52 protein-coding genes and 1 pseudogene (2 of these 53 running past the window's edge) are annotated in these 56300 nt (G+C 73.7%); 20 read left to right on the forward strand and 33 right to left on the reverse strand.

What is annotated here, in order from left to right:
- A protein-coding gene (locus O7609_RS07500) for a stage II sporulation protein M (RefSeq protein WP_269743280.1) crosses the window boundary here: on the reverse strand, positions 1–410 show its 5' portion. It extends 598 nt beyond the left edge of the window; only the first 410 of its 1008 coding nucleotides appear in the window; the start codon lies at positions 408–410; its stop codon lies beyond the left edge, outside the window.
- Between the two features lie 108 nt (positions 411–518).
- Between O7609_RS07500 and O7609_RS07505 the strand changes: the two genes are divergently transcribed.
- A complete protein-coding gene (locus O7609_RS07505; RefSeq protein WP_269743281.1) occupies positions 519–1448 on the forward strand; it encodes an RDD family protein in 930 nt (309 codons plus the stop codon).
- A gap of 33 nt (positions 1449–1481) precedes the next feature.
- Here O7609_RS07505 and O7609_RS07510 read toward each other — a convergent pair whose 3' ends face one another.
- From O7609_RS07510 to O7609_RS07545, 8 genes are all read right to left on the reverse strand, one after another.
- On the reverse strand, positions 1482–2132 hold the full coding sequence (locus O7609_RS07510; protein WP_269743282.1) for a hypothetical protein: 651 nt from the start codon (positions 2130–2132) through the stop codon (positions 1482–1484).
- A gap of 110 nt (positions 2133–2242) precedes the next feature.
- Entirely contained in the window at positions 2243–3700 is a 1458-nt protein-coding gene (ahcY, locus tag O7609_RS07515; protein ID WP_269743283.1) for an adenosylhomocysteinase, read from the reverse strand.
- Between the two features lie 314 nt (positions 3701–4014).
- Complete coding sequence (locus O7609_RS07520; RefSeq protein ID WP_269734175.1) at positions 4015–4959, reverse strand: cation diffusion facilitator family transporter; 945 nt, start codon at positions 4957–4959, stop codon at positions 4015–4017.
- A gap of 51 nt (positions 4960–5010) precedes the next feature.
- Positions 5011–6219 (reverse strand): mannose-6-phosphate isomerase, class I, encoded by a 1209-nt coding sequence (manA, locus tag O7609_RS07525; protein ID WP_269743284.1) that lies wholly within the window; start codon positions 6217–6219, stop codon positions 5011–5013.
- A 65-nt stretch (positions 6220–6284) separates the two neighbouring features.
- The gene (locus O7609_RS07530) at positions 6285–7421 is read right to left on the reverse strand and encodes an SIS domain-containing protein (RefSeq protein WP_269743285.1); all 1137 of its coding nucleotides are present in this window, start codon (positions 7419–7421) and stop codon (positions 6285–6287) included.
- Positions 7422–7435: 14 nt separating this feature from the next.
- Positions 7436–7630, reverse strand: a complete 195-nt coding sequence (locus O7609_RS07535) for a Trm112 family protein (RefSeq protein WP_269734178.1) — start codon at positions 7628–7630, stop codon at positions 7436–7438.
- A 115-nt stretch (positions 7631–7745) separates the two neighbouring features.
- Positions 7746–9095, reverse strand: a complete 1350-nt coding sequence (locus tag O7609_RS07540) for a phosphomannomutase/phosphoglucomutase (protein WP_269737060.1) — start codon at positions 9093–9095, stop codon at positions 7746–7748.
- Between the two features lie 144 nt (positions 9096–9239).
- The gene (locus O7609_RS07545; RefSeq protein ID WP_269734179.1) at positions 9240–9668 is read right to left on the reverse strand and encodes a DUF3499 domain-containing protein; all 429 of its coding nucleotides are present in this window, start codon (positions 9666–9668) and stop codon (positions 9240–9242) included.
- Between the two features lie 384 nt (positions 9669–10052).
- Here O7609_RS07545 and O7609_RS07550 point away from each other — a divergent pair, with 384 nt between their 5' ends.
- On the forward strand, positions 10053–10517 hold the full coding sequence (locus O7609_RS07550) for a metallopeptidase family protein (RefSeq protein ID WP_269734180.1): 465 nt from the start codon (positions 10053–10055) through the stop codon (positions 10515–10517).
- Positions 10518–10542: 25 nt separating this feature from the next.
- Here O7609_RS07550 and O7609_RS07555 read toward each other — a convergent pair whose 3' ends face one another.
- The 3 genes from O7609_RS07555 to O7609_RS07565 all read right to left on the reverse strand — a co-directional run bounded on the left by O7609_RS07555 (position 10543) and on the right by O7609_RS07565 (position 16523).
- Complete coding sequence (locus O7609_RS07555) at positions 10543–12129, reverse strand: DUF5719 family protein (protein ID WP_269743286.1); 1587 nt, start codon at positions 12127–12129, stop codon at positions 10543–10545.
- A complete protein-coding gene (locus O7609_RS07560; protein WP_269743287.1) occupies positions 12126–15743 on the reverse strand; it encodes a glycosyltransferase family 2 protein in 3618 nt (1205 codons plus the stop codon). The genes O7609_RS07555 and O7609_RS07560 overlap by 4 nt, the downstream gene beginning before the upstream one ends.
- A gap of 516 nt (positions 15744–16259) precedes the next feature.
- Entirely contained in the window at positions 16260–16523 is a 264-nt protein-coding gene (locus tag O7609_RS07565; protein WP_191211831.1) for a WhiB family transcriptional regulator, read from the reverse strand.
- Positions 16524–17158: 635 nt separating this feature from the next.
- Here O7609_RS07565 and O7609_RS07570 point away from each other — a divergent pair.
- The 3 genes from O7609_RS07570 to O7609_RS07580 all read left to right on the forward strand — a co-directional run bounded on the left by O7609_RS07570 (position 17159) and on the right by O7609_RS07580 (position 20110).
- A complete protein-coding gene (locus tag O7609_RS07570; protein ID WP_269743288.1) occupies positions 17159–17758 on the forward strand; it encodes a cysteine dioxygenase in 600 nt (199 codons plus the stop codon).
- 13 nt (positions 17759–17771) lie between these two features.
- Entirely contained in the window at positions 17772–18728 is a 957-nt protein-coding gene (gene cofD / locus O7609_RS07575; protein ID WP_269734184.1) for a 2-phospho-L-lactate transferase, read from the forward strand.
- 62 nt (positions 18729–18790) lie between these two features.
- Positions 18791–20110, forward strand: a complete 1320-nt coding sequence (locus O7609_RS07580; protein ID WP_443072236.1) for a coenzyme F420-0:L-glutamate ligase — start codon at positions 18791–18793, stop codon at positions 20108–20110.
- Positions 20111–20175: 65 nt separating this feature from the next.
- Here O7609_RS07580 and O7609_RS07585 read toward each other — a convergent pair whose 3' ends face one another.
- From O7609_RS07585 to O7609_RS07595, 3 genes are all read right to left on the reverse strand, one after another.
- Positions 20176–21090, reverse strand: a complete 915-nt coding sequence (locus O7609_RS07585; RefSeq protein ID WP_269734186.1) for a DNA-3-methyladenine glycosylase family protein — start codon at positions 21088–21090, stop codon at positions 20176–20178.
- A 101-nt stretch (positions 21091–21191) separates the two neighbouring features.
- A complete protein-coding gene (locus O7609_RS07590) occupies positions 21192–22277 on the reverse strand; it encodes an NDP-sugar synthase (RefSeq protein WP_269734187.1) in 1086 nt (361 codons plus the stop codon).
- A 330-nt stretch (positions 22278–22607) separates the two neighbouring features.
- Entirely contained in the window at positions 22608–24182 is a 1575-nt protein-coding gene (locus O7609_RS07595; protein WP_269743290.1) for a peptidoglycan recognition protein family protein, read from the reverse strand.
- Positions 24183–24321: 139 nt separating this feature from the next.
- Here O7609_RS07595 and O7609_RS07600 point away from each other — a divergent pair, with 139 nt between their 5' ends.
- The 6 genes from O7609_RS07600 to O7609_RS07625 all read left to right on the forward strand — a co-directional run bounded on the left by O7609_RS07600 (position 24322) and on the right by O7609_RS07625 (position 34284).
- On the forward strand, positions 24322–25074 hold the full coding sequence (locus O7609_RS07600; protein WP_269734189.1) for a TIGR03089 family protein: 753 nt from the start codon (positions 24322–24324) through the stop codon (positions 25072–25074).
- 168 nt (positions 25075–25242) lie between these two features.
- Positions 25243–26550, forward strand: a complete 1308-nt coding sequence (locus O7609_RS07605; RefSeq protein ID WP_269743291.1) for an LCP family protein — start codon at positions 25243–25245, stop codon at positions 26548–26550.
- Positions 26551–26740: 190 nt separating this feature from the next.
- On the forward strand, positions 26741–28528 hold the full coding sequence (locus O7609_RS07610; RefSeq protein ID WP_269734191.1) for an LCP family protein: 1788 nt from the start codon (positions 26741–26743) through the stop codon (positions 28526–28528).
- A 31-nt stretch (positions 28529–28559) separates the two neighbouring features.
- Positions 28560–30281 (forward strand): LCP family protein, encoded by a 1722-nt coding sequence (locus O7609_RS07615; protein WP_269743292.1) that lies wholly within the window; start codon positions 28560–28562, stop codon positions 30279–30281.
- 342 nt (positions 30282–30623) lie between these two features.
- Positions 30624–32411: a glyoxal oxidase gene (locus O7609_RS07620; RefSeq protein WP_269743293.1), complete on the forward strand. Its 1788-nt coding sequence runs from the start codon at positions 30624–30626 to the stop codon at positions 32409–32411.
- A 16-nt stretch (positions 32412–32427) separates the two neighbouring features.
- Positions 32428–34284: a Dyp-type peroxidase gene (locus O7609_RS07625; protein ID WP_269743294.1), complete on the forward strand. Its 1857-nt coding sequence runs from the start codon at positions 32428–32430 to the stop codon at positions 34282–34284.
- 387 nt (positions 34285–34671) lie between these two features.
- On the opposite strand, the gene O7609_RS07630 is transcribed toward O7609_RS07625, so the two are convergent.
- Positions 34672–35256 carry a flavodoxin domain-containing protein gene (locus O7609_RS07630; protein WP_269734195.1) on the reverse strand — a complete coding sequence of 195 codons (585 nt, stop codon included), beginning with the start codon at positions 35254–35256 and terminating at the stop codon, positions 34672–34674.
- A gap of 193 nt (positions 35257–35449) precedes the next feature.
- Entirely contained in the window at positions 35450–36625 is a 1176-nt protein-coding gene (locus tag O7609_RS07635; protein WP_269734196.1) for an acyl-CoA dehydrogenase family protein, read from the reverse strand.
- 175 nt (positions 36626–36800) lie between these two features.
- On the opposite strand from O7609_RS07635, the gene O7609_RS07640 reads away from it, so the two are divergent.
- A complete protein-coding gene (locus O7609_RS07640; protein WP_269734197.1) occupies positions 36801–38141 on the forward strand; it encodes a UDP-glucose dehydrogenase family protein in 1341 nt (446 codons plus the stop codon).
- A gap of 114 nt (positions 38142–38255) precedes the next feature.
- Here the strand turns inward: O7609_RS07640 and O7609_RS07645 are convergent, their stop codons facing one another.
- The 5 genes from O7609_RS07645 to O7609_RS07670 all read right to left on the reverse strand — a co-directional run bounded on the left by O7609_RS07645 (position 38256) and on the right by O7609_RS07670 (position 40421).
- Entirely contained in the window at positions 38256–38723 is a 468-nt protein-coding gene (locus O7609_RS07645) for a hypothetical protein (protein ID WP_269734198.1), read from the reverse strand.
- On the reverse strand, positions 38723–39331 hold the full coding sequence (locus O7609_RS07650; RefSeq protein ID WP_269734199.1) for an ArsR family transcriptional regulator: 609 nt from the start codon (positions 39329–39331) through the stop codon (positions 38723–38725). Before O7609_RS07650 ends, O7609_RS07645 begins: the two co-directional genes overlap by 1 nt.
- A 212-nt stretch (positions 39332–39543) precedes the next feature.
- A complete protein-coding gene (locus tag O7609_RS07660; protein WP_269743295.1) occupies positions 39544–39867 on the reverse strand; it encodes a hypothetical protein in 324 nt (107 codons plus the stop codon).
- Between the two features lie 51 nt (positions 39868–39918).
- Positions 39919–40200 (reverse strand): hypothetical protein, encoded by a 282-nt coding sequence (locus tag O7609_RS07665; protein ID WP_269743296.1) that lies wholly within the window; start codon positions 40198–40200, stop codon positions 39919–39921.
- Positions 40197–40421 carry a hypothetical protein gene (locus O7609_RS07670; RefSeq protein WP_269743297.1) on the reverse strand — a complete coding sequence of 75 codons (225 nt, stop codon included), beginning with the start codon at positions 40419–40421 and terminating at the stop codon, positions 40197–40199. The genes O7609_RS07665 and O7609_RS07670 overlap by 4 nt, the downstream gene beginning before the upstream one ends.
- Positions 40422–40528: 107 nt before the next feature.
- Here O7609_RS07670 and O7609_RS07675 point away from each other — a divergent pair, with 107 nt between their 5' ends.
- The 4 genes from O7609_RS07675 to O7609_RS07690 all read left to right on the forward strand — a co-directional run bounded on the left by O7609_RS07675 (position 40529) and on the right by O7609_RS07690 (position 42298).
- Positions 40529–41356 carry a helix-turn-helix domain-containing protein gene (locus tag O7609_RS07675; protein ID WP_269734202.1) on the forward strand — a complete coding sequence of 276 codons (828 nt, stop codon included), beginning with the start codon at positions 40529–40531 and terminating at the stop codon, positions 41354–41356.
- Positions 41353–41562: a DUF397 domain-containing protein gene (locus tag O7609_RS07680; protein WP_269734203.1), complete on the forward strand. Its 210-nt coding sequence runs from the start codon at positions 41353–41355 to the stop codon at positions 41560–41562. Before O7609_RS07675 ends, O7609_RS07680 begins: the two co-directional genes overlap by 4 nt.
- A gap of 14 nt (positions 41563–41576) precedes the next feature.
- A complete protein-coding gene (locus O7609_RS07685; protein ID WP_269734204.1) occupies positions 41577–41786 on the forward strand; it encodes a DUF397 domain-containing protein in 210 nt (69 codons plus the stop codon).
- Positions 41787–41923: 137 nt separating this feature from the next.
- Positions 41924–42298: a VOC family protein gene (locus tag O7609_RS07690; protein ID WP_269734205.1), complete on the forward strand. Its 375-nt coding sequence runs from the start codon at positions 41924–41926 to the stop codon at positions 42296–42298.
- Positions 42299–42376: 78 nt separating this feature from the next.
- Here the strand turns inward: O7609_RS07690 and O7609_RS07695 are convergent, their stop codons facing one another.
- Entirely contained in the window at positions 42377–43723 is a 1347-nt protein-coding gene (locus O7609_RS07695; protein ID WP_269734206.1) for an LCP family protein, read from the reverse strand.
- A 128-nt stretch (positions 43724–43851) separates the two neighbouring features.
- On the opposite strand from O7609_RS07695, the gene O7609_RS07700 reads away from it, so the two are divergent.
- Complete coding sequence (locus O7609_RS07700) at positions 43852–44406, forward strand: acyl-CoA thioesterase (protein WP_269734207.1); 555 nt, start codon at positions 43852–43854, stop codon at positions 44404–44406.
- A gap of 33 nt (positions 44407–44439) precedes the next feature.
- Here O7609_RS07700 and O7609_RS07705 read toward each other — a convergent pair whose 3' ends face one another.
- Positions 44440–45945 carry an LCP family protein gene (locus O7609_RS07705; RefSeq protein ID WP_269734208.1) on the reverse strand — a complete coding sequence of 502 codons (1506 nt, stop codon included), beginning with the start codon at positions 45943–45945 and terminating at the stop codon, positions 44440–44442.
- Positions 45946–46053: 108 nt separating this feature from the next.
- On the opposite strand from O7609_RS07705, the gene O7609_RS07710 reads away from it, so the two are divergent.
- Positions 46054–47094, forward strand: coding sequence for a glycosyltransferase family 2 protein (locus tag O7609_RS07710; protein WP_269734209.1), 1041 nt, complete (start codon positions 46054–46056; stop codon positions 47092–47094).
- Positions 47095–47158: 64 nt separating this feature from the next.
- Here the strand turns inward: O7609_RS07710 and O7609_RS07715 are convergent, their stop codons facing one another.
- From O7609_RS07715 to O7609_RS07740, 6 genes are all read right to left on the reverse strand, one after another.
- A complete protein-coding gene (locus tag O7609_RS07715; protein ID WP_269743298.1) occupies positions 47159–47635 on the reverse strand; it encodes a DUF234 domain-containing protein in 477 nt (158 codons plus the stop codon).
- 307 nt (positions 47636–47942) lie between these two features.
- Positions 47943–48239 (reverse strand): hypothetical protein, encoded by a 297-nt coding sequence (locus O7609_RS07720; RefSeq protein WP_269743299.1) that lies wholly within the window; start codon positions 48237–48239, stop codon positions 47943–47945.
- Positions 48240–48431: 192 nt separating this feature from the next.
- Positions 48432–49046, reverse strand: a complete 615-nt coding sequence (locus tag O7609_RS07725; RefSeq protein WP_269743300.1) for a hypothetical protein — start codon at positions 49044–49046, stop codon at positions 48432–48434.
- A gap of 45 nt (positions 49047–49091) precedes the next feature.
- Positions 49092–50279, reverse strand: coding sequence for a dipeptidase (locus tag O7609_RS07730; RefSeq protein ID WP_269743301.1), 1188 nt, complete (start codon positions 50277–50279; stop codon positions 49092–49094).
- A gap of 15 nt (positions 50280–50294) precedes the next feature.
- Positions 50295–50831, reverse strand: coding sequence for a 5-(carboxyamino)imidazole ribonucleotide mutase (gene purE / locus O7609_RS07735; protein ID WP_269734214.1), 537 nt, complete (start codon positions 50829–50831; stop codon positions 50295–50297).
- Positions 50828–51967 carry a 5-(carboxyamino)imidazole ribonucleotide synthase gene (locus O7609_RS07740; protein WP_269743302.1) on the reverse strand — a complete coding sequence of 380 codons (1140 nt, stop codon included), beginning with the start codon at positions 51965–51967 and terminating at the stop codon, positions 50828–50830. Before O7609_RS07740 ends, purE begins: the two co-directional genes overlap by 4 nt.
- A 155-nt stretch (positions 51968–52122) precedes the next feature.
- On the opposite strand from O7609_RS07740, the gene O7609_RS07745 reads away from it, so the two are divergent.
- The gene (locus tag O7609_RS07745; RefSeq protein WP_269734216.1) at positions 52123–52629 is read left to right on the forward strand and encodes a GtrA family protein; all 507 of its coding nucleotides are present in this window, start codon (positions 52123–52125) and stop codon (positions 52627–52629) included.
- On the opposite strand, the gene O7609_RS07750 is transcribed toward O7609_RS07745, so the two are convergent.
- Positions 52558–53820, reverse strand: a complete 1263-nt coding sequence (locus O7609_RS07750) for an ATP-binding protein (protein WP_269734217.1) — start codon at positions 53818–53820, stop codon at positions 52558–52560. The two genes, O7609_RS07745 and O7609_RS07750, sit on opposite strands and share 72 nt — an antisense overlap.
- Before the next feature lie 20 nt (positions 53821–53840).
- Entirely contained in the window at positions 53841–54518 is a 678-nt protein-coding gene (locus O7609_RS07755) for a response regulator transcription factor (RefSeq protein WP_269734218.1), read from the reverse strand.
- 405 nt (positions 54519–54923) lie between these two features.
- On the opposite strand from O7609_RS07755, the pseudogene O7609_RS07760 reads away from it, so the two are divergent.
- Positions 54924–55856, forward strand: a pseudogene (locus O7609_RS07760) (peptide MFS transporter); the annotation flags it as partial.
- 281 nt (positions 55857–56137) lie between these two features.
- On the opposite strand, the gene O7609_RS07765 reads toward O7609_RS07760, so the two are convergent.
- Positions 56138–56300, reverse strand: partial view of an ATP-binding protein gene (locus tag O7609_RS07765; RefSeq protein ID WP_269734219.1) — the 3' end only. The gene runs 341 nt beyond the window's last position; 163 of the gene's 504 nt are visible here — the last part of the coding sequence; the start codon falls outside the window, past its right edge; it ends in the stop codon at positions 56138–56140.

Genomic DNA, 56300 nt, shown 5'->3' on the forward strand with positions numbered 1-56300 from the left:
AGCTCCTCCGGGGTGCCGATGGCGGCCTGGACTTCGGGGGTGACGCCGATCCACCAGCCGATCACGGCGGCGAGGCAGAGCGAGAGGACGGCCGTCGGCGCCCACCAGTGCAGCGTGCGGTAGACGGCGGCGGGGAAGCCGGCGGCCAGGAAGTGACCGGCGTCGCGCCAGGACGAGCGGCGCGGGCTGGTCACGGCGCTGCGGGCCCGGGCGACGAGCCCGGTCAGCCTGGCCGTCAGCGCGGGGTCGGGTGCGCTGGACCGGATCTGCGACAGATGCGTGGCGGTGCGCTGGTAGAGGCTGACGAGTTCGTCCACCTCGGCCCCGGAGCGAGGACGGCGGCGGCGCAGCAGCTCCTCCAACCGCTCCCACTCGGGGCGGTGCGCGGAGACGAAGACGTCGAGATCCATGCTGCGAGCTTGGCAGACCGCCGTGGCGGTTCGCAGCGGCCGGTCGGCAGACTGTGCGTAGGCGGAACGCGACCGGGGAAGCCGGCGGCGGAGCGGAGGGGATGTGCCGTGAGCGAGTTGGTGACGGGCGACGCGGTGGTGCTCGGGCTACGGCCCGCGAGGGTGCCGAGCCGGGCGCTGGCCGTCGCCATCGACCTGCTGGCCCTGTGGACCGTCTACCTGCTGCTGTCCGTCTTCCTGACGACGGCGGTGCTCGGCCTGGACGGCGCCGCGGTGGCGGCCGTGTCGGTCGGGCTCGTGATCGTGGTGCTCATGGGTGGCCCGGTGGCCGTGGAGACGCTGTCCCATGGCCGTTCGCTGGGCAAGCTCGTGTGCGGGCTGCGGGTCGTGCGGGTGGACGGCGGCCCCGTACGGTTCCGGCACGCGCTGGTGCGCGGACTGCTGGGCTTCTTCGAGATCCAGCTGACGCTGGGCACGGTGGCCTGTGTCGCCTCCCTGGTCTCGGCCCGGGGGCGTCGGCTGGGGGACGTCTTCGCGGGGACGCTCGTCGTCTCGGAGCGGGTGCCCGCGCCGAGGTCGGCCCCGGTGCCGGCTCCCCCGCCGTGGCTGGCCGGGTACTTCGGCGGGCTGGAGCTCTCCCGCGTGCCGGACTCGCTGTGGCTGGCGGTGCGGCAGTACCTGACGCGGGCGGGGCAGCTCGATCCGCGGGTCGGTGCCTCACTGGCGGAGCGGCTGGCCGGTGATGTGGTGGCCGCGACCGGTACGCCGGCGCCCGAGGGGGTCTCCCCCGTCGGCTACCTCGCGGGCGTGCTGTCCGAGCGGCAGCGGCGGGAAGCCAGGAGGCTCTGGGGAGAGGGGCCCGGGCCCGCCGTGCGGGCGGCCTCCGCGCCGGCGGTGCCGCCCGGGGCCGCGGGAGCGCGGCGGCCGGCGGCCGTGCCCGGGTGGCACGGCTCGGTGCGTCGGGCCCCGGACGGGACGAGCCCGCCCCCCACGGGCCCCGAGCGGCCCGCGGGGGGCGGGTTCGTGCCGCCGGCCTGACGCGCCGGACGTCGCCGCGCGCGGGAGTGGCCGTCAGCCGGAGGGGCCGAAGGGCCCGGAGGAGCCCGGGGTCTCGAAGGTGGAGGGCGGGGACTCGAGATCCTCCAGCTCGATCCCCGGTGCCGAGAGGACGACGTCGCCCGCGATGTGCACGGTGTGCTGCTCGCCCGTCTCCAGGTCGCCGACCCGGTACTCGTCGACGACGAGCGGGGCGCTGTCGGTGGGGTGTGCTTGGCTGCCGACGAGGGTCCAGCTCTGGTCGAGGGTGCGCGGGGCGAGGACGGGAGGGCTGAAGGCGACGAGGCGCACCCGGGTCGCGGGCGCTGCGGTGGCGGGGCGCAGCAGCCGGGACGTGGCGACGAGGAAGGCGGGGGAGGCACCGGTGAAGCCGTGAGCCCGCACGTTGCCCTCCTCCGCGTGCTCGCCCCGGGGGTCGGCGCGGACCCAGGTGACGCCGTCGAGGGCCGCGCCGCGGACGTGCCAGCCGCCGGCGCGGAGTTCCAGCCGGAGGGGGCGGCCGAGCTCGTCCAGGGTGAGGTCGACGGAGCCGGCCTCCGCTCCCGAGGGCGTGGTGGTCCGCGAGACGTAGCGCCAGCCGGAGGGGCCGGTGGCGCACTGGAAGTGTTCCTCGCCGAGGGGGGTGTGGTCGTGCGGGTCGTGCAGGGAGTAGCGGCCGCGGGGCATGGTGGGTCCTCGATACGGCGAGCCCCCGTCGCCCGGCGGGGCGACGGGGGCCGACTTCCGGCGGAGCCGGCCGCCGTGGGTGATCGGTGCCGGTCGGTCGGTGAGTACCGTCAGTAGCGGTAGTGGTCGGGCTTGTACGGGCCCTCGACCTGGACGCCGATGTAGGCGGCCTGCTCCGGACGCAGCTCGGTGAGGCGCGCGCCGAGGGCGTCGAGGTGGAGCCGCGCCACCTTCTCGTCCAGCAGCTTGGGCAGGACGTACACGCCGGTGGGGTACTCCTCGGTCTTGGTGAACAGCTCGATCTGCGCGATCGTCTGGTTGGCGAAGGAGTTGGACATCACGAAGGACGGGTGGCCCGTCGCGTTGCCCAGGTTCAGCAGGCGGCCCTCGGACAGGACGATGATCTTCTTGCCGTCGGCGAAGGTCCAGGTGTGCAGCTGCGGCTTCACCTCGTCGCGTACGACGCCCTCGATCTTGGCGAGGCCGGCCATGTCGATCTCGTTGTCGAAGTGGCCGATGTTGCCGACGATCGCCTGGTGCTTCATCCGCTCCATGTCCGAGGCCAGGATGATGTCCTTGTTCCCCGTGGTGGTGATGAAGATGTCGGCGGTCTCGACGAAGTCCTCGAGGCGGGCGACCTGGTAGCCGTCCATCGCCGCCTGGAGGGCGCAGATCGGGTCGACCTCGGTGACGATGACCCGGGCGCCCTGGCCGCGCAGGGACTCCGCGCAGCCCTTGCCGACGTCACCGTAGCCGCACACGACCGCGACCTTGCCGCCGATCAGCACGTCGGTGGCGCGGTTGATCCCGTCCACGAGCGAGTGGCGGCAGCCGTACTTGTTGTCGAACTTGGACTTCGTCACCGCGTCGTTCACGTTGATCGCGGGGAACAGCAGCAGGCCGTCCTGCTGCATCTCGTACAGGCGGTGGACGCCCGTCGTGGTCTCCTCGGTCACGCCGCGGATCTCGGAGGCGAGGCGGGTCCACTTCTGCGGCGACTCGCCCAGCGTGCGGTGGAGCAGCTCGAGGATCACGCGGTGCTCGTCGCTCTCCGCGGTCTCGACGGCCGGGACCTCACCGGCCTTCTCGTACTCCACGCCCTTGTGGACGAGCAGGGTGGCGTCCCCACCGTCGTCCAGGATCATGTTCGGGCCGCCGGTGTCGGTGCCCGGCCAGGTGAGCGCCTGCTCCGTGCACCACCAGTACTCCTCCAGCGTCTCGCCCTTCCAGGCGAAGACCGGCACGCCCTTCGGGTTCTCGACGGTCCCGTTCGGGCCGACCGCCACGGCGGCCGCCGCGTGGTCCTGGGTGGAGAAGATGTTGCAGGACGCCCAGCGCACCTGCGCGCCCAGCGCCACGAGCGTCTCGATCAGGACCGCCGTCTGCACGGTCATGTGCAGCGAGCCGGTGACCCGCGCGCCGGCCAGCGGCTGCTGCGCGGCGTACTCCTCGCGGATGGCCATCAGACCGGGCATCTCGTGCTCGGCCAGCGAGATCTCCTTGCGGCCGAACTCGGCCAGCGAGAGGTCGGCGACCTTGAAGTCACGCGTGCTGTCGGTCGTCGTCATGGTGTGCTGCTCCTCGGTTGTGGGTCGAGGTACGTGGGCTGGTCTGCGGCAGCGGGCAGGGTACGCGACAGGGTGCGACGCGATACCGGGTGGCGCTGTGCGCCCGCCCCGGTGCACCCTACGGACCCTCTGGTCCCCTGGCCGCAGCGCAGTCCGTCGGAGGCCCTCTCTCCCTCGACCGCCCCGCGGTGCGGGACGCCCGACCGCCATCAGCAGCGACGTCTGTGCGTTGACGAATCTACACGTTCGGCGCGCTCGTCCCAATGGCGCGTGCCGCGAGGAGGGCCTGAGCGACGGGTGTCACACCGTCCCGGTCAGGCTCCGACGGTGGCGTCCGCCTCGGGCGTCGGCGAACGCAGCAGGTCGGGTTCGAGGTAGATCACGCGGGCCGACGGGACGGCGGCGCGCACGCGCTCCTCGGCGGCGTCGATGGCCTCGGCGACCCGCGCGGCGGTGTCGTCGTGCCGGACGGCGATCTTCGCGGCGACGAGGAGTTCCTCGGGACCGAGGTGCTGGGTGCGCATGTGAATGATGGACGTCACGCCCTCGCCGTCCACCAGCGCGGAGCGGATCTTCTTCAGGTCCTCGGGCCCGGCGGCCTCGCCGAGCAGCAGGGACTTGGTCTCGACGGCGAGCACGACGGCGATGACGACCAGCAGCACGCCGATGCACATCGTGCCGACGCCGTCCCACACGCCGTCGCCGGTGAGCAGGGCGAGGCCGACGCCGCCGAGCGCCAGGACGAGCCCGACGAGGGCGCCCAGGTCCTCCAGCAGGATGACGGGCAGCTCCGGCGCCTTGGCGTGCCGGACGAACTCGCTCCAGGAGCGGTCGCCGCGGACGGCGTTCGCCTCCTGGACGGCAGTGCGGAACGAGAAGGTCTCGGCGATGATGCCGAAGACGAGGACGCCGACGGGCCAGTACCAGTGCTCGATCGGGTGCGGGTCGGAGATCTTGTGGTAGCCCTCGTAGAGGGCGAAGACGCCGCCCAGGCTGAACAGCACGATCGCGACGAGGAAGCTGTAGACGTAGCGCTCCCGGCCGTAGCCGAAGGGGTGTTCCTCCGTCGCCGCACGCTTGGCCTTCTTGCCGCCGAGGAGCAGCAGGCCCTGGTTGCTGGAGTCGGCCAGGGAGTGCACGCCCTCGGCCAACATCGAGGACGATCCGCTGAACGCCCAGGCGACGAACTTGGCGGCGGCGATGGCCAGATTGGCGCAGAGGGCGGCCAGGATGGCCTTCGTGCCGCTGTGGGCGCTCATGCGGGACGTCCTTCCGGGGTACGGATGTGTCGCTGCCGGCGGCCGGTTCGCTCAGCGCGGCGTGACGGCCGCCGCAGCGCGGAAGAGCGTACCCTCACCCTCCGCCCGTACCGTTGCGTCCGCCCGGATGTAGGCCGACTGGCCGGAGGCGAGCCGGAGTTCGGCCCCCTCGGCGTCCCGCAGCGTGACCTCGCCCTGCGTGCAGAGCAGGATCTGGGCGACGTGCGCGGGCAGGGTGCGGGGCGCCGCGGCGGCGGGGATGACGTGCCGGGAGAGCTGGAACTCGTCGACGGGCGTCGTGTAGACCTCGGCCTCGTCCTCCCCGGCCTCGGGGCGCAGCACGGCCGGGTCGCCGGGCTCGAAGCGCACGACGCGCAGGAGCTCGGGGACGTCGACGTGCTTGGGCGTGAATCCGCAGCGCAGCACGTTGTCGGAGTTGGCCATGAGCTCGACGCCGAGGCCGCTGAGGTAGACGTGCGGTACGCCCGCTCCGAGGTAGAGGGCCTCACCGGGCTGGAGCACGACGTGGTGGAGCAGCAGGACGGCGAGGAGGCCCGGGTCCCCGGGGTGGTGGTGCGCGGCGCGGGCGGCGGCGGCGTAGGCGGCGGCGTGGGGTCCGTCCCCGGCGCCGAGGCGTTCGGCGGCGACGGCGGCCTCGGAGACGGTCTCGGCGATCTCGTTCCGGTCGGCGGTGAGGACGGCGGTCAGCACCTCGCGCAGGGCGTCGCCCTCGGGGTGGGCGTGCAGGAGGTCCGCGTAGGGCTTGAGGCCGTCGACCTCGAGCCCGGCGAAGATCTCGGCGGCCTCGTCGGCGTGCCGGAAGCCGCAGAATCCCTCGAAGGGGGTGAGGGCGCAGACGAGTTCGGGCTTGTGGTTGTCGTCCTTGTAGTTGCGGTGCGGGGCGCCGAGGGGGATGCCCGCGGCCTCCTCGGCCGCGAACCCGTCGCGCGCCTGCCGCCGGTCGGGGTGCACCTGCACGGAGAGCGGGACGGCGGCGGCGAGGACCTTGAACAGGAACGGCAGCGTGGGCCCGAAGGCCTCGACGCTGTCCGCGCCCAGCTCTCCGGCCGGGTCGGCCGCGATGACGTCGGTGAGGGGCCGCGGGCCGTCCCCGCGGTCGATGCGGGAGGGGGCGCCGGGGTGGGCGCCCATCCACAGTTCCGCCTGGGGGCTGCCGGTGGGTTCCTCGCCGAGGAGCTCGGGGAGGGCCGTGGTGGAGCCCCAGGCGTAGGGGCGCACGGTGTTGACGAGCCGGTCCATCGGGCTTCCTCCACGAGGTGTCGAACGGACTCCCGCCTGGCTGTCGGCTGGAGCGCCTGACAGATCTACGCCTCAGGGGTGAGCGTCAGGTAAACCGTAGCGAAATCCGTTGTGGCGATGAGCTCGGCGGCGCTTTCCAACACGCTGCTGCCGGGGGTGGGTTCCAGTTCGCTGAGTCCGGTGTCGTGGGTGAAGGCCAGCTCGCGGGCCGGCTCGGCGGCGCTCTCCGCGCCGCCCGTCAGGTCGCGCAGCAGGACGACGCGGGCGTGGAGTCTGGTCGGCTCCTCGACGCGGTCCCGGAAGAAGTCGTCCTCGTCGGCGCCGGCTGCGAACACGCCGTTGAGGAGCGCCCGGTGGACGGTGAGGGCCTCCGGCAGCTCGGCGGCCAGGGCCGGGCGGCCGGACAGCGCGGCCAGGGCGGTGGTGAAGTGGCGGGCGGCGGCGCCCGCGACGGGCCCCTCGCTCCACAGCACGGGCAGTGACTCGGCGAGCTCGGCGGCGAGTGTCTTGGCCGGGTTCGCGTAGGTCTCGGCCGCCGGGCCGCAGCGCTCGGCGACGGCGTCGAGCCGGTCGGCCAGGCTCTGCAGGGCGTGCGGCGGGGCGTGGCCGAGGCCGAGCCGGTCGGTGAGGACCAGCAGCGGCGTGAGCAGCGCCCACAGCGAGCCGGGAGCGACGGGCGGCGCCTCGCCCCGCGGCGCGGCGGCGGGCGGGGGCAGGCTGACCGGAACGGCGAGCCCGTGCAGGTCGTGGACGGTCCGCGCGACGGGGGAGCCCTCCCGGGTGACGGCGACGACGGTGCAGCCCCGCCGGTAGGCCTGCTCGGCGAGGGCGCTGAGGCCGGGCTCGCCGCCGTCCGGGGTGACGATGACCAGCAGGTCCAGCGGGCCGGCCCAGCCGGGCAGGGCCCACCGCAGCGCCTCCGGTGCCGCCGCCGCGCCGAAGGGCCGCAGGAGGGACACGGGCAGGACGCCGTGGCTGACGGCGGCGAGCAGGTCCGTGAGGCAGCCCGCCGCGGGGGCCGGGCCCGCGACGAGGAGGCCGCGCGGGCGGCCGTCGGGGCGGAGTTCGGTCAGGCCGGCGTCCGTCGCGTCGCGGACGGCGGTGCGCACCCGCGCCCCGGCCTCGGCGGTGGCGCGGAGGAGGGCGGCCCGGTCGGCGTCGGCGAGGGCTCGCGGGTCGTCCAGAAGCGGCTCGTCCAGCATGGCGTGCCCCCGTCTCAGGCCGGTCGGCGGGCCTCGTCGACCAGGAGCACCGGAATGCCGTCGCGGACGGGGTAGGCGAGCCCGCAGGCGGCGTCGGTGCACACCAGCTCGGCGTCGGCGGGCTCCCCGGTGGGCGCGGGCTCCTCCCGGAGGGGTGCGTGGCACGCCGGGCAGGCGAGGATCTCCAGGAGGCCGGCTTCGAGCGGCATGACGTCCCTCCAGACGTTGGGCAACTGGCCTCAGCCTACCGCCGCTGGTCAGGGGTGCGCCTGCGCGGCGGAGGCTTCGGCTCCGGTCCGGACCGGTCCGGCGGGCTGTTGCGGGTCAGGCCCGGACGATGGCGAGGACCTCGTCGCGGATCGCGGCGCAGGTCGTGGCGGACCGGGCTTCCACGTTGAGCCGGAGGAGCGGCTCGGTGTTGGAGGCGCGCAGGTTGAACCACCAGTCCGGTGCGGTGACGGTGAGCCCGTCCAGGTGGTCGAGGGTCACGTCGTCGCGCTGGGCGTAGGCGGCCTCGACGGCGGCGGCCCGGCCCGGCTGGTCCGCGACGCGGCTGTTGATCTCGCCGGAGGCGGCGTAGCGGTCGTAGGCGGTGAAGAGCCGCGAAAGCGGCCCGTCCTGCTCGCCGAGGGCCGCCAGGACGTGCAGCGCGGCCAGCATGCCGGTGTCGGCGTTCCAGAAGTCGCGGAAGTAGTAGTGCGCGGAGTGCTCGCCGCCGAAGATGGCGCCGGTCTTGGCCATCTCCTCCTTGATGAACGAGTGGCCGACGCGGGTGCGGACGGGCGTGCCCCCGGCCTCCTTGACGACCTCGGGCACCGACCACGACGTGATGCAGTTGTGGATGATCGTGCCGCTCCCGTGCTTGGCCAGCTCCCGGGAGGCCACCAGGGCGGTGACGGCCGACGGGGAGACGGGCTCGCCGCGCTCGTCCACGACGAAGCAGCGGTCGGCGTCGCCGTCGAAGGCGAGTCCCAGGTCGGCGCCGGTCTCCCGGACGCGGCGCTGGAGGTCGACGATGTTGGCCGGGTCCAGCGGGTTGGCCTCGTGGTTGGGGAACGTGCCGTCCAGCTCGAAGTAGAGGCGGTCCAGCTCGACGGGCAGCCCGGCCAGCACGCTCGGGACGGTGTGGCCGCCCATGCCGTTGCCCGCGTCCACGACGACCCTGAGCGGCCGGATGGAGCTCAGGTCGACGAGGGTGCGCAGGTGGGCGGCGTAGTCGGCGAGGACGTCCCGCTCGGTGACGGTCCCGGGTGCGTGGGCCGGCTCGGGCGGCCCGGTGCGCAGCCACTCCTCGACCAGCGCGCGGATCTCCCCGAGCCCGGTGTCCTGGCCGACGGGGGCGGCTCCGGCCCGGCACAGCTTGATGCCGTTGTACTCGGCCGGGTTGTGGCTGGCGGTGAACATGGCGCCGGGGCGGTCGAGGTGCCCGCTGGCGAAGTAGAGCTGGTCGGTCGAGCACAGCCCGACGAGGGTGACGTCGGCTCCACGGGCGGCGGCGCCGCGGGCGAAGCTCGCGGCCAGGCCCGGGGACGAGGGCCGCATGTCGTGGCCGACGACGATGGGGGCGGCGCCCGTGATCTCGGCGAAGGCGGCGCCGAACAGTCCGACGAGCTCCTCGTCGAGCTGGTCGGGAACGACGCCGCGCACGTCGTACGCCTTGATGATCTGCGACATGTCAGGCACAGCCCGCCCCTTCGTCCGTCCATTCAGGCGGGCCAATCTACCGCTCCGCCGGGCGGGGCCCCGTCGGCCGGGGTCGGGTTCCGGCCGGTCGGGCCGGCGGGCGGGCCGCAGTCGGGCCGGCGGGCGGGGCGTCGGTCAGGGGTCGGGCGAGCGCAGGACGCGCAGGTGCCCCCGGCGGGCGACCTCCATCGGGTCGGCCTCCTGGCCGGAGGCGGCGGGGCGCGGCCGCTGCCGTTCGGTGCGCGGGGCGCGGGCCGCCTCACGGACGGCGTCGGCCAGGGCCTCCAGGTCGTCCCCGGAGTGCCGGGCGGGACCGGTGGGGACGGCGAGGCGGACGACCTCCCAGCCGCGCGGTGCGGTGAGCCGGTCCGAGTGGTCGGAGCACAGGTCGTAGCAGTGGGGCTCGGCGTAGGTCGCGAGCGGGCCGAGGACGGCCGTGGAGTCCGCGTAGACGTACGTCAGCGTCGCGACGGCGGGACGACCGCACGCGGTGCGCGAACAGCGACGTACAGGGCTCACGATGTTGGACGGTACCGCACTCCTGAGCGGGCTGCGACGACTCACCCGGGGGTCACCCGGCCGTGTCGTCCCGCTTCGCCGGGAAAGGGCGGCCGGGAGGGACGGGCACTGAACAGGGCAAAGGCCCGGGCTCTCTGAAGAATCGTCACTGCAAGAGGCGCGGGGGCGGTCACCCGCAGCCCGGACGGCGCCACCCGCGAGCGGCAAACGGTCGGCCAACTGTCGGAAAGCCGCCAGGAACCTCGCCCGACCGGTCATCGGCCGACAGCCGGAGGCCCTCGCGCCCCCTCCGGCCACCGTTACCCGGTTGCCCCGCGCCGTTCCGGTCTCCCCGGGGGACCGGCTCGCCGCACCCTCCGTCACACCCCGCCACGGCGCGGCAGCGCGGACCCGGGTGCGGGCGGCTGCCTCCGGATACGCTCAGGGGTGATGAGCAACGCCGTACCGCCGCATCGGCCACCGAACCGGGCGCGCCACCGAGACCGCCACGGCCGGGGGATGCGCGGCCCTCTCGCGCCGCCGCAGGTCCCGCTCGCCGTCAGCCGGGCCGCCTCGTTCGACGATCTCGTGCGCGACTCGGCGGAACGGCTGGAACGCCAGTGGCCCCAGCTCTCCTCGGTGCGCTTCGGGGTGCAGGACGTGCCCGCGCTCGACGACTCCGGGCAGGCGCAGGACGTCTGGGACGGCCTCGGCCACGGCGTGCCGCTCGGCCGGCTGGTCCCGGCGCGCGGCGACCGGCCCGACCAGGTGATCGTCTACCGCCGCCCCGTGGAGCTGCGCAGCCGGACCCGCGAGGAACGGGCGCTCCTCGTGCACGAGGTCGTCGTCGAGCAGGTCGCCGAGCTGCTCGGCCTCGCCCCCGAGTCCGTCGATCCCCGGTACGGCCAGGACTGACCGCCGGCCCGGCCCCGGCCGGGGGCTACCGGTTGAGAACGGCCAGGTCCTGGGCGGCCGGGGGAACGGTCACCGTGCCGCCGTCGTCGGACAGCGCCTGCACCGTGAACATCGGGATGCCGTCCTCCTCGCGCTCCAGCATCCGCGACACGTACACCGGGCCGCCCGAGAGGGGTTCGACGGTGAGCGCGAAACGCCCTTCCCCGTCCTGGGGCGAGAGGTCGTCGACCGCCGTCGTCGAGCCCGGCTTCAGGGTGACCGTGCGCTCGGCGGGCGTGCCGCCCTCGCTCCCCGCCGAGGCCGTGACCTTCACCTTCGCGCCGTCCCGCGGTGCCGTCAGGTAGAGGGTGCTGCCCTTCCGCTCGTTCCCCGCGGCCGTGGCGCGCCACTCGACCGGGCCGGTCGACGGGATGAAGGCGACCTCCCGCTCGCCCCCGGCCCCCTCGCCGTCGCCGCCGTTCCCGCCGCCGTCCTGTTCACCCGAGCCGTCCGCGCCGCCCCGGACGACGCGCGCCGCGGCCACCACCGGGGCCTTGCCGTCCCCCTCCTCCGGGGTGAGCACCAGGGACGCCGGCTCCCCGCGGGTGAGCTCGCGGAGGTCCACGGACGTCGTCATGCCGCTCTTGACGTGCAGGGTCTCCTGGCCCGCCGGGGTGAAGGAGCCGGACGGGCCCGCCAGCCCGACCCGGAACGTCACGTCGGAGTCGCCGGGCGTGAACGCGCTGAGCCGCACCTCCGTGGCGTCCCCGGGAAGGCCCGGGATCACCACCTGGCCGGGGCTCTCGGCGGCCGGGGTGAGCCAGTCGGAACCGAGCTTCTCGTCCACGGCCTGCAGCTGCGCGCCGACCCGGCCCGAGCGGACGGCGACGTGCAGCGTCGCGCTCTCGACCGGTTCCGGGGTGAGCGCCGACAGCAGCACCGGCACGGTCGAGTGGGCGGGGACGTTGATGCCCGAGCCGCTCTCGGACTCGATCGCGCCCTCGGGGCCGTACAGCTTCAGGTCGACGGTGGCCGAGGCCTCGTCGGGATTGGTGAGGTGGATGTAGTCGTGGCGCTCCTCCGCGGTGCTGACCCCGGGGAACCAGAAGCGGGTGTCGGGCACCGAGCACTGCAGGCCGAGCAGGCCGCGGCCGCCGCCTACGGCGACGAGGGTCGTCTGCTGCACGGTCCAGCCCGGGGCGAGCGCGCCCGTCGCGGTGCCGCTGAGCGCGGGGATGTCGATGCTGTCCGCGGTGTGGGTTGCGGGCCGGCCGGGCTGGGTGAGGGCGAGCAGCGGCTTCGCGTCCTCGGACCGCTTCTCGGAACCGCCGTTGTCGAGCGTCGAGACGGCGGGCAGCAACCCGGCGCGGCCCTCGCCGTCCTCCTCGCCGCTCTCCGCCGCACCGCTTCCCGGGACGCCCGGGGAGAAGGCCGTGAAGGTCGTCTCGGCCAGGTCGGACGGCGCGGGCTGCGGGCAGACGAGGGTGGAGCGCTGGACGGGCCGGCGCTCGGCGTCCGCCGGGGAGCCGGCGCCGGGTTCGGCCCCGGACGTCGTCACCGTGGCGACGCCGGTGAGGGCGGCGAGCGCGGCGACGGCCGCGGCGAGGGCGGTGACGGGGCGGTTGAGGCTCACTGCTGGCTCCGGTGGTCGTACGTCGTGCCGTCGTGGTGGCCCCGGCCGTCGTCGCGGGGGGTGTGGGCGCCGTGGGTGCCGTATGCGCTGTACGCGTCGTAGGAGCCGTCGTACCCGGGCTGCGGGCCGGGGACGGAGGGCTGGGCCTGCGCCTCCCGCGCCGGGTCGCCGCCCCACCCGGAGCCCGCGGGCACGCCGGGGGCCGCGGGCGTCTCGGGGGCCGCGGGCGTCTCGGGGGCCGCGGGCGTCTCGGGGGCCGCGGGCACAGCAGCGACGGCCGGGTCGGCGGGCGGGGTGCGCTCCGCGGCGGCGGCGCGCAGCCGGCGGGCCCGGCGGCCCTCCCCGTCGACGGGCTGGGCGGGTACGGCCGCGGCCTCCGCCTCCGGCAGGTCGTCGTCGTTGTGCTGCTTGCGGCCCGGCAGCGCCAGCACCAGGACGACGAGCAGCCCGAACACCTGGGTCCACACCCACACGGTGCGGCTGGTCGGCGTCTCGTACTCGACGGTGACGCGCCCGGCCGACGGGAGCAGCTCGAAGCCCTGGGCCCAGCCGTCCAGCGTGACGGGTTCGAGCTCCTGGCCGTTCTGGGTGGCCCGCCAGCCGTCCGAGGCGGCGTCCGCGAGGCGCAGCACCCGCCCCTCGGGGCCCACCGGGATCTCGGCGGCCACGTCGACCGGCCCGGCGGCCACGGCGACCGGGTCCTCGCCCTCGGCCACGATCGTCACGCGTGCGATGTCCACGCCGGTGCCGTCGTCCACGCGCCACAGGTGGCCGCCGTGCTGGTCGCTGAGGCGCTGGAGTCCGGGCGTGCCGCCCAGGACGCGGACGAGGTCGCGGGAGGCGTCGCCGCGCACGAAGACGTAGCGGACGCCGTATCCGGCCAGCTGGTCCCGCTGGTCGGCTCCGGACCCGGCGACGAGGTTGGCCACGGTGTCCGCGAGGTGTCCGGGCTCCTCGGCGCCCCGGAGGACGTCGCCGTCGCCGAGCCGGGCGCCGGAGCCGCGGACGAGCGTGTAGCGGACCTCCTCGCCGTCGCCGCCCTCGAGGACGAGCGTGCGGGGGCGGTCGGCCGTGGCCGCCTCCTCCGCGACGAAGGCCGGTACCTGCACCGGGCTGCGCCGCTGGAGCGGTCCGTCGGCGCCGTGCACCATCCAGCCGACCGCCGAGACGGCGGGCGCGAGCGCGGCGAGCGCGGCGACCAGCACGGCCACCGGCTGCCGCCAGCCGAAGGACTGGGCGGTGACGCGCGTGCGGGCGCCCTCGGCGCCCAGCAGGGCGGCCGCGACCAGGGCGAGGCCGTAGACGAGCGACGCGGGCCCGGCCCAGCCGGAACCGGCCGAGAGGACGGCGAACAGCAGCCCGGTGAGGGCCACGCCCCACAGCCCGCGGACGGCCTGCTGCCGCTCGGGGCGCAGCAGGGCCGCCAGGCCGGCCAGGAGCAGTCCGACGAGGACCAGCCCGCCGTACGTGCCGGGGCCGCCCGGGTCCAGGGTGAGCAGGCCGAGCGCGGAGGCGGTGCCGCCGTCGTAGGGCAGACCGGCCTCCTCGAGCAGCGTTCCGGGGCTGGTGAGCAGCGTCAGCGACCAGGGGGCGAGCAGCAGGAGCGGGGTGCCCAGGAGCAGCAGCGCCCGGGGCCCGAGCGCACTGGTCCCGGCCCCCTGCCGCAGCCGGACCCCGAGGAGAGCCAGGGTGAGGACGGCGGCCACGGCCCAGACGACGGGCGTGAACGCGGTGACGAGCGTCAGCAGGAGGGCGCAGGCCCACAGGGCACGCCAGGTGGGCCGTCCCGTCCGCCCGATCCCGGCGGCGGCCACGGCCGTGCGGGCGAGCGGTGGCAGCAGCACGGCGAGCACGGCCGTGCCGACCCGGCCCGAGGCCAGCGCGCCGGTGGCGGCGGGCAGGAAGGCGTAGGCGACGGCGCCCCAGGCCCGCAGCAGCCGGGAGTCCACCAGCGGGCGGGAGACGAAGTACGCGGAGAAGCCGGCGAGCGGGACGGAGCACACGAGCAGCAGCGTCATGGCGAGCCCGGTGCTGCCGAAGAGGAGCGCGGCCAGCCCGGCGAGGAGCGCGAGGTAGGGCGGCGCGGACTCGGTGCCGCCGATACCGACGGGCCGCCAGGCGTCGGCGTAGCGCGACCACAGCCCGGAGACGTCTCCGGGGGCGGGCAGCAGCGCGCCCCCGGCGAGGGCGCCGGAGTCCAGCAGCGCCCGGCAGGCGACGAGCGAGACGAGCAGCAGGGCGACGAAGAGCATGGGCCCGGGGCGGCGGGCGATGCGCTTGACCCGGGCGAACTGTTCGACTTCCAGGAAGTCGGCATCCTCGGCGCCGGGGCCCGACTCGACGGCACCGTGCCGGCCACCGCCTCCGGGCGGGGTCTCGGCGCCGGTGCGCCGGGAGACGCTCGACGCGGCCCGCTCCAGGGTGGCCCGCACGGTGGCGCCGGGCGGCGGGAACAGGGGCCGCAGCTCCTTGGGGTCGGGCGGGGACTCTCCCGGCGGCAGGGCCGGGTTCCGCTTCCCGCGCCGCCGCCGGGCCGCGAGGATCAGCCCGGGGCGCAGCAGCGTGCGGGAGAGGCCGGTGATCTCTTCGAGCGCCTGTCCCGGCACCTTGCCGACGACGTAGGCGAGGGTGCGCACGAGCGTGCCGAGGACGAGCCGCAGGAACACCCACGGCAGGGCCCGTCCGGGAGCGTTGACGAGCAGCGTGTAGACGGCGCCCGCCTTGTCCACCCGGTGCGGCCCGGCCACGGTGCGGCCCGCGCAGTCGATGGGACGCCGTTCCCGGGACGCCGCCTCGGCGTGCCGCAGCACGGCCTGCGGGGCGATGAGCACGGAGTGTCCGGCGGCGTTGGCGCGCCAGCACAGGTCGACGTCGTCCCGCATGAGGGGCAGACGCCGGTCGAAGCCGCCGAGCCGCTCGAAGACGTCGCGCCGGATGAGCATGCCCGCGGTGGACACGGCGAGCACCTGGCGCACCTGGTCGTGCTGGCCCTGGTCCTGTTCCCGGCGGTCCAGGCCGGTCCACCGGCGGCCGCTGGAGGCGATCGTGACGCCGGTCTCCAGGAGTTGGCGGCGGTTGTACCAGCTGCGCAGCTTGGGGCCGACGACGGAGGCCGAGGGGCTGGAGTCGGCGACGCGCAGCAGTTCGAGCAGGGCGTCGGGCTCGGGAGCGCAGTCGTCGTGCAGGAGCCACAGCCAGTGCACCGGCTCCCCGTGGGGGAGTTCGGGCATGTCGTAGGCCTCCATGCGCCAGGTGCGGGTGGCCGGGTCCCAGGCGCTGGGGCGCTTGAGGTACGGCAGGTCGTCGGGCGTCAGGACGGGCGCTGTGCGGGCCGCCTCGCCCACGGCGTTGCCGAAGCCGGTGCGACGGGCGAGATGCAGGACGCGGTCGGGCCCGAAGGCGTCCGCGAGAAGCCGGGCGGAGCCGTCGGCGCTGCCGGTGTCGGCCGCGATGACGTCCTGCGGAGGGCGCGTCTGGCCGGTGACTCCGGCCAGGGCGTCGGGTAGCCAGCGCTCACCGTCGTGGGAGACGAGCACGGCGGTGACGACATGCTGGGGGAACTCGGGCGCGGCCTGCTCGTACTGGGCCGCCGACGACTGGCTGTGCACGGACATCGAGCTGTGGGCCCCGGTCGGTGGGTGCGGTCGACGCGGCTGCGTCGTGGACGGTGGCCCACACTAGCGCTGCGCCGCGTCGCGGCACCCCGTGCGGGGCTCCCCGCCCGCGCGGCCGTTCGCCCCGCCGGTCCCCGGGCGGCTCTCCGGTCACCCTGCGGTTCGTTCGCGCCCGGTCGTTCGCCCGGATGCCCGGTCGTTCGCCGGTCGTTTGCCCGGTAGCCCTCCGGTTCGTTCGCCGAGGGGAACGGCCCGGACCCGGCCCGCTCGCGGGTGCCGCACGGCCCCGGGCGCGTGCGGGGCCGGGAGCCGGTCCCGGTTCCCGGGTTCCGGGGCCCCGGGCGCGCGTCTCGCCGGCGGGAGGCGCGGCGCCGCCGGATCGGCGCCCGACGGCCTGCCCTCGGCCGTCGCCCCCGCGACCGCGGTCGGCGGCGGTCGACGGCGGCCCGTCGCGCCGGTCCTCGTCGGCCCGCGGTCAGGTCTCCGGCGCCGGCCGCCTGGCCCCGGCGCCCGTCGTCAGACGGCGGCCTTCTTCAGCCGACGGCGTTCCCGCTCGGAAAGACCGCCCCAGATCCCGAAGCGCTCGTCGTTGGCGAGTGCGTACTCCAGGCATTCGGAACGCACCTCGCAGGCGAGGCAGACTTTCTTGGCCTCGCGCGTGGAGCCGCCTTTCTCCGGGAAGAAGGACTCGGGATCCGTCTGCGCGCACAAAGCGCGCTCCTGCCAGCCGAGCTCCTCGTCTGCCTCCTGCACCAGCAACTGCTGGAACGGCTCGGTCATGTGCGCGCCCCTTGTCGTCTTTACGTCCCCGTGATGCCGTCGTTATCGCCCGCGAACGACACGAGTGAAATTACAAGTGTGCCGATCCGGACCAGTCAAGCCGGGTTCTGCTAGCGGGCCCGTTATTCACTCTGCGGAACCAAGCCTCCGCGGTAAGTGTTGAAATCGCCCCAAACGATGACAACCGAATCCGGTCCCCCCGGTCCGCACCCGCACCCGGAGGAGGCCGTGACGGACCCCGCCCGCAACGCGCGACAACACCCGAAGCGACCAAGATCACAAATCGGTCACGGATCGACAACGCCATCCACGTGCGCGGTTGCTGCGGCATGTATCCCCCAACGAGGCGCACAAACCTTTCCTCACGGCCCCTCACCGGATGGAGTGACAGCGACCACCAATCGGGCGGAGCCGGTTGACAGGGGAACGAACGACACGCTGTTCTTGCTCCCATGGCCGAGCCGACAGCGAGCGCTGCGAACCGCCCGCCCCGCAGCCGCGGGGCCCTTCGCGCTGCCCCGGCTCCCTGCCGCTGTTGTTCCTGTCGCTGTTGTTGAGACGTTCCGCCTCCTCCAGCCCGCCCGTCGCCCGCCGCCCGGGCGGCCTTCGCACCGCACCCACAGGAACCGCACACCGTGAACAGCGACGTCGAGATCGCCGGCGACATCCTCGCCGTACCCCACCTCCTGCCGCCCGCCCCCAAGCATCCCAGCACCGTCGCCGGCCTGGCCGGGCTCGCCGCCCGCTTCGCGGCCGACCGCGAGACCTGGGAACCGCTCGTCCGCTATGACGCCGGCTCCCGCCGGTACCGCCGCCTGCGGAGCGGGCCCAGCCACGAGGTCTGGCTGCTGAGTTGGGTGCCGGGACAGAGCACCACCCCGCACGCGCCCGTGGGCCCGGCCGCGGACGAGCCCACCGGAGCCGCGCCCGGGGCGGCCACCGCCGGAACCGGCACCGAGGACGTGCCCGGGCTCGGCGCCGGCGTCCTGGCCGTGCTCGCCGGCCGGCTGACCGAGCGCGCCGGCCCGTCGACGCGGACGCTGACGCCGGGCACGCGGCGGGTGTTCGCGCCCGGCCCGGCCCGCGAACTGGTCAACGACGCGCTGGAGCCCGCCGTCGCCCTGCTCGTCGTCCCGCTGCCCACGCCGACGGCGGCCCCCCTCCCCGGGCGGGGCGAGGCGTCAACGCACACACCGCAGCGCTCGTCCGCGGCCCGGGACCTCGCCCGCGGCTGACAGACTGGGCCGCATGCGCATTGTGGTTCTGGCCGGAGGCATCGGTGGCGCCCGGTTCCTGCGCGGCCTCAAACAGGCCGCGCCCGACGCGGACGTCACCGTCATCGGCAACACCGGGGACGATATTCACCTGTTCGGCTTGAGGGTCTGCCCGGATCTCGACACCGTCATGTACACCCTCGGCGGCGGCATCCACGAGGAACAGGGCTGGGGCCGGGCCGACGAGACCTTCGCGGTGAAGGAGGAACTGGCCGCCTACGGCGTCGGCCCCGAGTGGTTCGGTCTGGGCGACCGCGACTTCGCCACCCACATCGTGCGCACCCAGATGCTCGGCGCCGGGTACCCCCTCAGCGCCGTCACCGAGGCCCTGTGCGAACGGTGGCAGCCGGGCGTGCGGCTGCTGCCGATGACGGACGACCGGGTGGAGACGCATGTCGTCGTCGACACCGAGGAGGGCCGCAAGGCCGTCCACTTCCAGGAGTACTGGGTCGGGATGCGAGCCGAGCCGAAGGCGCACGCCGTGGTCCCGGTCGGCGCCGAACAGGCCACGCCCGCCCCCGGGGTGGTGGAGGCCGTCGCCGCGGCCGACGTCGTCCTCTTCCCGCCGTCGAACCCCGTCGTGAGCATCGGCACCATCCTGGCCGTGCCCGGGGTGCGCGAGGCCATCGCGGACGCCGACGTCCCGGTCGTCGGGCTCTCCCCGATCATCGGGGGCGCACCGGTGCGCGGCATGGCCGACAAGGTGCTCGCCGCCATCGGGGTCGAGTCCAGCGCCGCCGCCGTGGCCGCGCACTACGGCTCCGGACTGCTGGACGGCTGGCTGGTGGACGAGTCCGACGCGGGAGTCGCGGCGGAGGTCGAGTCGGCGGGGATCCGCTGCCGCGCGGTGCCCCTGCTGATGTCGGACGCCGAGGCCACCGCGGCCATGGCACGGACGGCCCTGGCCCTGGCCGAGGAGGTCCGCGCGTGACGCCCCGGCCGGGCACGCCCGGGGCGGACGTGCCCGCCTACCAGGTGTGGGCCCCGCCCGGGATGCCCGAAGTCCGGCCCGGCGACGACCTGGTGAAGCTCATCGCCGACGCCGCGACCGGGAACGGGCTGCCCGGCCTCGCCGACGGCGACGTCCTCGTCGTCACCTCCAAGATCGTCAGCAAGGCCGAGGGCCGGATGGCCGAGGCCGCGGACCGGGAGGCGGCCATCGACGCCGAGACGGTACGCGTCGTGGCCCGGCGCGGGGCCACCCGCATCGTGCGGAACCGGCTCGGGTTCGTCATGGCCGCCGCCGGGGTCGACGCTTCCAACACCCCCTCCGGCACCGTGCTGTTGCTGCCCGAGGACCCGGACGCCTCCGCGCGCCGCATCCGCCGGGGCCTGCGGGACGTGCTCGGCGTCGAGGTCGGCGTCGTCGTCACCGACACCTTCGGCCGGCCCTGGCGCGAGGGGCAGACGGACGTGGCCGTCGGCGCCTCGGGGGTCCGCGTCCTGGACGACCTGCGCGGCGGGTCCGACTCCCACGGCAATCCGCTGGGGGTGACGGTCACCGCAGTCGCCGACGAACTGGCGGCCGCCGCGGAGCTGGTGAAGGGCAAGGCGGACGGCCGCCCCGTCGCCGTCGTCCGCGGACTGCCCCAGCACGTCCACGGGCTCCTCCCCGCCGAGGCCGCCGGCGAGCCGGCCCCGGACGCGCGCCCCGACCTCGGCGCCGCCGCCCTCGTCAGGGCGCCGGAGAACGACATGTTCCGGCTCGGCACCTCCGAGGCGGTGCGGGAGGCCGTCGCACAGCGGCGCACGGTCCGCGAGTTCGCCGACGGCCCCGTCGACGCCGCCGCCGTGCGCCGTGCCGTGGACCTCGCCGTCACCGCGCCCGCCCCGCACCACACCACGCCCTGGCGGTTCGTGCTGCTGGAGAGCGCGGAGAGCAGGCTGCGGCTGCTGGACGCCATGCGGGACACCTGGATCGCCGACCTGCGCGCCGACGGCCGGGACGAGGCGGCCATCGCGCGCCGCGTCCGCCGGGGGGACGTGCTGCGCCGCGCGCCGTATCTGGTCGTGCCCTGCCTCGTCGCCGACGGCGCCCACCGCTACCCCGACGAGCGGCGTGCGACCGCCGAGCGGGAGATGTTCGTGGTGGCGGCCGGCGCGGGGGTGCAGAACCTCCTCGTCGCGCTGGCCGGTGAGGGCCTCGGCTCGGCCTGGGTGTCCTCCACGATGTTCTGCCGGGACGTCGTCCGCGGCGTACTCGACCTCCCCGCCACGTGGGACCCCATGGGCACCGTGGCCGTCGGCCGCCCCGCGAGCGCCCCGCTCCCCCGCCCGCCCCGCTCCGGTGCGGACTTCACCGTCGTCCGCTGACCGCGCCCGCCCGGCGTGGCGGGCCCCGAGGCCCTGTCCGCCCGCCTGGTGCGCGCGGCGGACCGTCAGAACCGGGCGATGTCGCGGGCGTACATGCGCGGGGCACGACGGGGCATGCGGGGGCCGCCGGCCAGGATGAGCTGTGCCGCGCGGTGCCGCTGCCCCACGTAGGGGGCGAGGAGGGCGAGCATGCCGTCGTCGTCCGTGTCCCTCCGGCCGGTCAGCGCGTAGCCGACCTGCCGGGGCAGGTGCAGATCGCCGACCGTGATGGCGTCCGGCTCACCGTTGGACCGCTGCACCGTCTCGGCCGCCGTCCACGGACCGATCCCGGGGACGAGCCGGAGCCGCGCCAGCGCCTCGGGCAGCGCCATCGCGGCGGCCTCCTCCAGCCGCCCCGCCACCCGCGCCGCGCGGACGACGGTGGCCGCGCGCTTGCCGTCCACCCCGGCCCGGTGCCACTCCCAGGACGGGACGAGGGCCCAGCCGCGCGGATCGGGCATGACGTACAGGCCCTCCGGCCGTCCCTCCGCCGGGCCCGGTGCGGGCTCGCCGAAGCGCCGGAGGAGCCGCCCCCAGGCGCGGTACGCCTCGATCGCCGTCACCTTCTGCTCCAGCACGGCGGGGATCAGCGATTCCAGCACCAGCCCGGTGCGGGCCAGCCGCAGCCCGGGCAGCCGGCGGTGCGCCTCGCGGGTGAGCCGGTGATGGGCGACGAACTCCTCCGGGCGGTCCGCCGCGCCGAGCAGGGTGGGCAGCCGGTCCAGCGCCCACTCGGCGCCCGGCCCCCAGGCCGTGCCCGTCACCCGCGCCCGCCCCTGGACCAGCCGCAGCGTCACCGGGCCCTGCGGCGTGCGACTCGCCCGCCACACCGCGCCCGGGGCCACCTGGCAGGCCGGGTCGTGGGGGCCGCGTTGCAGCACGCCGAGGCTGCGGCGCAGGTCGTACGGGCCGGGCGGAGCCCAGCTTCGGGTGAGGGACACGCGTTCAGGCTAGCCCGGGGCGGTGACAACCCGGGCCGGCGTCGGCGACCGGTGCCGGTCCGGGCCGGTGCCGGGCCGGTGCCGGCACCCCGGGCCCGGGGTCACGAGCAGTCGGCGGAGAAGCGCACGGCGGCGTCGGCTATGCGCGCCCCGCACCACACGCGGATGCCGTCCCGCAGCTCGTTGTCGGCCCCGACGACCGCACCGTCGCCGATGACCGCGCCGTCCAGCACGGTGCGGGCACCCACCCGGGCCCCGGCCCCGATCAGGGAGTCCCGCACGACGGCGCCGGGCTCGATGACGGCGTCTTGCAGCACGGTACTGCCCTCGACCAGGGCGCCCGCGCGGACCGCGGCACCGGAGCCGACCGCCGTGCCCCCGGAGAGCTTGGCGTCCGGGGCGACCTCGGCGCCGTCCAGCACCAGGAACTCCCCGCGCCGCCCGGGCACGGCCGGGGAAGGGGCGCGGCCGAGGACGAGGTCGGCCGAGCCGCGGACGAAGGCCTGCGGGGTGCCGAGGTCCAGCCAGTAGGTCGAGTCGACCATGCCCTGGAGGTGGGCGCCCTCGGCCAGCAGCCCGGGGAACGTCTCGCGCTCCACGGAGACGGGCCGTCCCTCGGGGATCGTGTCCAGCACGGACCGGGTGAAGACGTAGGCCCCCGCGTTGATCTGGTCGGTGACGATCTCCTCGGGGGTCTGCGGCTTCTCCAGGAAGGCGGTGACGCGCCCGGCGTCGTCGGTGGGCACGAGCCCGAACGCCCGGGGGTCCGGGACGCGGGTGAGATGCAGGGAGACGTCCGCCCCGGTGCTGCGGTGGGTGGACACCAGCGCCGCGATGTCGAGGCCGGTGAGGATGTCGCCGTTGAAGACGAGGACGGGCTCGTCGGCGGCGGAGTGCAGCCGCGAGGCGACGTTGCGCAGGGCGCCGCCGGTGCCGAGGGGCTCCCGCTCGGTGACGTACTCCAGGTGCAGGCCCAGCGCCGAGCCGTCCCCGAAGTAGGGCTCGAACACCTCGGCCAGGTAGGAGGTGGCCAGCACGACGTGTTCCACGCCCGCGGCGCGGGCGCGGGCGAGCTGGTGGGTCAGGAACGGCACCCCGGCCGCCGGCACCATCGGCTTCGGCGTGTTGACCGTCAGCGGGCGCAACCGGGTGCCCTTCCCTCCGACGAGGAGGATCGCTTCTGTCACGTTTGTCCTGCTTCCTGCCGAGGTTTTGCCGAAGGTTACTGCCCGGTTAGCTGGTCGGCCAGTGTAGGCGGAGCTAAAAACGCGCCCTTCCACGGACCGGGACGCACGGACCGCCGGAGCACTCCGACAAGGACGAGGCGGAACTCGGTGAGGTTGCGGTGGACGCGTGCGCGCCCCCGCGCCACAGCCCGGGCACTCCGGAGTGGCCGGAGAGACACCGGGCCGGACGCGGGGGCGCGCACGGACAGAGCGGCGCAACGGAGCGGACGACACGGAGGGGGACGATGCAGCCGCGGACACGGACGCGGACGGGCCGGGGACGGGGACGGGCTACCGCCCCTGGAGCCGGGCGGCCAGTGAGCGGATACCGCCGAGCGCGCTGTAGAGGCGGGCGCCGGGGCAGGCGGTGGCGTAGCCGTCCCTGTGGCCGGAGACGGCCTCCATCCGCACCCGGGTACCCCTCGGGTACTTGCCGCCGCCCGACGTCAGGGTGACGCTGCCGGCCGGGTTGATACCGAAGAGGCCGAGCTTCCACGCCGTCAGCTTGGCCACGGCGTCGGTGGCCTGCTTGGTCGGGCTGACGCCGCCGAACGAGCCGAGTACGGCGATCCCCATCGTGTCGTGGTTGAAGCCGTAGGTGTGGGCGCCCATCACCGCACGCCGCACACCGCCGGCCCGGCCCTCGTAGATCTGGCCGCACTTGTCGATGAGGAAGTTGTAGCCGATGTCCCGCCAGCCCAGGCTGATCGTGTGGTAGCGGTAGATGCTGCGGATGACGGACGGCGCCTGGGAGCAGCTGTAGGAGTTGCTGCCGCCCGTGTGGTGGACGAAGGCCGCCTTGACGGTGTTCGTGTAGAGGAACCCGCCGTCGCGCAGGCTCTCGTCGGCTCCCCAGCCGCGCCGGGTGACGATGCCGGGGCGCGGCCCCACGTGGTCATGGGAGACGCCGGCGTGGGCCTCGGCCAGCCCGGCGGCGGTCTGCTTGCGGTTGAGCGCGGGGATGAGCTTGGCACCAAGCTCGGCGATGCGCGCGTTGGCCGCGCTGGCCGCCGAGGCGGCCGGGGAGAGGTCCCGCGCCGTGCCCTCGGGCCCGGCACCTGGCATGGCCCCGGATCCGGCTGACGGCGCTTCGGGTGACGCCGCATCAGGCCCGGCGGCTCCGGCCGAACGCGCCGAGGTCAACGCGCGGGTCGAGGGAAGGTCGGCGCCGGAGCCGGTGTCCGGCCCGGCCGCCGGGTCGGCGGACAGGCGACCGCCGGGGTCCACCATCTCCAGCCGCAGCCCCTCGGGCAGTTCCGCCGCCTCCCGGCCCGCCTCGGGGAGCACCCGGACGGCGAGGCCGTCCGACGTCCCGACCCACAGGGGGGCGGTGCTCCCCCGGACCGGGCCGCCGCGGCCTTCGGCCGAGCCGGGGTCGGGGGCCTCGTCGGTGTGGTGGGCCAGGTCCCGCCACTCGGACCACTCGCCGGTCTGCGCGTCCCTGGTCCGCACCTGGACGCGGCTGTGCAGCTCCTCCCGGGCGTCCGCCCAGGCGACGCCGAGCAGCGAGAAGCTCTCGACCTCACGCGGGGCGATCCCGGCGAGGGCGTCGACCGCCCCGGCGCCGAGCTCGATCGTCACGGGGTCGTTCGGCGTGGCCGGCTCCAGGGGAAGCGACCGGTTTCCGGCCGGGCGGGCGGCACCGGCTTCGGCACCGGCGTCGGCTTCGGCGCCGGACCCGGAGTCGGACCCGGCGCCGGACTCGGGGTGCCCGGAAGCGGTGCCCTCGGCCGGTGGCACCGCGGAGCCGGGGACGGGGACGGGGGCGGAGGGCGCGGCCGGGGTCGCGACGGAGGACGAGGCGAGGGGGACGAGGAGCGCGGCCGAGCAGACCACTCCGATCGAGGACGTCAGAAGTGCACGCATAGTCATGATGGTGTTCATAACCCGTTACGTCTGTCCATCTGGCATTTGCCGGACAAGAGCCCTGAAATACCGTCAACATCCCTCGCTCGGCAGACCCGCTGACGGTGCGCCAGCGGAGCCGGGTCGTACGCTGACGCGCATGAACGCCACCGACCGAACCCCTGCCGACCTGCTGAGATCCGCCCTCGCCGAGGACGCGGCACGCCCGCTGCTGACCTTCTACGACGACGCGACGGGCGAGCGCGTCGAACTCTCCGTGGCGACGTTCGCCAATTGGGTGGCCAAGACCGCCAACCTGGTCCAGGACGAGCTGTCCGCCGAGCCCGGCGACCGGGTGGCGCTGCTGCTGCCCGCGCACTGGCAGACGGCGGTGTGGATGCTGGCCTGTGCCTCGACGGGCGTCGTCGCCGCCCCCCAGGGGGATCCGGCCGCCGCCGACGTCGTCGTCGCCGGACCGGACGCACTGGCCGAGGCGCGGGCGTGCACGGGACCGCGCGTCGCGATGAGCCTGCGCCCCCTGGGCGCCCGGTTCCCGGAGCCGCCGGAGGGCTTCGCGGACTACGCCGTCGAGGTCCCGGGCCAGGGGGACCACTTCACGCCCTACGTTCCGCCCGCGCCGGACGACATCGCCCTGGCGATCTCGGGCGAGGAGCTGACGGGGGCCCAGGTCGTCGAACGCGCCCGTGCCGACGCCGCCGCCCTCGGGCTCACGTCCGGCTCCCGCGTCCTGTCCGGGCTCGGCTACGCGGACTGGGACGGCCTGTCCCGCGGCCTGCTCGCCCCGCTGGCCGCCGGGGGCTCGGTCGTCCTGTGCCGGAATCTCGACCGCCTGGACGCGGCCTCGCTCGCGTCGCGCAGGGACAGCGAGCGCGTCACCCACACGGCGCAGTAGCGGTCGCCGTGGGCTCGCCAGGCGTCGGCCCTGGTTTCACGATGGGTGGAGGACCCGCCCGCGACCGCCCCACCAGGCGGCCGGAACCCGGGCTCGCCCGGCCGGGCCGCGCGGCACCCCGACGCGGTCCTGCGCCGTCGGCCCGGGCCACGCCGCCGCAAGCGAGGGATGGACGCCGTGACCAACGACGACGACGCAGGCGGCCCGCGGCCGGAACCGGGCCGGGGGGACGACCCGGCCCCCGCGGAGCGGCCCCGGACCGGCGAGCCGGGCACGGAGCCGCGAGGTGAGCCGGACGCGGCCTCGGACGGCGAGGCGGCCGACGCTCCCGCGCCACGCTCCCGCCGCCGCTGGCTGCGCTGGGCCGCCGCCGGCGGGGCCTTCGTCGTGCTGGCCGCCACCGGGATCGGCGCCGCCCTCTACCTCAGGTTCGAGGACAACATCACCACGGACACCCGTACCGCCGAGATCCTCAAGCGCTACGACAAGGAGCGGCCCGTCCCGGAGGTGCACGACGCCCAGAACGTCCTCCTCATCGGCTCCGACAGCCGCGAGGGCGACAACAGGCGTTACGGGGAGGACGACGGCCAGGCCCGCTCGGACACCGCGATCCTGCTGCACCTCTCGGCGGACAGGGAGAGCGCGACGGCCGTGTCCCTGCCCCGGGACCTGATGGTCACCGTCCCGCGCTGCGTGGACCGGCGGGAGGGTGAGGAGTCGCGCGAGCAGTTCGCCCAGTTCAACTGGGCCTACGAGTTCGGCGGCGCGTCCTGCACGATCCGCACCGTGGAGGAGCTGACGGGCATCCGCGTCGACCACCACCTGGTGATCGACTTCCAGGGCTTCAAGAAGCTGGTGAACTCGGTGGACGGCGTGGAGGTCTGCCTGCCGAAGCCGGTCGTGGACCGGGACGCGAAGCTGCGGCTGCCCGCCGGGCGGCAGACCCTGCGGGGCGAGGAGGCGCTCGGCTACGTCCGCGCCCGGCACGCGCTGGGCGACGGCAGCGACACGGAGCGCATGGAGCGCCAGCAGGATTTCCTGGCCTCGTTGTTCCGGAAGGTGCGCAGCACCGGCGTGCTGATGAACCCGGCCAAGCTGGTGCCGGTCCTGGACGCGGCGACCTCTTCCCTCACCGCCGACGAGGGACTCAACTCGCTCACCGAGCTGTACGAGCTCGTCCGCGGCCTGCGCGAGCTGCCCGAGGAGGGCCTCGTCTTCCTCACCGTGCCGCGGCAGCCCTACAGCCAGGACCCGAACCGGGACGAGCTGGTACAGCCGGAGGCGGACCGGCTGTTCACCCTGATCCGCAAGGACCGCCCGGTGGACGTCGTCCAGCGGTCCGAGGACGCGGAGGACCGGCAGGAGGCGGACGGCGCGCGCGGAGAGCGCGGCACCGGGGACGACGACGGCCCGAGCGAGCCGACCCCGACGCCGACCTACAGCGGAGCGACCGCCGAGCACGCGCCGTGTGACTGATCCCACGGAACCGATCTCCCCGCTTGACCGTCTTCGCCCCGTAGTGCCGGATTCACACCCCCAGGGATGTGTCACCGGCATGGCTGCGCGCTGAACTGGGCGGATAGTGTGAGCGCTCGAATCGACCGCCCTGACCACCGGAGCGCTCAGAGGGGGCTGGCGCGACCCGGACGACGGAGGACGCACGCGAGTGGACGCGCAAGGCCGTGGGCACGCGGGAAACATCGATCCCGCAGACCAGTGGGTGTACAACCCCGGCACGGGCAGCTACGAGCTGCGCCTGCCCGCCACCGGTGACGCCGGACCGGGAGCCGGCGGGGCTCCCGAGCGGGGCCACGAGGCCGCGCCGCCTCCCCGGCAGGCGGCGGGCGGCGACACCGGCTCCCCGGCCGGCTCCGGGCACGGCACGGGCTGGCGTCCCTCCGAGGGCTCCCCCGCCACCGGGAGCGGACGCCGCCGGGTCCCGGGGCAGCGTCCCGGTCCGGCCGCCGAGGGCAAGGGCGGCACCGGCCCGCACCGACGCCGGAAGCCCAAGCCGAAGCCGTCCGGGAAGAAGCGTGTGCTGCGCTGGGGCGGCGGCGCCCTGGCCCTGCTCGTGCTCTCCGGGTGCACGACCGCATACCTGCTCTACCGGGAGCTCGACGGCAACATCGACAAGGTCGACACCGGCATCGACAACCCGGCGACGTCGGGCGAACCGGTGAACATCCTGCTCATCGGCACCGACACGCGGGCCGGGGAGGGCAACGGCAGTTACGGCGACCGGGACAGCGTGGGCCACGCGGACACCACGCTGCTCCTGCACGTCTCCGAGGACCGCTCGAACGCCACGGTGCTGAGCATCCCGCGCGACATGATCGTCGACATCCCCGGCTGCCCGACGAAACAGCAGGACGGCACGGAGAAGCTCATCCCCGGCTCCCAGGGCGTCCGGTTCAACGAGAGCCTGGGCCAGAACGGCCGGGACCCCGGCTGCACCTGGCGGACGGTTGAGCAGGTCACCGGGATAAAGATCAACCACTTCATGATGGCGGACTTCAACGCCGTCAAGGAGCTGTCCACGGCCGTCGGCGGCGTGGAGGTCTGCGTCGCCAAGGACATCGACGACCCGAAGTCGCATCTGAAGCTGGAGGCGGGCACGCACGTCGTCGAGGGCGAGCAGGCGCTGGCCTTCGTGCGCACCCGCAACAGCGTCGGGCTCGGCAGCGACCTCAGCCGCATCGAGCTCCAGCAGCAGTTTCTCGGTTCGATGTTCCGGCAGATGAAGTCGCGGGACACCCTCACCGACCCGGGCAAGGTCCTCGACCTGGCCCGCGCCGCCACGAACGCACTCACCGTGGACACCGGCATCGGCTCGGTGAAGAAGCTCTCCGGCCTGGCTCGGGACCTGTCGCAGGTGAACCCGGAGAACATCACCTTCGCCACCGTGCCGGTGCTCGACAACCCGGCCGAGAAGGTCAAGGCGACCGTCGTGCTGGACGAGGCCAAGGCACGACCGCTGTTCCAGATGATCAGAGCCGACAAGTCGCTGACGGACACCGGGAAGAAGGACGGCGGGAAGGGCGGGAAGAAGGACGACGCGAAGCCCGTGGCGAAGGCGCCCGCCGGGCAGGTGCGGGTGGACGTGCTCAACGGCGGCGGGCCGGTCGGCGCGGCCCAGAAGACGGTCACCTGGCTGCAGAACGTCCAGGGCGTGCCGCTGTCCACCAACGCGGGCAACGCGGACGCCAAGCAGCCGACGACGACGTTGACCTTCGGCTCCGACCAGGCCGGCCAGGCCGCGACGCTGGCCGAGATGATGGGCCTGCCGAAGTCAGCGCTGAAGAAGCAGGACGCGCCCGCGGGCGAGGGCGTACCGATGACCCTGGTCCTGGGGAGGGACTACGTGGCCGCCGGTACGCCGCTGGAAGCACCGGACGAGGCGCCCGAGGGCGTCCAGAAGATCAACGGCGGGGACGAGAACGTCTGCGCCAAGTGATCACTGACCGGACTGGCGAGGGGGAGATCCGGTGGGACCGAAGGAACACGATTCCGGGACCGGCGTCCGGCCGCACGTGGGCGGAGACCCCGCCCACGGCGGGCGGGGCCCGGACCACGACCGGGAGACGGTGCCGCGGCAACGGCGGCCCGAGCCCGGCCGGGGCGGCGGCGACGGCCATGGCGGCCGGGCCCGGACGCGGCCCGCGCCGCTCGCCCGCCGCGTCCTGCGCTGGTCGGCGATCGTGCTGTGCGTGCTCATACTCGGCACCGCGGGCGCGGGCTACCTCTGGTACGACAGCCTGAACAGCGACCTCCGCAAGGCGGCGCTCCACCTGGGCGACGACAAGCTGGACCCCGTCGAGCCCAACGCCGCCGGGCAGACGCCGCTCAACATCCTGCTCCTCGGCTCCGACAGCCGGAACTCGGACGAGAACGTGCGGCTGGGCGGGGCCCGCGCCGACCGCGGCCGGCCGCCCCTGGCCGACGTCCAGATGCTGCTGCACCTGTCCGCCGACCGCGGCGACATGTCGGTCCTGTCGATCCCGCGCGATACCCGGGTGACGATCCCGCGCTGCACGGATCCGGAGGACGGCACGGTCTATCAGGAGCGCGTCGACCGGATCAACGCCAGCCTCCAGAACGGCGGTCCGGGCTGTACGGTGGCCACCTGGGAGCGGCTCACGGGCATCCCGGTCGACCACTTCATGATGATCGACTTCACCGGCGTCGTCTCGATGGCGGACGCCGTCGGCGGCGTCCCGGTGTGCGTGGACGCCAACGTGTACGACCGCCGCTCCGGCCTGCGCCTCGAACAGGGCGAGACGACGGTCCGGGGTGAGCGGGCCCTGCAGTGGCTGCGCACCCGGTACGGCTTCGAGGACGGCAGCGACATCGGCCGGGCCAGGGCCCAGCACATGTACATGTCCTCGATGGTCCGGCAGTTGAAGTCCGGGACGAAGCTCAGCAACCCGAACCGGCTGCGCCGGCTGGCCGAGGAGGCCACCAGCGCGCTGACCGTGGACCACGGCCTGGACCGGGTCGAGAAGCTCTTCGACCTGGCGAACGAGCTGAAGAAGGTGCCCTCCGAGCGCATCACGATGGCGACGATGCCGTGGGTCTACTCCCCCGGCGGCAGCTACGTCCTGCCGAAGGAGGGCGAGGCCGAGCAGGTGTTCTCGATGCTCCGCCGCGACGTCGCCCTCGACGGCGAGGACGACGGGAAGCCCGCCCAGGCCGCCGACCCGACCGGCCCCGAGTCGCCCTCCGCGTCCCCGTCGAAGGAGCCGACGGCCGACCCCACCGAACCCGCGGTGGACCCGTCCTCCGTGGCCGTGCGCGTGTTCAACGGCACCGGCGGCGTGGGACACGCGCCGGTCTCCGGGCGGGCCACGGCCGTCGCTGGCGAACTCCGGTCGGCCGGCTTCACCCAGACGGTGGCCGACGCCACACCGCGCTCCCGGCAGGACACCGTCCTCACCTACGCCGAGCCCGGGCAGCGCGCGGCCGCCCTCACCGTGGCGAGGGCGCTCGGACTGCCCGAGGACGCGGTACGGCATGCCGCCGCCGACCCCGGACTGGCCCTCACCGTGGGCGCCGACTGGCCCGAGGGCGCGACGTACCCGGACACGCGGGACCCCGCGAACCCCTCGCCGCGCCAGGAGGACGACAACCGGCCCCCGCCGGAGCTGGACGGCCTCAACGGCATGGACAGGGACGCCTGCATGCACGTCAACCCGGTCGCCACCTGGTGACGGGCCGGACCCACCGGCATCCCGTCATCTGTTCGGGCGTCGACCACTCGCGCGACCGGCAGGCTCAGCCATTGCACATCATCACCCAGTGTGCTCATATGCAACCGTAAGTGACCGCCGGTTAGTGCCGTACGCATATGACCCGCCCTGGGATGAACGCCGCAAGGGCTCCCAAGGCGGGGGTGGCTCAGCCCTGCCCGGGGGACGCGGGACGGTGCTGCGCACCGTGCGGGACCCCCGCCGGCAGTGGCCCTGAACCCGAGGAACCCCCATGCCACGACCCAGACCCCCCGCCCTGATCTCCGCCTGTGCCGCACTCTCCGCGTTCATCGCCCCCTCGCGGTGGCGGTTCCGGCCCTCGCACACGACGCCCCCCACGACACGACCTCCGAGACCGCCACCGACACCCGTGTCCGCGTCGACAAGGACGAGGCAGCCGTCATCGGACGGGAGCACGCCGAGGCGCACGCCCGCACCCGCAGGGCGATCGAGGACATCGGCGACTACCCGCAGCCCATGCGGACGGCCCGGCTGAAGAGCCTCACCACTTCGCAGGCCGCCCACAACGCCGATGTCGACCCACGTGACTTCGGTGCCTTCACGCAGTACTTCCCCTCCCCCGACTTCGCCGTCCACGTGGCCCAGTTGCCCACCGGCAAGGTGCTGATGTTCTCCTTCGAGCGGATGGAGACCAACCCGACCCGGGAGACCGCACCCACTCAGGTCATCGGCGAGAAGAACGCCGGCCGCGCCTTTCTGTGGAACCCGGCGAGGGGTACCGGGCCCGAGGCCTTCAGGAAGGTCACGCCCCCCGTCATCAACATGCCGGACGGCAAGAACGAGCCCAGGCCCGCACCCTTCTTCTGCGCCGGCCACGCGTTCCTCCCCAACGGAATGCTCGGCGTCTTCGGCGGCAACCTCGGTGGGAACCACGGCGCCGGGGCCAAGCTCTCCCTCGTCTTCGACCCCTGGACGGAGACCTGGGCGCTCAACGAGGAGATGTCGGTGGGGCGCTGGTACCCCAGCGCCGTCACCGGCCCGGACGGGCGCATCCTCGTCATGTCCGGACAGTCCGAGCTCGGCTGGGGCACGCCGACCGAGGTCGTGGAGCGCTTCCCCGCCTTCGCCCGCCCCGTGCCCGTCGTGAAGGCGGACGTGCCCCGGGGCGTCGCCGTGGACACCTTCGGCGCCACGGCCCCCTACCGGCACGACTACCCCCACCTGTTCTCGCTGCGGGACGGCAAGATCTACGGGCTCGGCCGGGACCACGACCAGCAGTGGCTGTTCGACCCGGTGAAGGAGACCCGGACCGCCCTGCCCGACCGGCCCGGCACGTCCCTGCGCAACTACGGCTCCGCCGTCCCTCTGCCCGCCGGCTTCCGCGGGCCCGACTCCGTCCTGGTGCTCGGCGGCGACCGGAACGACCCGAACACGTACCAGCTCGTCGGCAGGCAGTGGAAGAAGCAGGAGCCCCGCGCTTTCGGCCGCACCCAGGACGACACGCTGATCCTGCCCGACGGCACCCTGATGACCGTCAACGGCGCCTTCGACATCCGCGACTACGGCAACGGCCCGTACAACCCGAACGCGGACCCCAAGTACCGGCAGGTCGAGCTGCGCGGTGAGGACGGCAACTGGCGGCTCGGGCCCGTCCAACGACTGCCCCGCGGCTATCACTCCAACGCCGTCGTCCTGCCCGACGGCCGCGTCATGGTCACCGGCGACGAGGCACAGCAGATCGCCAACGACCCGGACATCACCGACGACATGGACGGCAGCATCGAGATCTACGAGCCCGCCTACCTGCACGGCGGCGAACGCCCCGACCTCGCGGCCGTGCCGCAGCGGGCCCTCGCCTACGACGAGCGCTTCACCGTCCTCACCGGCACCCCGGAGGACGTCGACCGCGCCGTCCTGCTGGCCCCCACCACGGCCACCCACGCCGTCAACTTCAGCCAGCGCCACCTCGACGTCCGCGTCAAGGGCCGCTCCGGCACCTCACTCGAACTCCAGGCCCCGCCCTCGGCCAAGGCCGCACCGCCCGGCTACTACATGCTGTTCCTCCTCAACGAGGACGGCGTACCCAGCGTGGCCAAGTGGGTGCACTTCACCCCGCAGCAGAGCAGCTGAAAGGGAGCGCACACCGATGGAGGACACGATGACCGGCACCATGACCGGGCTGCCGCTGCGGCAGAGCAGAGAGATCCAGGGCGACGTGCTCGCGGGTTTCAAGAAGGACCACGTCCAACTGCTGTTCCTGAAGTTCGACGACCCCGTGCGGGCCCGCACCTGGCTGCGCCGCCTCAAGCCGCGCATCGCCACGACACGGCAGGTCGCCTCGTTCAACGCCGCCTTCAGCACGGCCCGGAGGTACACCGCGGGTGACGACCCGAAGAAGCTCAACGCCACCTGGCGGAGCATCGGCTTCACCTACGCCGGGCTCCAGGAGCTGACCGGCGGGGAGCCGTTCCCGAACACGACCGAGGGCACGACACAGCACGCCTTCAAGCAGGGCCCCGCCGCCCGGGCCGGAATGCTGGGCGACACGGGGGACAACTCACCGGAGAACTGGCTGTTCGGCGACAGCGTGGGCCAGACCGTCCACGCCGTGCTCACCGTCGCCGCCGACCGGCCCGAGGACCTGCGCACGGCACTCGGCATGGAGCGCCAGGAGGCCGCGGCCCACAAGGTGGTCATCACCTTCGAGCAGGACGGCAGGACGCTGGAGGGCGAGCGCCGGGGCAAGGAGCACTTCGGCTTCAAGGACGGGGTCAGCGAGCCGGCCGTCATCGGCTTCGACGAGCCCGACCCCGACCACCCCGAGTGGAAGAAGGACAGCCCCGGCACCCGGCGCATCCCGGCCGGCGAGTTCGTCGTCGGCGAGGAGACCGTCAACGGGCGGCCCCACGGCCTCCCGCTCTGGGCCGTGAACGGCTCCTTCCAGGTGGTGCGGCGGCTGGGGCAGGACGTCCCGGGCTGGTGGGCCCAGGTCGCCCTGCGGCTGCGGGAGCTCAAGAACGCCAAGGCAGTGCCGCCGGAGGCCACGGCCGAGTGGCTGGCGGCCCGCATGGTCGGCCGCTGGCGCTCGGGCACCCCGGTGGCCAAGTGCCCGCACGCCGACGCCGTCTCGGACGCGGAGGCCGGGCAGGACAACGACATCAGCTTCGCCGACGATCCGGAGGGCGAGGTCACCCCGCTGTTCTCGCACCTGCGCAAGACCAACCCCCGGGACGGTCTGGTGCTGGGGCCCGGTGGGAAGCCGGAGCCGGAGAAGGGCGGGCTCGACGCCCGCCGCATCATCCGGCGCGGCATCCCCTACGGGCAGGCCTTCGACCCGGCGGGCGGCCCCGGACGTGGACCGGACGCGAGCCGCGGCCTCGTCTTCGTCTGCTACCAGTCGGACCTGGTACGGCAGTTCGAGTTCATCCAGAAGGACTGGGTCAACGATCCGAACTTCCCGCGGCGTGACCCGGAACCGGGGGCCGACCCGGTGATCGGCGTCAGCACCGACGTCTCGTTCGAGGACCAGCGGGTGCGCTTCGAGCAGTTCGTCCGCACCGAGGGCGCCGTCTACGCCTTCACCCCGTCGCTCTCGACCCTGGACAGGCTGGCGGACGGCAAGCTGGGCGAGGACGAGGAGAAGATCAAGGTCACCGTCCGGGAGAGCGGCAACCACGACATCGCCGCCGTCTCCACCTTCGACATCGAGGACGCGGTGGACGCGGGCAAGGCCCGGCTGACCCTCCAGGACGACGGCAAGCTCGTCGTCCACGACGAGCGTCAGGACCCGCGGTGGTTCTCCCGGGTATCCGGCCCCGGCGGGCGGCGCGCGGTCTTCCAGGAGGACGGCAACCTCGTGATCTACACCGAGGACAACCGGGCCCTGTGGGCCTCGGGCACCGACGGCAACCCGGGAGCCAGGCTCAGTGTGCAGGCCGACGGCAACGTCGTGATCTACAACGCGTCCGACACCCCCGTCTGGGCCACCCACACCCGCCACTGATCCCAAGGCCCCGCCCCGGCGCCCCCGGCGCGGGGCGGGGAGGGGCCGTGTTCCGCAGGCCTGCGGTGCTGGCGTCCCGACGCTGAGAGCCGAACCCGACCGGCGATCAGGCGGGGGTCTCGCACCTCGCGTCCAGCGAAGAGACGGCGCACGGACGGAGGATCAGTTCCGATCCCTCCAAGGCCGCAACCATGGCAAAGGGGAACCGGTCGACCCCGAGACAGAGCGCGACGTCGTCCGGATGGACTCCTTGACGCACCCCTTCCGCAAGCTCGGCCCGGCGGCCGCCCCGGTCGGGTTCTCGGCACGCTGCGGCCGGGAAGCCCCGTGCGCGGGTACTGCCACATCACCGACGGAGGTCCCACGCTGCTGACCTCGTCCGGCAGGTCAGTCTCCTCCCCCGGGCCGACCGCCCACGAGGTCGTGCGCGATCTGCCGCGTCCAGTCCTCGACGTCCGCCCAGTCCCGGTAGTCGCCGTAGCGCAGGCCCATCGCCTTGAGCGCGATCCGCCCCGACACCGACAGGTGCTCGGGCCGGATCACGCCGGAGAAGAGCCGGTGACCGCGCGGGCGCAGTGCGTCCAGCAACTCCCCCACCACCTTCTGCTCCTCCTGCCCCACCATGGCCTTCCCCCAGCCGCGCAGAGCGGCGGGGGCGCCCACGCTGAAGATCCACAGGGGGCGCGTGCGAAGCGCCGGCCGGTGGCGACGGGTGAAGGCGAGGGCTTCGGGCAGCCAGGCCATGTCGTGCACCGCGCTGCCGATCACGAACGCGTCGTACGTGTGGACGTCGGCCACCTCACCGAGGGGCCGGAGGTCGGCCTCGGCGGGGGCCTCCCGCAACCCGGCCGCGACGCGCTCGGCGATGCTCCGCGTGGAGCCGTGGGCGGAGGCGTACCCGACGAGCACGGTCGGCCCGTCGGAGCGGCGCTCGCGCCCCGCGGCACCGGGCTGGTCCGGCTCGTCGGCCATGGCTGCCTCCCGTCGGCTCGCCTCGAGTGTCGTGGCGCGGGCGGCTCGCCGCACGCCCGGGGCCTCCACACGGGCGAGGGGCCGAATCCACACGGGCGGGGGCCGACGGGCGCCCTCGGCCGCGACGGCGAGGCGCCCGGCCGGGAAGCCCCGGCCGGGCGCCTCGGGCGGGTCGCTGAACCCGGGCAACGCCTTACGGCAGGTTGCGGGCCATGACGATGCGCTGGACCTGGTTCGTGCCCTCGTAGATCTGGGTGATCTTCGCGTCGCGCATCATGCGCTCCAGCGGGTAGTCCCGGGTGTAGCCGTAGCCGCCAAGGAGCTGGACGGCGTCGGTGGTGACCTCCATCGCCGCGTCGGAGGCGTAGCACTTGGCGGCGGCACCGAAGAAGGTCAGGTCCTCGTGCGGGCCCCCGAGGGCGACGCGCTCGGAGCGGGCCGCGGCGGCGTAGGTGAGCTGACGGGCGGCCTCGATCTTCATCGCCATGTCGGCCAGCATGAACTGGACGCCCTGGAAGTCGCCGATCGGCTTGCCGAACTGCTTGCGCTCGCGGACGTAGCCCTTGGCGTAGTCCAGCGCGCCCTGGGCGATGCCGAGGGCCTGGGCGGCGATGGTGATGCGGGTGTGGTCGAGGGTCTTCATCGCCGTGGCGAAGCCGGTGCCCTCGTCGCCGATCATGCGGTCGGCCGGGATGCGCACGTTGTCGAGGTACACCTCGCGGGTGGGCGAGCCCTTGATGCCGAGCTTCTTCTCCGGGGCACCGAAGGACACGCCCTCGTCGCCCTTCTCCACCACGAAGGCGGAGATGCCGCCGCGGGTCTTCTTCTCCGGGTCGGTGACAGCCATCACCGTGTAGTACTCGGATACGCCGGCGTTGGTGATCCAGCGCTTGACGCCGTTGAGCACCCAGTGGTCGCCGTCCCGCACCGCGCGGGTCGTCATGCCGCCCGCGTCCGAGCCCGCGTCGGGCTCGGAGAGGCAGTAGGAGAACATGGCGTCGCCCTTGGCCAGGGGGCCCAGGTACTTCTTCTTCAGGTCCTCGGAGCCGGAGAGGATGACCGGCAGCGAGCCGAGCTTGTTCACAGCGGGGATCAGCGAGGAGGAGCAGCAGACGCGGGCCACCTCCTCGATGACGATGCAGGTCGCCAGCGCGTCGGCCCCGGCGCCGCCGTAGGACTCGGGGACGTGCACGGCGTGCAGGTCGTTGGCGACGAGCGCGTCCAGCGCCTCCTGCGGGAAGCGGGCCTCCTCGTCGACGGCCGTCGCGAAGGGTGCGATCTTCGCCTCGGCGAGCGCGCGCACCGAGTCGCGAAGCATGTCGTGCTCTTCGGCCGGCCGGTACAGGTCGAAATCAGCGGCTCCCGCCACGGTGACTCACTCCCTTGGAGATGGGTTGCTCAGTGCCAGTGCTAGTTACCGTTAAGTAACCGAATTCTACTGGTCGGCTCCCCCACGGGTACACGTGAGCTTGCCGACAGTGCGCAACGTGTCCCGGCTATGCTCGGGCCCCGTTGCCGTCCCCCGCTGTCAGGGAGTACCCCGCATGGCCCCCAGGATCACCGTGATCGGTACCGGCTATCTCGGTGCCACGCATGCCGCCGCCATGGCCGAGCTGGGCTTCGAGGTGCTGGGCGTGGACGTGGTGGCCGAGAAGGTCGAGCTGCTGTCCCAGGGCCGGGCGGCCATGTACGAGCCGGGCCTCGAAGACCTGCTGGCCCGGCACGTCACCGGGGTCGAGGGCTCCTCGGGGCGGCTGCGCTTCACCACGTCCTACGCCGAGGCGGCGGAGTTCGGCGACGTCCACTTCGTCTGCGTGAACACTCCGCAGCGGCACGGCGAGTACGCCTGTGACATGAGCTACGTCGACGCCGCGATCGAGTCGCTGGCCCCGCTGCTGACCCGGCCCGCGCTGGTCGTGGGCAAGTCGACGGTGCCGGTGGGCAGCGCGGAGCGGCTGGCCGCCCGGCTCGCCGAGCTGGCCCCCGTCGGCGCCGAGGCGGAGCTCGCCTGGAACCCGGAGTTCCTGCGCGAGGGCTTCGCCGTCCAGGACACCCTGCACCCGGACCGCATCGTCGTCGGCGTGCGCTCCGAGCGCGCCGAGCACCTGCTGCGCGCCGTCTACGAGCGGCCCCTCGCCGAGGGCTCCCCCTTCGTCGTCACCGACTTCCCCACCGCCGAGCTGGTGAAGACGGCGGCGAACTCCTTCCTCGCCACCAAGATCTCCTTCATCAACGCCATGGCCGAGGTGTGCGAGGCCGCCGACGGCGACGTGGTCAAGCTCGCCGAGGCCATCGGCCACGACGACCGGATCGGCGCCAAGTTCCTGCGGGCCGGGATCGGCTTCGGCGGCGGCTGCCTGCCCAAGGACATCCGCGCCTTCATGGCCCGCGCCGGCGAGCTGGGCGCCGACCAGGCCCTGACTTTCCTGCGCGAGGTCGACTCGATCAACATGCGCCGCCGCGGCCACATGGTCGAGCTGACCCGCGAGGCCGTCGGCGGCGCCCTCCTCGGTAAGCGGATCGCCGTCCTCGGCGCCACCTTCAAGCCGGACTCCGACGACGTCCGGGACTCCCCCGCCCTCAACGTCGCCGGGCAGCTCCACCTCCAGGGCGCGCAGGTCACCGTCTACGACCCGAAGGGCATGGACAACGCCCGCGCCCTCTTCCCCACCCTCGGCTACGCCCCGAGCGCGCTCGCGGCCGTGCGGGGCGCCGACGTCGTCCTGCACCTCACCGAGTGGCGCGAGTTCCGCGAGCTGGACCCGGAGCGGCTGGCCGAGGAGGTCTCCGAGCGGCACATCCTCGACGGCCGCAACGCCCTCGACCCGGCGCTGTGGCGCAAGGCGGGCTGGACCTTCCGCGCCCTCGGCCGCCCCACGGCGTAGGGAACGCGCCCGCTGGAGCCGGAGGCCGTCACACGCCACGGCAGCGCGTCATGGAGCAGGCTCCCGGCCGCCCCCAGGCACGCCAAGCCGTAGACGTACGCAGCCATCCGGGCCTCAATAGCGTGGCATGTTCGGAATCGCCCTCTCCGCGAGCTCGATGAGCGCCTCGATCTTCGTCATGTCCGCCTCGACTTCCTGCGGCGTCACCGCCGGAGCCTCCGATGAGCGGTACTCGACTTCGTTACGCCGGGCTCGCATGCGGTTGAAGGGACGCAGCGCGGCCCCAAGCGGCGGGTCGAGCTGCGCCCGCACCGCCTCGTAGATGACGGTGTGGCCACCGCGACTGGTGGCGCGTAGCCCCTGGTTCTGCAGTACCGCGGCCAGTGCTCGGCGCGCTGCGTCATAGGCGAGCGTGTATGCGCCCTCTGGGTCGGTGGCCAACAGCTGCCGTGCGGAACCGACATGCGTGCGGGCCCGGACCAGCTCCGCTTCGGCGGCCTGCCGGGAAGCGGGCACGCGCTCCAGCCGACCACTGCTGATGAGCGCGTCGACCGTCGACCGGCCTTGGTTCCAGCGCGTCACTACACCTCCTGGTCGAGGTTCAGCCGGACCAGCGGACGTTCGCGAACGCTGGTGAGAAACGGATCATCAGTGTCGGCCTCCCACGCCTCAACGGTTACCCGGTGGACGTTGACCTCGCGGCGCAGCCGACGGGATGCCTCCTCGGCAAGGTCGAAGAGCGCGTCGGCATCGGGATCACCCACGACGAGGACGTCGACGTCAGCGGGCGGCGGCCCCGGCTCGCCGCTGTACCGGGCGGCCCAAGAGCCGTAGATATACGCCCGCCGCACACCTTCCAGTTTCCCCAACGCCTCGGTGAGCACGGGCATGGGGCCGAAGGAGACGGACATGAGATCGCTCAACGGACGGTACAGCGGAGTGTCCGTACGAGCCCTGACGAGGCGGCTGCGCCCCACTCTCCGGTCGGCCAGGATGCCGCCGCCGCTCAGCCGGTCAACCTCGCGGAGGACAGCCGTGGGCGTCACTCCGATCTCGTCGGCCAGCTCGGTGATGCTGTATTCGCGCTCCGAATGCAGGAGTACGAGCGCGAGGAGCTCTCCTTGCGTGCGGGACCTGAGGATGGGAAGCAGACTCGGTGACACTTTCACTGGACGCAGGATATCAGGCACGCAGCGAAAGTAACGTTCTGCGGTTGACCGCTCACCGTGACAGCCGGCGGCCGATATGTGCTTGGCCCGGTGGTCGGGTGTCCACTCGGTTCGGGCACGGCTGCCCGCGGCGTACCCCGCGGTACCGGTGCACCACGCCGTCGGGGGTGATGCGGGCGTGTGCCCCGTTCAGCGGCAGTCCGCCTTCCGCGTTCAGCCAGTTACGGATGCGTTCAAGGGTGTCCCACAGCCCTCAGCACGGGCAGGGGTCGCGCCGTGAACGCGTACCAACAGATGTCGTCGTGGATGACGAACACGCAGGGCAGTCCCTCGGCGAGACGCTGCAACGCAGCATCGTGCACACGGGCGCCCTCGGCCCAAGCCCTGAGTTCGGCGGGCGCGTCGTGGTCGGCGTACGGAACGCGCTGGAGGGCGAGCGGCGGAATCCACGGGGTGGAGGGGTCCGGGTCGAGGGCGTCGGCGAAGTGTCGGGCCCGCTGCCTGAGCCACCTCAGGGCCAGCCGACGGGTGGGGGCGAGGTGGCTGCCGAGCCGCACCGTCGTCCGGGCGTCGCCCCCCGCATGCCTCGGCCAGATACCGCGTCCCGTTCATCGGGCCCGCTCGTCGTTCTCGGGGCTCAGCAGGTCGAGGAGCTGTCCGGCCGCCGCGTCCACGGCCTCCAGCTCTTCCGTGCGCCATCGCTCCCGCTCGACGATCGCCTGGTCCAGCGCGATGAGGAAGGCCGCGCGGAGCACCTGGTCCGTCTCCAGCCGTCGCAGCTCGGCGAAGGCCGCGCGAGGCACCTCCGCCCGCGCCCGGCGCCGCCAGGCCAGGGCCGCTCCGGCGGTTGCCGCGAGGGCGAGCGCGACGCACCAACGGGTCGCGGTCATGGCGCCCACCGCACGGATCGGCGCATGCGATTCTCCTCGTTCACCTGCGCCCGCAGCCGCCGCAGCAGCGCGGAGTCCTCGCAGTCGGCATACGGCTCCCCCGCCTCGTCGTGGCCCCAGGGTTCACCGCGGTCATCCTCGGTGCCCGGGGCCCGGGCGTGAGCGTCTTCGGCGGACGCGCGGGGCGTGCGCCGTTGCGTGGGACCGTCCATATCCGACACCGGCCACTCCTCTCCGTAGCGGTTCCACTACCGGGGTGGCCAAGCGTGGCCTACAGTCGGGAACCACTCAACTTGTGGGAAACGGAGGGAAGGTTGGTGAAAGCCGGTTGAACCGCAAGGAGTTGAATCCGGACGCCTCACCTCAAGCGGCGTTCGGCGCACGTCTGCGCAGCCAGCGGGAACGGCGCGGGTGGACGCAGGAGGAACTGGGCGCTCGGATGGGATATTCGAGCACGCATATGTCAGCGGTCGAAACTGGTCGGAAGTCCCCGACCTTGCGGTTCTCGCGCAGTGCGGATCAGGCGCTCGACACCGGCGACGCGTTCGAGCGCGAATGGCGCGAGCTCAAGCACGGGGCTCTGCTGGAAGGCTTTCCGGAGTACGTCGGCTACGAGGGTCGGGCCGTCGAGATCCGGCTGTTCGAAGTCGGTCTCATTCCCGGCCTGTTGCAGACGCCCGAGTACGCCCGGACGCTGGCGGACGGCGATGTGCAGCGTGGTGCCATCACGCCCGAACAAGCCGAGGAGCGGGTCTCGTTCCTGGCGGAACGGCAGGCCGCGCTGGTGCGTCCCCGGCCGCCCATGGTGCTCGTCGTGATGGACGAGAGCTGCCTGCGGCACGCGGTGGGAGGCGCAGAGGTCATGGAAGCCCAGCTCCAGCGGTTGGCCGAGGTCGCCTCGCTTCCCAACTGGGTTCTCCAGGTGTCGCCCTTCGACATAGGAGCGCGGCGCCCGTTCAACCTGCCGGTCAATCTGCTCACCCTGGCCGACCGGTCCATGGCCGCCTATGCCGAGTCCCAGGCACGCGGGCATCTGGAGCGCGAAGTCACCGCCGTTGTACCGATGCTGACGGCTTACCATCAGCTACAGGCCGAAGCGCTGGCCCAGGCGGCCTCCGTGGCCATGTTCGAGCAGTTACGAAAGGGCACCCCGTGACGACCGAATCCCCCCGCTGGTACAAGTCCTCCTACAGCAGCAACGGCGGCAACTGCGTCGAGGTCGCCGCCAACTTCCTCGCAACGCGCGGCGTGGTCCCCGTCCGCGACTCCAAGAACCCGAGCGGCCCGGTACTCAACGTTCCCGCCGACGCCTTCTCCGCGTTCGTCGCTGGCGTCAAGGCCGAGGAGTTCGGCGCCATCTGACGAAAGGGCACCCTGTGACGACCGAATCCCCCCGCTGGTACAAGTCCTCCTACAGCGACAACGGCGGCCAGTGCATCGAGGTCGCCGCCAACCTCATCGCGACACACGGCATCGTCCCCGTCCGCGACTCCAAGAACCCTGGCGGTCCGGCACTCCACGTCCCTGCCGACGCCTTCTCCGCCTTCGTCGCGAGCGTCAAGGCCGAAGACTTCGGCACCGTCTGACCCATCGCGCCGCGACACAGCACGGGCGGACGAAAATTGCTCGACCCGGTGGGCGGGGTGGGGCAGGCTGGCCCCTTTGCGGGCGGTGGGACGGCCCACCGCCCGAGGGACGAGCCTCACGAGGGAGACCTTTCCGTATGGCTATCGCCGAATTCGGAGTGACCGCGATCGACTGCCCCGACCCGCGGGCGCTCGCCGCCTTCTACAGCGCCGTGCTGGGCTGGGAGACGGACCCGGAGAGCGACGACGAGTGGCTGGAGATCGTCGGCCCGGACGGGCGGCGGCTCGCCTTCCAGCGTTCCGAGGGCTACCAGCCGCCCAGGTGGCCGTCGACCGAGCACGGCCAGCAGATGCACCTGGACTTCGACGTTCCGCGTGAGCGGCTGGAGGAGGCCGAGCGTGCGGTGCTGGAGCTGGGCGCCACCCTGCTGGAGGGTGACGACGGCGGCAAGCGCAACTGGCGGGTCTACGCGGACCCGGTGGGGCACCCCTTCTGCCTGTGCGCCCAGTGAGGCAGGTCCGGCGCACGTGAGAGCGGCCCCGGCGGGGACTCCGCCGGGGCCGCTCTGTTCGCGCGTCGGGCCGAGGGGCTACATCCCGCCCTTGACGGTGACCTTCTCGTCGTTCTTCAGCTGCTCCATCAGCGGCTTCACGCGCGCCATGTCCCACTTGAGCGCGCTCTGCCCGCCCGGGGCGGTGTAGAAGCCGGACAGCGGCATGTTCATCTGGGTGCCCTCGCCGCCGGTGAGGCCCTTCATGGCCCAGAACATGGAGCTGAGGTCGAAGAGGCTCATGTCCTTGTCGACGATGAGCGAGTCCAGGCCGGCGCCCATGGTCGGGTAGAGGGAGAAGGGGTTGAGCACGGTGGAGGGGGTCGCGCTCTCCTTGGCGAGGGCGGCCAGGAGCTTCTGCTGATTCTGCGTGCGGCCGAGGTCGCCGCCCTCGACGTTGTAGCGGTTGCGGACGAAGGCGAGCGACTCGGCGCCGTCCAGCCGGTGGCAGCCCTTGGCGAAGTCCGCTCCGGAGTTCTTGTCCTTGACGGCCTTGTCGAAGCACATCTCGACGCCGCCGAGGGCGTCGACGATGTTGGCGAAGCCGCCGAAGCCGATCTCTGCGTAGTGGTCGATGCGCAGCCCGGTGTTGTACTCGACGGTGCGGACGAGCAGCTCGGGGCCCTGGATGGAGAACGAGGTGTTCAGCTTCTGCTGCTGCGCGGGTATGCGGTTGCCGGACTCGGAGCCGGTGAACTCGGGGATCGTCACCCAGGAGTCGCGCGGGAGGCTGATGAGGCTGTTCCCGTTGTCGCCGACGTGCAGGATCATCATCGAGTCGGTCCGCTTGCCCGCGGCGGAGCCGGTGCGCAGCCTGTCCTTGTCCTCGTCGCTGAGGCCCGCGCGGCTGTCGGAGCCGACGATCAGGTAGTTCGTGCCCTTTCCGGCCTCCGGGCGGTCCTCGACCTTGGCGAGGTCGACGTCGCGCTGGAGCTTGCCGTCGGCCCAGAAGTAGGTGCCGACGCCGACGACGAGCAGGGCGGCGAGGCCGACGACGAGGCCGACGGTGATGCGGCGGCGCCAGTTCGGCCGGGGACGGGGCGCGGGCCCGGGCATGCCGCCCGGGCCGCCGGAGCCGTGGCCGGGCCCGGCCTGCCGGGGGATGCCGGGCCGGCCCGGAGCCCCCGCGTCGTACCCGGGGTCGTAGCCCGGGTCGTAGCCGGGCTCGGGCCCGGCGGGCGCGGAGCCGTACGTGGTGGGCTGCCCGTATCCGTCGTGCCCCTGGGCCCGGCCGGCGTCGTAGCCGTCGGCGGGCTGGGACGGCACTCCGGGCGCGCCGCGGACGGTCCGCATGACGCGGGCGTCCTCGGGCTCGGCTCTGCTCGCCCCGCGGCCGTACTGCTCGCGGTCGCGGTCTCCGGTCCATCCCTGGGGCCAGTCGCTCATGGCTGGCAGTGTGCCCTGCCCCACGCGCGGGCGACACACCCGGGTACGGAACCGGGGCAGGGCTGTTGCAGAGCCGCAGCATTCGACCCGCCGTGCCCGAATTGCGGACCGCCGCTTACGCTGGCGGCATGACCGACCCTGCGAAGGCCGCCGCGGAGAGCGAACTCCCGGCGAAGCCGACGGCGGCGTCCCGTACGACGCTGTCGCACATCATGACGCACAACGACACCAACCTCCTCGGCACCGTGCACGGTGGCGTGATCATGAAGCTGGTGGACGACGCCGCCGGAGCGGTGGCCGGGCGGCACTCCGAGGGTCCGGCGGTCACGGCGTCGATGGACGAGATGGTGTTCCTGGAGCCGGTCCGCGTTGGCGATCTTGTTCATGTGAAAGCCCAGGTCAACTGGACGGGCCGGACCTCGATGGAGGTCGGGGTGCGGGTGCTGGCCGAGCGCTGGAACGAATCCTCTCCCCCGAGCCAGGTCGGCACCGCGTACCTGGTGTTCGCCGCCGTGGACACCGACGGCAAGCCGCGCGCCGTGCCGCCCGTGATGCCGGAGACGGAGCGGGACCGGCGGCGCTACCAGGAGGCGCACATCCGCCGCACCCACCGGCTGGCCCGGCGCCGCGCGATCCGCGAGCTGCGCGAGCGCCGCACCGCCGAGGGCCTGCACGACGGCTGACGGCACCCAGCAGGGCCGCCCGGTCCCGGCCGCTCAGTCCGGACAGACGACCTGGTCGCCGGTGACGACCGTGTAGCCCCTGCGCCGCTCGGCCGCGCGGTCCGGCGGCGGCTCGGCCGCGCGGACGGGGGTGACCTCGCGGAAGTCCGCGCCGAGGGTGACGCGCATCAGGGGGCCCTGGCCCTCGACCTCGCGCAGCTCGGCGCCGGGCAGGGCGGCGGCCAGCGAGCGGGCGGAGCGGTCCCAGCGGGGGTCGTAGGCGATCTCGGTCTTCTCGACGTCCTGCTTCTTCGCGTTGCCGGGGATGCCCGTGGTGGCGAAGCCGGTGGCGGCCAGCTCCCGGTCGACCCGGTGGCCGAGTCCCGACGTCTCGGTCCCGTTGTCGACCTGGACCCGGATGTTGCGCGGCGGCACCGCCACCGGCACGGCCCGCTCCGGCGGCTCCCCCTGGCCCTTCCCGGCGCCCTCGTCGCCGTCGCCCTTCTCACCGGCGCCGGAGGCCGGGCGGTCGGTGAGCGGCTCGTCCCGGCGCAGGGCGATGAACAGCTTCTTCGCCTTCTCCTCGTCCCACAGAACGGTTTCTCCAAGCTCAGGCACCCGGTGGCGGGCGTTGGCGATGGGCACCGTGGCGAACTCCGAGGACGCCGGGCCGAGGCCGCGCAGGGCCTTCCCCAGGGCCAGCATCTCCTCCGAGCCGAAGCCGTGGTCGGCCCGCACGGAGGAGAGGGCGGCGTCCGTGACCTTCCGCAGCCTGCCGGGGTTCATCAGCACGCCGCTGCGGGTCGCCTGGTCGATCAGGGAGGCGACGAAACGTTGCTGTCGCTCCATGCGGCCGAGGTCGGCGCTGCCGTCCACGTGGCGGGCACGGACGTACTGGAGCGCCTCGCCGCCGCCGAGCACGCTCGTGCCGGCGGGGAGGTCCAGGCCCGAGTGGCTGTCCTTGAGCGGCTTCACCGTGCACACCGGCACACCGCCCACGGCGTCGACCGTCCGCATGAAGCTGGTGAAGTCCACTTCCAGGTAGTGGTGGACGTGGACGCCGGTCATGCGCTCGACGGTCTCCACGGTGAGCCGGGGCCCGCCGTGGGTGTAGGCGGCGTTGAGCTTGCTGGGCAGTGCCCCGTGCCGCACGCCCCCCTCCCGGTCGGTGTGCGGCGGGAGGGTGGTGTAGCTGTCCCTCGGCAGGCTGACGACGGAAGCGCGGTCGCGGCCCTCGGAGAGGTGGACGAGCATCATCGTGTCCGTGCACTGGCAGGGCGCGCCGCCGAGGTGGTACGCGCGGCGCTGCTTCTCGGAGATCCTCTCGCGGCCGTCGACGCCGACGACGAGGAAGTTGAGGCCCTTGCCCGCCTCGGGCCGGTCCCCGAGGTCGTCGAACGGGTCCACCCGCCCGATGCCGTCCACCACCCCCGTCATGACCACGTGCCCGAAGCCGCTGACGGCGAGGACCGTCCCGGCCGTGGCGAGGCTGATCCGCAGCCTCCACCGGGGCGGCCGGCGCGCCGGGCGGCGCCGGGAGGGGCGCGGCGTAGGGGGCACGGACGGGACCTCCGGGCAGGGGTCGGGCTGTGGGTCACAGTACGGCCCGGCCGGTCGCGGGGGCGGCTGCCGTGCGGCACGTTCCTCCGTTCGCGGTAACGTGACGGGGTGACTTCCGCAGTACCCGGCGCGGCGCGCCCGGCGCCCCCCGTCTCCGTGATCATGCCCGTCCTCGACGAGGAGCGGCACCTGAGGGAATCGGTGCGGGCCATCCTCGCCCAGGAGTACCCCGGCGAGCTGGAGGTCGTGATCGCGCTCGGCCCGTCCGCGGACCGCACGGACGAGATCGCCGCCGCGCTGGTGGCCGAGGACGCGCGGGTGCACACGGTGCCGAACCCGACGGGGCGCACGCCGGCCGGGCTGAACGCGGCGATCAAGGCGTCCCGGCACCCTGTCGTCGTCCGGGTGGACGGGCACGGCATGCTCTCCCCGGACTACATCGCGACGGCCGTGCGGCTGCTGGACGAGCAGGACGCGGCGAACGTCGGCGGGATCATGCACGCCGAGGGTGAGAACGCCTGGGAACAGGCCGTCGCCGCGGCGATGACGTCGAGGATCGGCGTCGGCAACGCCGCCTTCCACACCGGCGGCGAGGCGGGCGAGGCCGAGACGGTGTACCTGGGCGTCTTCCGCCGGGAGGTCCTGGAGCAGCAGGGCGGCTACAACGAGGAGTTCATCCGGGCCCAGGACTGGGAGCTGAACTACCGCATCCGGGCGGCGGGCGGCCGGATCTGGTTCTCCCCCGAACTGCTGGTGTCCTACCGGCCGCGGCCGAGCGTGCGGGCGCTCGCCAAGCAGTACCGCAACTACGGCCGCTGGCGGCACGTCGTCGCCCGCTACCACCCGGGCTCCATCAACCCGCGCTATCTCGCCCCGCCGACGGCGCTGCTGGCCATCGCCGCGGGCACGGTGCTGGGCGCCGTCGTCACGCCGTGGGCCCTCGTCGTGCCGGGCGGGTACCTCGCCGCCATCACGGCGGGCTCGGTTCCGGCCGGCCGGGGGCTGCCGCTCGCGGCCCGCGCCCGGATCCCGGTGGCGCTGGCCACGATGCACATGGCGTGGGGCTGGGGCTATCTGACGAGCCCGCGCTCGCTGGCCCGCAAGGTCATCGCCTCCCGCCGCACCCCGGCCCCGGCCGACGCGGCCTGAGGCTCACCGGCCGGGTCACCCCGACGTCACCCCTGCTGCGGCCCTGACGTCCGCCAGGCCGCGATCACGTCCTCGGGCGCCAGACGAGGCCGACGCCGTCGGTGTCGAGGCCAGGGGCGATGCCGTTCGCCGACGCGATGACCAGGCCCGTGCGGGCGGCGTCGAGGCCGGGCACCTCGACGGCTCCCCGGCGCAGGGCGGCGAGGTAACGGCCGTCGAACGGGGTGTTCAGCCATTTCACCGAGCCGGCGAAGTGGATCCTCCCGGCCACGGGCGCCCGGTCGGCGCCGACGAGGTCGATCTCCGGGTCGAACCGCCGGTTCCACCAGCCTCCGACGGCTTCCACCTCGGGCCACGGCAGAGCGCCGTCGAGTGCCGCGAGCTCCAGGGATTCACGGACGACGGGCTCCACGGCGCGCCCGCGCCAGGTGGCCCACCGTCGTTCGACGAGGCGGTAGGCGACCTCGGGACGGCCTCGCCTCGTCTGCTCCTGGGCCGCGCGGAGCGCGGCCAGATACAGCCGGAGGTTGCTGTCGGCCACCCGGTACAGGGCGGGCTTGCCGGGACGCGTGGACAGCGGCTCGTCAAGGGCGAGCGCCCGCTTCTCGCCGACCAGGCGGCGCAGCAGCGGAGAGAGATCCGGAGGGCAGCGCTCCCTCTCGCCCTCCAGCCGTGGCAGCGATGTTGGCGAAGGTTCGGTCCCCGCTGCCCACCGCCTCCAGCGCCCGTCGGGCCTGGTCCGGTCCGGGGAACTCGGCCATCAGCGCGGACTCCGGGATGCTGAACACCGGGGAGGCCGGATCCCGGCATTCGGCCTCCAGGAAGGCCAGGGCGCTCGTCCCCTGCGGTCAGGCGCGCAGAATGCCCGGGGGGCCGCCGGAGACCAGGGCGGCGTCGATGGAGTCGGCTGCGGACAGCCCCAGGGCACATCCCACCTCGGCGGGGTTCAGCGGACCGAGCACCAGGTGGTCCGCGCGGCCGTAGAACGGCCGGTCGTAGGCGGTCAGCCGCTCCATCATGTGGATGTCGCTGCCGAGCTGGAGCAGCAGCACCGGGCGCCTGGACAGCAGTCGGTCCCAGGCGGTCTGCAAGGCTCCGTCGAAAGCGGCGTCCTGCTCGGTGAACCAGGGCACCCCGTCGAGCACGACGATCGACGGGGTGTTGTCGGGGAGCGCGCTCGCGAGGGCGCGGAAGGCTTCCGGCCAGTCCCGGCCGCCTGTGGGCAGCAGCTCCGGTTCCTCGGCGATCTCACGTAGATCTCATCCAGGTAGTTCCCATCTACCTAGATCCATACTACGCAGCCGCTGCACGGGCCGAAGCCGGAGGCGGGCGCGGGCTCAGCCGCTGACACCGGGTGGGTCCTGAGGGGCGGCGTCGCCGTGCTCGGGGAGGTCGCCGCGCTCGATGGGCGCGGGGGTCTCGGAGAGCGGCGGCAGGACGGCGTGGAGCTCGGCGTTGTCCGCGCGGTGGGCGGCCTCGGCGGCCTCGCGCAGGGTCTCGCGGTCGGTTCCGCCCCGGTCCGAGCTGACCCGGACGACGTGGCCGTCCGCCCCGCGCTCGTAGACGTGCTGCGAGGGCCCCGCGCGGTAGTAGAGGTCGCCGTCGGCCTCGCAGGTGCCCTCACCGGCGTCCGGTGCGGTGGCGGGCTGGTCGCAGCCCGCTTCGCCGCGGTCCACGGTGAGCATGAAGGTCGCGCCCTGCTCCCGCGAGAAGTAGGCCGCGCTGAAGCCGTCGCCGCCGTACACGCCCACCGACTGCCTGGCGAGGGCGTAGCCGTCCGCCTCGGTGACGTAGATCAGCTCAGGGGCGCTGCCGATGCTCGCCGCGCGCCGCTCCAGCTCGGCGCGGTCCGGGACGTCGACGGAACCGGAGCCGGTCTCGGTGCCGCAGGCGCCCAGGGCGAGGGACAGGGGGAGGAGGGACAGGGCCGCCAGGCGTCTCAGCGCGATCATGCGCCCATCCTTCCCCGCCCCGTCCCGGCGGCGTCAACGGGGGTTTCAGCCGTCCAGTTGACCGATGGTCGCGTTGGACGGGGGTGCGGTGGCGGTGAGCTCGCGGGCGACGGCCTCGGCGTCCCGGAGCACGCGTACCGCGTTGTGCCAGGTCAGCTTGGCGAGGTCGGCCTCGGACCAGCGGCGGTCCAGGAGCTCCGCGATCAGGTTGGGGTATCCGGCGACGCTGTCCAGCCCGGCGGGCAGGAAGGCGGTGCCGTCGAAGTCGCCGCCGATGCCGATGTGGTCGACGCCGGCGACCTCGCGCATGTGGTCCAGGTGGTCGGCGACGGTGGCCGGGGTGGCGACGGGGCGCGGCTCGGCCTCCTCGAAGGCCCGGTGCAGGGCCATGGCCTCGGGGGTGGTGTCGAGGTGGTGGAAGCCGTGGGCGCGCAGGTTCTCGTCCGCCCGCCGGGTCCAGTCGACGGCGGCGGGGAGGATGAACTTGGGCACGAACGTGGCCATGGCGATGCCGCCGTTGGCGGGGAGCTGGGCCAGGACGTCGTCGGGGACGTTGCGCGGGTGGTCGCATACGGCCCGGGCCGAGGAGTGGGAGAACACCACCGGGGCGCGGGTGACGCGCAGCGCGTCGCGCATGGTGGTGGCGGCGACGTGGGAGAGGTCCACCAGCATGCCGGCGCGGTTCATCTCGCGGACGACCTGCTCGCCGAACGCGGTGAGCCCGTCGTGCCGGGCCTCGTCCGTGGCGGAGTCGGCCCAGTCGATGGTGTCGTTGTGCGTGAGCGTCATGTAGCGGACGCCGAGCTGGTGGAGCTGGCGCAGGGTGCCCAGCGAGTTGGCGATGCTGTGGCCGCCCTCGGCGCCCATCAGGGAGGCGATGCGGCCCCGGCGCCGGGCGGCCTCCATGTCGTCCGCGGTGAAGGCGAGTTCGAGGTCCTCGGGGTGGCGGGCGGCGAGCTGCCGTACGACGTCGACCTGCTCCAGGCAGGCGCTGACGGCGGCGTCCCCGGTGAGGTCGGTGCGGACGTAGACCGACCAGAACTGCGCGCCGACGCCCCCGGCGCGCAGCCGGGGCAGGTCGGTGTGCAGGTGGGCGGACTGGTCGGTCGCGATGTCGCGGGCGTCGAGGTCGTACCGGACCTGCTCGCGCAGGGCCCAGGGCAGGTCGTTGTGGCCGTCGACGACGGGGAAGTCGGCCAGGAGCTTGCGGGCGCGGGTCAGGGAGTCGGTCATGGCTGTCCCCGGCCGTCAGCGGGCGAAGCCGAAGCCGTCGGCGTTCGCGACCTTGTTGCGCAGGCGGCGGCCCTTCTCGGTCGCCTGCTCGTTCAGCTCCTCCTGGAAGGCGGTGACACGCTCCCGCAGGCTCGGGTCGTGGGCGGCGAGCATACGCACCGCCAGCAGCCCGGCGTTGCGGGCGCCGCCGACGGAGACGGTGGCGACGGGGACGCCGGCGGGCATCTGCACGATGGACAGCAGCGAGTCCATGCCGTCGAGGTACTTCAGCGGGACGGGGACGCCGATGACGGGCAGCGGGGTGACGGAGGCGAGCATGCCCGGCAGGTGGGCGGCGCCGCCGGCGCCCGCGATGACGGCCTTGAGACCGCGGTCGGCGGCGTTCTCGCCGTACTCGATCATCTCGCGCGGCATGCGGTGCGCCGAGACGACGTCGACCTCGTGGGGCACCTCGAACTCCGCGAGCGCCTGCGCCGCGGCCTCCATGACGGGCCAGTCGGAGTCGGAGCCCATGACGATGCCGACGAGGGGGGCGGGGCGGGCGTCGCTCATTCGGTGATCGTTCCTCGCAGGTAGTCGGCGGCGTGCCGGGCGCGCTCGCGCACGTCGGCGAGATCGGCGCCGTAGGTGTTGACGTGGCCGACCTTGCGGCCGGGCTTCACGTCCTTTCCGTACATGTGGATCTTGAGCTGGGGGTCACGGGCCATGCAGTGCAGGTAGGCGCCGTACATGTCGGGGTAGTCGCCGCCGAGGACGTTGGCCATGACCGTCCAGGGGGCGCGGGGGCGCGGGTCGCCGAGCGGGAGGTCGAGCAGGGCGCGCACGTGGTTGGCGAACTGCGAGGTGACGGCGCCGTCCATCGTCCAGTGACCCGAGTTGTGCGGGCGCATGGCGAGCTCGTTGACGAGCGTGCGGCCGTCGCGCGTCTCGAAGAGTTCGACGGCCAGGTGTCCGACGACGTCGAGTTCCCGGGCGATGCGCAGCGCGAGCTCCTGGGCGCCGGCCGACTGCTCGGCGCTGAGCCCGGGCGCGGGGGCGATCACGGTGTCGCAGACGCCGCCGACCTGGACGGACTCGACGACGGGATAGGCGACGGCCTGTCCGTGCGGAGAGCGGACGACGTTGGCGGCCAGCTCGCGGACGAAGTCGACCTTCTCCTCGGCGAGCACCGGCACACCGGCTTTGAACGGATCGGCGGCCTGCTCCTCGTCGTCCACGACCCACACGCCCTTGCCGTCGTAGCCGCCGCGCACGGTCTTGAGGACGACGGGGAAGCCGCCGCCCTCGGCCGCGAAGGCGGCGACGTCGGCCGGGTCGGCGACTACGCGGTGCCGGGGGCAGGGGATGCCCAGGGCGTCGAGCCGGGCCCGCATGACGCCCTTGTCCTGGGCGTGGACGAGCGCGTCGGGCCCGGGCCGCACCGCGATGCCCTCGGCCTGGAGGGCGCGTAGGTGCTCGGTGGGCACGTGCTCGTGGTCGAACGTGATCACGTCGCAGCCGCGGGCGAAGTCACGCAGCGTGTCCAGGTCGCGGTAGTCGCCGACGACGACGTCGCCGACCACCTGCGCGGCCGAGTCTTGCGGGGTGTCACTGAGGAGCTTGAAACGGATGCCGAGCGGGATGCCAGCCTCGTGGGTCATACGGGCGAGCTGGCCACCGCCGACCATGCCGACTACCGGAAACGTCACGTCACCAGGGTAAGGGGCGTCCGGAGCGCTGACGCACGGGTATCGAACGCGCGGGTACCCCAGAGCAGGGACGCGCGACTCGGCCGACCCTCCGGCCAGGCCCTAGCATGAGGTGCTGGGGGCCGAGCTGACCGAACGGGGCGCTGAAGATCACTATGGGTGAACATCCGAAGCAGGCCGTCCGGCTGAAGCGCCTGCTGCGGGAACTGGCGAAGTTCGGGACGGTCGGGGCCTTCGGCTTCCTGGTCAACGTCGCGGTCTTCAACCTGTGCATCCACACCTTCCAGCTCGCCCCCGTGCGTTCCGGTGTGATCGCGACGGCGGTGGCCGTCGCGACGAACTACCTCGGCAACCGCTACTGGACCTACCAGCACTCCGACAAGCGCCGGATATCGCGGGAGGCCTCGCTGTTCCTGCTGTTCAGCGCGGTGGGGCTGGTGATCGAGAACGGGGCGCTGGCCGTCTCGCACTACGGCTTCGGCTTCACCTCCCCGCTGGCCGACAACGTCGCCAAGTACGGCGTCGGTCTCGGTCTGGGCACGGCGTTCCGGTTCTGGTCCTACCGCGCCTGGGTGTTCCGGGGGCGGGCCTCAGGCCTCGGCCGGGGCGCCGGCGACCTCACGGCTGAGGAACAGCGCGAACACCGGCGGATGCTGCTGTAGCAGCTCCAGGCGGCCGCCGTCGGCCTCCGCGAGGTCGCGGGCGACGGCGAGGCCGAGCCCGGTGGAGTTGTGCCCGCTGACCGTGCGCTCGAAGACGCGGGAGCCCAGCTCCGGATCGACGCCGGGGCCCTCGTCGGTGACCTCCACAACGACCTGGTTCCCGGCGATCCGGGTGCGCAGGGCGACGGTGCCGTCCCCGTGCATGAGGGAGTTCTCGACCAGGGTGGCCAGGACGGTGGCCACGGCTCCGGGAGTGCCGACGGCGCGCAGCCCGGGCTTGCCGGAGTGCACGATGGCCCGGCCGGCGCCGCGGTAGGCGGGCCGCCACTCCTCGACCTGCTGGAGGACGACCTCGTCCAGGTCGAAGCCGACGGCGGACGTGGAGCGGGGGTCGCGGCTGTTGGTGAGGAGCCGCTCGACGACGTCGGTGAGCCGCTCCACCTGGGCGAGGGCGATGGCGGCCTCCTCGCGGACGGTCTCGGGGGCGGCGTCCCCGACGCTGTGGACGATCTCCTCCAGCCGCATCGACAGGGCGGTCAGCGGGGTGCGGAGCTGGTGCGAGGCGTCGGCGGCCAGCCGCCGTTCGGCGGTGAGCATGCGGGCGATGCGCTCGGCGCTGGCGTCCAGCACATCGGCGACGCGGTCCAGCTCGGGGACGCCGTAGCGGCGGTGCCGGGGGCGCGGGTCGCCGGAGCCGAGGCGTTCGGCGGTCTCGGCGAGGTCGGTGAGCGGGGCGGCGACGCGGCGGGCCTGACGGACGGCGAGCAGCACGGCGGCCAGCACCGTCACCAGCGCCACCGCGATGATGATCATAAGGATGCGGCCGATCTCGTCGGTGACGACGCTGCGCGGCTGCTGGACGACGACGGTCTCCCCGGAGCCGCCCTGGGCCCGGCCCTGGATGACGCCGCCCTGGGGGCGTTCCCCGAGGGCGATGGACTCCTGCCCGGGCAGTTCGATCCGCACGTACCGGTCGGCGGGGACGGCGCTGCGCATCGTGTCGGCGGTGACCTGCTCGCCCGCCGCGAGCCGCGCCTCGACGACGGCGACCAGCCGGGCGGCCTCGGAGCTGGTCGTCTCCCGCGCGCTGCGTTCGATGGCCTGGGTCTCGATGACGACCAGGGAGATGCCGAAGACGGCGATGACGACGACCACCACGGCGAGCGTGGAGTTGATCAGGCGGCGGCGCATGGCGGTCTGCGGTCCCGGGGCTAGTTCTTCTCGAACCGGAAGCCGACGCCCCGCACGGTGGAGATGTAGCGCGGGTTGGCGGCGTCGTCCCCGAGCTTCTTGCGCAGCCAGGAGATGTGCATGTCGAGCGTCTTGGTCGACGACCACCAGGTGGTGTCCCAGACCTCGCGCATGAGCTGGTCGCGGGTGACGACGCGGCCCGCGTCCCGGACCAGGACCCGCAGGAGGTCGAACTCCTTCGCGGTGAGCTGGAGTTCCTCCTCGCCGATCCAGGCGCGGTGGGACTCGACGTCGATGCGCACGCCGTGGGTCGTCGTCGGGTGCGGGGACTCGGCGGTGCCGCGGCGCAGCAGGGCCCGGACCCGGGCGAGCAGTTCGGCGAGCCGGAAGGGCTTCGTCACGTAGTCGTCCGCGCCCGCGTCCAGGCCGACGACGGTGTCGACCTCGTCGGCGCGGGCGGTGAGCACGAGCACGGGGAAGCCGAAGCCCTCCGTGCGCAGCCGGCGGCAGACCTCCAGGCCGTCCATGCCGGGCAGACCCAGGTCCAGCACGACGAGGTCGACCTCCCCGTGGAGTCCGGCCTCCAGGGCGCTCGGCCCGTCCTCCCGGACCTCCACCTCGTAGCCCTCCCGGCGCAGGGCCCGGGCGAGCGGCTCGGAGATGGAGGCGTCGTCCTCGGCGAGCAGTACTCGGGTCATGGCCCGATGGTAGTCCCGCCCGGCTGACCTGCGGGCCAGTAGGGGAAAGAGGCGGTCGCACAGCGTGAACCGTCTCTGGTCTAGCCCGCACTATCGAGGGAGGAAACGGTGATGGACCTGGGAAGTGATAGTGAAAGCTGATTTTCCCCTGTGATTCATCCCTCATGGGTCTTCGCATGGCGGTGGGACCTCGCGTAGGGTGAGCGCGCCTCCTCCGTGGGGCCAGGGCCGCCGCGTGCGGCGCCCGGCGCGCAGCGCGCCGGTGCCCCGTGCCGGGACCCTGCCAGGACCGGGAAACGACCAGCCCGGTCCCCTCTCGCGCGGACCGGCGCCACCGGCCCCGCGGCATCCCCCGTACGGGCGCACGCCCCCACCCTTCGGCGCGCGTCGCGACCCACCGGCACCTTCGGCATCGCCGGCGTCGGCATGACCCTCGCCGTCGTCCAGTACGTGCTCGGCGCGCGGCATCTGGGCGAGGTCGGCCGTCACCCGGCCACCCCGGCCACCCCCGAGGAGAAGCGGCGTGTCCTGAACCGGACGCTGCTGTGGAGCGCGGTCGCGGTCGGCGCCCTCGTCCTGGACGTGGCCCTGGGCACGTTCGACATCGAGCACGTCGTCAACGCGCTGGCCGTCCTCGGCATCGTCCTGCCCGTCGGCTACTTCTGGCTGATGTTCCGCAGCCCGAAGCTGACGGCCGAGGACCGGCCGAAGGTCGTCGCCTTCGTGTGGTTCTTCGTCACCGCGGTGCTGTTCTGGATGATCTACGACCAGTCCGGCTCGCTGCTGACGATCTTCGCCGACCAGAAGACGGACCGCGGCATCGGCGGCTGGGAGTTCCCGGCCTCCTGGTTCCAGTCCGTGAACCCGGTCTACGTGATCATCCTGGCGCCCCACTTCGCGGCCCTGTGGGTGCGGCTGGCCCAGCGGAACCGCGAGCCCAGCACGCCGGTCAAGTTCGGCCTGGCCATGCTGCTCGTCGGCGGCTCCTTCGGCCTGATGGGCCTGACGGGCGCCGCTGCCGCCGCCAGCGACACCGGGCAGGTCACGGTGTTCTGGCTGCTGGGCGTCTACCTGGTGCAGACCCTCGGCGAGATGTGCCTCTCCCCGGTGGGCCTCTCCCTGTCCACCAAGCTCGCGCCCAAGCAGTTCGTCAGCCAGATCATGGGCCTGTGGTTCCTCGCGACCGGCAACGCGCTCAACGGCTGGGTGACGCGGCTCAACGAGCCTCTCGGCGACACCCTCTACTACACGATGTGGGCGATCGTCGCGATGGCCGCGGGCCTCGCCTTCACCGCCGGAGCCCGCCGCCTGCGGGCGCTGATGGGCGACGTCGGCTGACCCCCTGAACCCCCCGGGACGGGCCCGGGGAGCCCACGGTGGGTCCGTGCCAAGGGCCTCGCCTTCGGCACGGACCCGCCGTCGCGCGCGGCACCGGCCGTCCCGGCGTAGCACGATGCCCGGCGCGGCGGTGGGGAGGTCGGCGCGAAGGCGCGGAACTGGCATGCGCAGCCCCCGGGGGCGGGTGCCGGGCAGGATCTGGGCGGCCCTCGCCCACACGGCGCGGGCCGCGGACGCGCTGTGGCCGCTCGCGCGGGTGCCCGCGCCCCTGCCGGGGGCGGCTACGGCTGGGCCAGCTCGGCCCAGACCGTCTTGCCCCGGCCATCGGGCGCGTGGACGACGCCCCAGTCGGCGCACAGGCGCTGCACGATGAACATGCCGTGACCGCCGGGGCGGCCGGCCCGGTGCGGGGTACGGGGCTCGGGGCGTCCGTCGCCGCCGTCC

It is taken from the genome of Streptomyces sp. WMMC1477 (genome assembly GCF_027460245.1).
Taxonomy (GTDB): domain Bacteria; phylum Actinomycetota; class Actinomycetes; order Streptomycetales; family Streptomycetaceae; genus Streptomyces.

Excerpts from the sequence above, each read along its gene's own strand:
- O7609_RS07510 (WP_269743282.1), bottom strand. The coding sequence starts at position 2,132 with ATGCCCCGCGGCCGCTACTCCCTGCACGACCCGCACGACCACACCCCC.
- ahcY (WP_269743283.1), bottom strand. The coding sequence starts at position 3,700 with ATGACGACGACCGACAGCACGCGTGACTTCAAGGTCGCCGACCTCTCG.
- O7609_RS07520 (WP_269734175.1), bottom strand. The coding sequence starts at position 4,959 with ATGAGCGCCCACAGCGGCACGAAGGCCATCCTGGCCGCCCTCTGCGCC.
- manA (WP_269743284.1), bottom strand. The coding sequence starts at position 6,219 with ATGGACCGGCTCGTCAACACCGTGCGCCCCTACGCCTGGGGCTCCACC.
- O7609_RS07530 (WP_269743285.1), bottom strand. The coding sequence starts at position 7,421 with ATGCTGGACGAGCCGCTTCTGGACGACCCGCGAGCCCTCGCCGACGCC.
- O7609_RS07535 (WP_269734178.1), bottom strand. The coding sequence starts at position 7,630 with ATGCCGCTCGAAGCCGGCCTCCTGGAGATCCTCGCCTGCCCGGCGTGC.
- O7609_RS07540 (WP_269737060.1), bottom strand. The coding sequence starts at position 9,095 with ATGTCGCAGATCATCAAGGCGTACGACGTGCGCGGCGTCGTTCCCGAC.
- O7609_RS07550 (WP_269734180.1), top strand. The coding sequence starts at position 10,053 with ATGAGCAACGCCGTACCGCCGCATCGGCCACCGAACCGGGCGCGCCAC.
- O7609_RS07560 (WP_269743287.1), bottom strand. The coding sequence starts at position 15,743 with ATGTCCGTGCACAGCCAGTCGTCGGCGGCCCAGTACGAGCAGGCCGCG.
- O7609_RS07565 (WP_191211831.1), bottom strand. The coding sequence starts at position 16,523 with ATGACCGAGCCGTTCCAGCAGTTGCTGGTGCAGGAGGCAGACGAGGAG.
- cofD (WP_269734184.1), top strand. The coding sequence starts at position 17,772 with ATGCGCATTGTGGTTCTGGCCGGAGGCATCGGTGGCGCCCGGTTCCTG.
- O7609_RS07580 (WP_443072236.1), top strand. The coding sequence starts at position 18,791 with ATGCCCGAAGTCCGGCCCGGCGACGACCTGGTGAAGCTCATCGCCGAC.
- O7609_RS07595 (WP_269743290.1), bottom strand. The coding sequence starts at position 24,182 with ATGCGTGCACTTCTGACGTCCTCGATCGGAGTGGTCTGCTCGGCCGCG.
- O7609_RS07600 (WP_269734189.1), top strand. The coding sequence starts at position 24,322 with ATGAACGCCACCGACCGAACCCCTGCCGACCTGCTGAGATCCGCCCTC.
- O7609_RS07605 (WP_269743291.1), top strand. The coding sequence starts at position 25,243 with ATGGACGCCGTGACCAACGACGACGACGCAGGCGGCCCGCGGCCGGAA.
- O7609_RS07625 (WP_269743294.1), top strand. The coding sequence starts at position 32,428 with ATGGAGGACACGATGACCGGCACCATGACCGGGCTGCCGCTGCGGCAG.
- O7609_RS07630 (WP_269734195.1), bottom strand. The coding sequence starts at position 35,256 with ATGGCCGACGAGCCGGACCAGCCCGGTGCCGCGGGGCGCGAGCGCCGC.
- O7609_RS07640 (WP_269734197.1), top strand. The coding sequence starts at position 36,801 with ATGGCCCCCAGGATCACCGTGATCGGTACCGGCTATCTCGGTGCCACG.
- O7609_RS07665 (WP_269743296.1), bottom strand. The coding sequence starts at position 40,200 with ATGACCGCGACCCGTTGGTGCGTCGCGCTCGCCCTCGCGGCAACCGCC.
- O7609_RS07690 (WP_269734205.1), top strand. The coding sequence starts at position 41,924 with ATGGCTATCGCCGAATTCGGAGTGACCGCGATCGACTGCCCCGACCCG.
- O7609_RS07695 (WP_269734206.1), bottom strand. The coding sequence starts at position 43,723 with ATGAGCGACTGGCCCCAGGGATGGACCGGAGACCGCGACCGCGAGCAG.
- O7609_RS07700 (WP_269734207.1), top strand. The coding sequence starts at position 43,852 with ATGACCGACCCTGCGAAGGCCGCCGCGGAGAGCGAACTCCCGGCGAAG.
- O7609_RS07725 (WP_269743300.1), bottom strand. The coding sequence starts at position 49,046 with ATGATCGCGCTGAGACGCCTGGCGGCCCTGTCCCTCCTCCCCCTGTCC.
- O7609_RS07730 (WP_269743301.1), bottom strand. The coding sequence starts at position 50,279 with ATGACCGACTCCCTGACCCGCGCCCGCAAGCTCCTGGCCGACTTCCCC.
- purE (WP_269734214.1), bottom strand. The coding sequence starts at position 50,831 with ATGAGCGACGCCCGCCCCGCCCCCCTCGTCGGCATCGTCATGGGCTCC.
- O7609_RS07745 (WP_269734216.1), top strand. The coding sequence starts at position 52,123 with ATGGGTGAACATCCGAAGCAGGCCGTCCGGCTGAAGCGCCTGCTGCGG.
- O7609_RS07750 (WP_269734217.1), bottom strand. The coding sequence starts at position 53,820 with ATGCGCCGCCGCCTGATCAACTCCACGCTCGCCGTGGTGGTCGTCGTC.
- O7609_RS07755 (WP_269734218.1), bottom strand. The coding sequence starts at position 54,518 with ATGACCCGAGTACTGCTCGCCGAGGACGACGCCTCCATCTCCGAGCCG.